We start from the raw sequence: 55192 nt of genomic DNA, 5'->3' as shown, positions 1-55192 counted from the left end.
AAGAAGACCAGCCAGTCGCCCACGCCCGAGCCGACGGTGAGTTCGTCCGCGCCGGACGACAACCCGCGGGGCGGGGAGGGTGAGAAGCCGGTCGTCGCGGGCTGGAAGGTCGTCGTCAACCCGAAGTTCGGGACCGCGTTCGACGTGCCGCCGGAGTGGCAGCTCGAGTCCACGGACACCTCGTACTTCATGGAGGACCACGCGGACGACGACAAGCTGATCACCTCGGTGTCCGCGCCCGCCGTCTACAAGTCCAAGTGGTGCACGGACGACAGCGACAAGGACGGCCGTACGGAGGACACCTCGCTGGCGGTGGCCGGCACGCGCGGCGAGAGCGGCGCGAAGAGCCCGGAACAGGCCGCGGTGATGCGGGTGCCGTGGTACGTCTACGGCGGTTACACCCAGCCGGACAAGAAGAGCCTCACGTACGACAAGAAGACCAAGCCCTTCACCACGTCCTCGGGCGTCAAGGGCGCCTACGCGTGGGCGCGTTCGTCCGGCAGTCCGCAGAAGGGCAAGTGCGCGAGCGACGGCAAGGCGGTCTCCTTCGCCTTCCGCAACTCCGCGCAGGACATCGTGTCGTTCGACCTCTACGGCGCCAAGGGCGTCAAGGAGGAGGTCGACACGGCGACCATCATGAAGATCCTGTCCTCGGTGCGGCTGCACGGGGACCCCACGGAGAGCTGACGGCCGGCGCGTAATCGGGTTGGCAGCACCGGGGTCGCCCGGCCATAGTCGGCCGGTGATCCCGGACTCCTCCTCGCGCCCCCGTGGGCGAGCGGCCATCGCAACGGGGGCGTACGTTCTGCTGGTCGTGGTCGGCAAACAGGACGGGGCGGCCACTGCCGGCTCTCTCGCCGCCCTGCTGACCGGGGTCCTGGCCGCGTTGTCGGCCCTGGGACGCGAGGAGTAGCGCGGCGGTGTCAGCCGATGCCGAAGGCCCCGCCCGGGGGCTCGGGAGACGGGACGGCGTCCGAGTCGGCGACGGGCCGGGACGCGCCTATGAACTTCCCCAGCGGGGCGCCGTGTTCGACCCTCGCCGGGAAGGCGTCCGCGGCTGTGCGGCGGGCCAGGGGGGTCGTGGGCAGGGGGGCGTGGGAGGCGAGGAGGATCGCGTTGCCGAAGCGGCGGCCGCGCAGGACCGCGGGCTCGGCGATCAGGGCCAGGTGCTCGAACAGGGCGGCGAAGTTGGCCAGTTGGGAGCGGAGGAAGGTGAAGGGGGCCGCGTCGGCGAGGTTGGCGAGGTAGAGGCCGTCCGGGCGGAGTACGCGTTCCGCTTGTCGGGCGTAGTCCAGCGAGGTGAGGTGGGCCGGGACTCGGGAGCCGCCGAAGACGTCCGCGACGACGACGTCGGCACTGTCGGCGGGGGCCGCCTCCAGCCAGGCCCGTGCGTCGGCGGCGTGGGTGGTGATGCCCGAGGCGGGCGGCAGCGGGAGGTGTTCGGTGACCAGGCCGAGGAGGCCGCGGTCGGCCTCGATCACGTCCTGCCGGGAGCCGGGCCGGGTCGCGGCGACGTACCGGGGCAGCGTGAGCGCTCCCCCGCCCAGGTGCAGGACGTCCAGCGCACGGCCGGGCCCGGCCGCCACGTCGAGGGCGTGGCCGAGCCGCCGCGCGTACTCGAACTCCAGGTGCTCCGGCTCGTCCAGGTCGACATAGGACTGCGGCGCCCCGTCGACGGTGAGCAGCCAGGCCCGGTCCCGGTCGACGTCCGGCATCAGCTTGGCGGTGCCGTGGTCGACGGCCCTGCTCACGGGTATCGGTTCGCTCACCCGGCCATTGTCGCCGGTCCGCCGGGGTGCGCGGGGACGAGCCCCCGCGCACCCCGTACCGCTCAGCCGACCGAGGTGACCGTCCCCGCTCCCACGGTCCGGCCGCCCTCGCGGACGGCGAACCCGAGCCCTGGCTCCAGCGGCACCTCCCGGTCCAGCTCCACGGTCATCTCCACCGTCTCGCCGGGCCGGGCGATCCCCGCCTCGCCCAGGCCGACCTCCCCGGCCACGTCCGCCGTACGGAGGTAGAACTGCGGCCGGTACCCCGTGGACAGCGGCTTGCTGCGGCCGCCCTCGGCCCCGGCCAGCACGTACACCCGCGCGGTGAACCGCCGGCCCGGCACCACACTGCCCGGCGCCGCGACGACATGCCCGCGCCGGACCGCGTCGCGCGGCACCCCGCGCAGCAGGACCGCCACGTTGTCCCCGGCCTGCGCCTCCGGCATCGGCTTGCCGAAGGTCTCCAGCCCCGTCACCACGCTCTCCACCCCCGCGCCCAGGACCTCCACCCGGTCCCCCACGCGGAGCCGGCCGCGCTCGACCGCGCCGGTGACGACGGTCCCGCGCCCGGTGATGGTGAGCACGTTCTCCACCGGCAGCAGGAACGGCGCGTCCAGGTACCGCTCCGGCATGGGCACGTAGGTGTCGACCGCGTCGAGCAGCGCCTCCACGGACGCCGTCCAGCGCGGGTCCCCCATGAGCGCCTTGAGCCCGGAGACCCGTACGACGGGTACCGACTCGCCCGGATAGCCCTGGGCGGTGAGCAGTTCGCGCACCTCGAGCTCGACCAGGTCGGCCAGCTCCTCGTCCCCCGCGTCGGCCTTGTTGAGCGCGACCACGAGGTGGTCGACGCCCACCTGCCGGGCGAGCAGCACGTGTTCGGCGGTCTGCGGCATGATCCCGTCCAGCGCGGAGACGACCAGGATCGCCCCGTCGAGCTGGGCGGCGCCGGTCACCATGTTCTTCACGTAGTCCGCGTGGCCGGGCATGTCGACGTGGGCGTAGTGCCGGGTGTCCGTCTCGTACTCGACGTGCGCGATGTTGATGGTGATGCCGCGCGCCGCCTCCTCCGGGGCCCGGTCGATGCGCTCGAACGGCACGAACGTGCCGGTGCCTCGCTCGGCGAGCACCTTCGTGATGGCGGCGGTCAGGGTGGTCTTGCCGTGGTCGACGTGGCCCATGGTGCCGATGTTCAGATGCGGCTTGGTGCGCACGTATGCCGTCTTGGGCATGGCTGTCCCTCGTGGTGTTGGTGGTGCGTGGAGAGCGCGGGACCCCTGGAATCCGCCGACCCTCCCCTCGCGGGGTCCGCCGGACTTTCCGGAGAGGGTCAGCTTCGGGCGCCGTCGACGGCTGCCACGAGGACGAGGACGGCAGCCTTCGGCGCGTCCGCGAGGGCGGAGGCTGCGAGGAAGGCGTACCGGAACATGACGCAGATCATGGCGGACGCGTCGTCCCACGTCGAACGGTTTTCCGCGGCCTTCGGGGCGTCAACGGCCGTGGACCATACGCCGATCACACCCCCCGGTCGGTTACTGTCGCCGAATGCCCGATGCCACCACCCGCTCTGGGGGCACCGCCACGGCCGTTCCCCCGGTCGTAGTCCTGAGGCCGACCCCAGCCGTGCCCCTCACACCCGTCACCCCCGCCGCTCCCGCCGTACGCGCGTGGCCGTCCGCGTATCTCCGTCTCGCCCTGCTGCTCACCCTGCTCGCGGCCGCGGCCACCGCCGTCCTGGTCTTCGACCCGCAGCGCCTGCTCACCGACGGCTGGCCGCCACAGCTCGGCGGGTTCGCGGCGGCCGGGGTCTTCGCGCTGGCGTACGGGGTGTGCACCGTCGCCTTCGTCCCGCGCCCCCTGCTCAACCTGGCTGCGGGCGCGCTGTTCGGCTCCGCGCTGGGGCTGACCTCGGCGCTGGCGGGCACGGTGCTGGGCGCCGGGCTGGCGTTCGGGCTCGGCCGGGCGCTGGGGCAGGACGCGCTGCGGCCACTGCTGCGCGGGCGCTGGCTGAAGGCGGCCGACGGGCAGCTCAGCCGGCACGGGTTCCGCTCGATGCTGGCGGCCCGGCTGTTCCCGGGGGTGCCGTTCTGGGCGGCCAACTACTGCGCGGCCGTCTCCCGGATGCGCACGTGGCCGTTCCTGGTCGCCACGGCGCTCGGCTCGATCCCGAACACGGCCGCCTACGCCGTCGCCGGGGCCCGCGCCTCCGCGCCCACCTCCCCCGCCTTCCTGATCGCGCTGGCCGTGATCGGGCTGCCCGCGCTGGCGGGTACGGCGCTGGCCTGGCGCAAGCGCCACCAGCTGCGCGCACGTTGACGCCGGCGCCCGGACCTCCCTGGTACACGCCCCGGCCCACCGGCGTTCATGACCATCGCATGACCAACCCCCTGTGAAGGCTTTGCCTTCGGCGCCCGCTACGCTGCCCTGCGTCGCATGATCACCCCTACGCTCCCCAGCGCTTGGACGCCACACCTCCATGTCTTGGTTTGAATCCCTCGTCCTCGGACTCGTCCAGGGGCTCACCGAGTTCCTGCCCGTCTCCTCCAGTGCGCATCTGCGGCTGACCGCGGCCTTCTCCGGCTGGCACGACCCCGGCGCGGCCTTCACCGCGATCACGCAGATCGGCACGGAGGCGGCGGTCCTCATCTACTTCCGCAAGGACATCGGGCGCATCATCTCGTCCTGGTTCCGCTCACTGTTCGACAAGTCGATGCGGGGCGACCACGACGCGCAGATGGGCTGGCTGGTGATCGTCGGCTCGATCCCGATCGGCGTGCTCGGTGTGACGCTGAAGGACCAGATCGAGGGGCCGTTCCGCGACCTGCGGATCACCGCGACCATGCTGATCGTGGTCGGCGTGGTCATAGGAATCGCGGACCGGCTGGCGGCCCGCGACGAGTCCGGCGGCCGGCACCGCAGCCCCAAGCAGCGCAAGACCCTGAAGGACCTCGGCATCCGCGACGGCCTGATCTTCGGCCTCTGCCAGGCGTGCGCCCTCATCCCCGGCGTCTCCCGGTCCGGCGCCACCATCAGCGGCGGCCTCTTCATGGGCTACAAGCGCGAAGCCGCCGCCCGCTACTCCTTCCTCCTCGCCATCCCGGCCGTCCTCGCCTCCGGCGTCTTCGAGGTGAAGGACTCCCTGGGCGAGAACAGCGAGGTCGCCTGGGGTCCGACCCTCTTCGCCACGGTCATCGCCTTCGCCTCCGGCTACGCGGTGATCGCCTGGTTCATGAAGTGGATCTCCAACAAGAGCTTCATGCCCTTCGTCTACTACCGAGTGGCCCTGGGCATCGTCATCATCGCCCTGGTCAGCGCGGGCGTCCTGAGCCCGCACGCGGCCGAGTCGGCGGGCTGATCCCTCTCACGCCGAGCGGTTGAACTCCCTGATCAGGCCCGACAGTTCCAGCAGGCTCTCGATGCGGAACAGGGGGAGGCGGTGGGCGTCCTTCGTGGGCCAGGTCAGTCTGGCCCAGGGGCCGCGGTGGAGGAGGGCCGTGTGGAGGCCGGCCGCTGCCGCGGGGCGGATGTCGTTGTCGAGGCGGTCGCCCACGTAGAGGATCTCGTCCGGTTCCGCGGGGACCAGGGAGATCAGGCGGGCGAAGAAGGCCGGGTCGGGCTTGGCGGTACCCCAGTCGGCCGTGGTGCCGATCAGGTCGACGTCCGTGGCGAAGAGCTCGCGCAGGATGCGGGCGGCGTGGGCGTCCTGGTTGCCGGCGATGCCGAGCCAGAGGCCGTCCGCGCGGAGCGCGGCCAGGGTGTCGCGGACGTCGTCGTACACGTCGGACTCGCCGAAGGCCTCCGGCATCCCGGCGTCGGCCCGCCGCTCCCGCTCCGCGGCGAGGTCGAAGCCGGGCCGGAACTCCTCGAACACCTCACGGTGATCCCGCCCTTGGGCCACCACCGCGCCGAACACCGCCGAGAAGGTGTGCCGGGGTACGCCCAGCCAGTCGGCCCAGGTCCCGTACTCCGTCGTCTCGTCCACCAGACACTCACCGACATCGAAGACCGCAGCGCGAATCATGGTCGCCAGGGTAGTGCGAGCACCCCGCCCCGGTGATCTACGCGCCCAGGTGAGTCAGCAGCCCCTCCGGCACGGGGTAGGGCGGCTCCTCGGGCAGCAGGGCGGCCGCCTCCTCCGTCCGCCCGGCCCGGACCGCCTCATGGATCTGCCGGGCCAGCGGGGTCACGTCCCGGATGCCCGTGATCCACTCGTCCGCGTACCGCGCGGCCGCCTCTCCGGTGAGCCCGAGCTGGAGGGAGCGGTGGGGCAGGGGGTCGAGGCGCAGATTCCGCTCCGGGTCCCACTGCACCCGCGCCGGCGCCTCGCGGAGGGCGCGCCTGAACTCGGCCGGGGTGCCGTGCAGGCCGGGGACGTGGTGGGAGAGGCAGGCGTTCCGCAGCGCCCACTCGAATCCGGCGCGCGAGACCTCCACGGCGAGGACGCTCTCCTGGCCCTCCTTGGTCCCCCAGCCGCAGCGGTACATCATCCAGAGGAACGACGGCTTGATCCATGTCATCCGGGACCGGCTCCACGCGGCGGGGAAGCGGCCCTCGCGGGCCGCCGGGACCCCGATTTCGGGCCGGTACGCCTGGTACACCGTGATCGTGGTGGGTGTGTGGGCCGCGCGGATGCGGAACTTCGGTTCGGGGGCGGTGGGTTGGTCGATCATGGGACCAGATTCGGCCATCCGGCGCCCGCTCCGCCACCCGATATCCCCTGTCGTAGATCGCGCGAGGCGCGCACACTGGGTTGAGAGCCCTGGGGAGGGAGACTCCGGATGAGGAGCACGAGGTCGTTCGGCCGGCTGCTGGACTCCCCCTGGCCCCGCTCCGGCGCGGCCGTCCTCGCGGGCGCGCTGCCCGTACTCGCGTTCCCGGCGCCCGCCCTGTGGTGGTTCGCCTACGTCGCCCTCGTCCCCTGGATCGCGCTGGCCCGCACCGCGCCGACCGGACGCCGGGCCGCGCTCGACGGGTGGTGCGGCGGGCTCGGGTTCATGGTGGCCGTGCACCACTGGCTGCTGCCGAGCCTGCATGTGTTCATCTTCCTGATAGCCGCCCTGCTGGGCGCGCTGTGGGCACCCTGGGGCCTGCTGGTGCGCCGCTTCCTGGGCGGCGCCCCCTCCCCCGCCCGCGCCTCGGCCGCCCTGCTCGTGCTGCCCTCGGCGTGGCTGGCGGTGGAACTGGTCCGCTCCTGGCAGGGTCTCGGCGGCCCCTGGGGCATGCTCGGCTCCACCCAGTGGCAGGTCGGCCCGGCGCTGCGCCTCGCCTCGGTGGGCGGGGTCTGGCTGCTCAGCTTCCTGGTGGTCGCCGTCAATGTGGCGCTCGCGGTGCTGATCTCGGTCCCCGCCTCCCGCGTCCCCGCCATGGCCTCCCTGATCGCCACCGCCGCCGCGACGAGCGCCGCGTACGCCTGGGCCCCACGCGCCGACGTGGACGGGCGGGCCCGGATCGCCGTGGTACAGCCGGGCGTGTACGACGGCCCGGAGCAGCGGTTCGCGCGGGAGGAGTCGTTGACCCGGCGCTTGGCGGGCCGGGACGTGGATCTGATCGTCTGGGGCGAGAGCAGCGTCGGCCACGACCTCGGCGACCGCCCCGACCTCGCCCGCAGGATCGCCGCGCTCTCCCGGCAGACCGGCGCCGAGATCCTGGTGAACGTGGACGCCCGCCGCTCGGATCGTCCCGGCATCTACAAGAGTTCGGTCCTGATCGGCCCGGACGGCCCCACCGGCGACCGGTACGACAAGATGCGGCTGGTCCCGTTCGGTGAGTACATACCGGCCCGCTCCCTGCTCGGCTGGGCCACCTCGGTCGGCAAGGCCGCGGGCGAGGACCGGCACCGGGGCACGGAGCAGGTCGTGATGGACGCGGGGCGCCTGCGGATAGGCCCGCTGGTCTGCTTCGAGACCGCGTTTCCCGACATGGGCCGCCACCTCACCGAGGACGGCGCCGACGTGCTCCTCGGCCAGTCCGCCACCTCGTCCTTCCAGCACAGCTGGGCCCCCGGACAGCACGCCTCGCTGGCCGCGCTGCGGGCCGCCGAGACCGGCCGCCCGATGGTGCACGCCACCTTGACCGGTGTCTCGGCGGTCTACGGCCCCGACGGCGAACGGGTCGGCCCCCGGCTCGGTACCGGCGCGAGCGCCGCCCGTGTGTACGAGGTACCGCTGGCGCACGGCGTCACCCCGTACGTACGGCACGGCGACTGGCCGGTGGACGGCGCGCTGCTGGTGCTGGCGGTGCTCGGTGTGGCGGAGGGGGTGCGGGCGCTCAGGCCGCGCCGGACGGGTCCTGAGCCGCTCGTACCACGCGCTCGCACAGCTCGTGAGTCGCCAGCGCGTCCCGTGCGCTGAGCGGTTCGCCCGCGCGGACGGCGTCGAGGAAGGTGAGGACGGCGCCCTCGATGCCGCGCTGCCGGGACACCGGAACCCAGTCGCCCCGGCGGCGCACGGTGGGCTGGCCCCTGTGGTCGATCACCTCGGCGAGGTTGATCACCTGGCGCTTGGTGTCCTGCCCGGAGACCTCCAGGATCTCCTCGGCCGAGCCGCTGAGCCGGTTCATCACACCGAGCGCGGTGAAGCCGTCGCCGGAGAGCTGGAGCACGACGTGGTGGAGCAGCCCGTCCTCGGTACGGACCCGCACCGTGACGTCGTCCACCGGGCCGGGGGCCAGGAAGCGCAGGGTGTCGACGACGTGGATGAAGTCGTCCAGGATCATCGAGCGCGGTTCCTCGGGGAGGCCGACCCGGTTCTTCTGGAGCAGGATCAGGTCGCGCGGGTGCTCCAGGACCTGCGCGTAGGCGGGGGCGTAGCGCCGGTTGAAGCCGACGAAGAGCGGCACGTCCTGGCGCTCGGCCAGCTCCACCAGCTTCTGGGAGTCGGTGAGTTCGTAGGCGAGCGGCTTGTCGACGTACGTGGGGACGCCCGCTTCCAGGAGCCGGGTGACGATCTCCGGGTGGACGGCGGTGGGCGCGTGGACGAAGGCCGCGTCGAGCCCGGCGTCCAGCAGCGAGTCCAGCGTCTCGTGCCGCTGCCCGGCGGGCAGGTGCAGCGAGTCGCCCACGGCGGCGAGGGTGGCGGGGGTGCGGGTCTGGAGGTGGAGGTCGATTCCGGGCTGGGTGCCGAGGACCGGCAGATACGCCTTCCGCGCGATGTCGCCGAGTCCGATGCAGCCGACCTTCACTTCTGTACTCCCTACAGCTGTCCCGCGTTCTCGTCCCCGGCAGCATACGGCGGGCGCCGGCCGGCGCTGCCGTCGAGGGACCGCGGCGGCGGCCGCGGAGGCGCGGCGTCACCCTCCGTCCGCGCCACGCCCTCCCCGCGGGGCGAGAGATCACTCGTGCGGGGCATGGCGGGCACGTCGGTGGTGGAAGGCGGGCGGAGGGGTGCGCAGAGTGGGCGGGTGGATCGAACTTCGTCTGCCGCGGCCCTTTTGGTGGCCGTCACGACTCTGACCGGGTGTATGACCGTGCACGGGCCGGCGGTGCCCGCTTCGGGGCCGGGCGGCCCGCCCTCGCGGGCGGCGGCCCGGCCGGACGGAAGCGCGCTGCCCCGCATGGACCAGGAGCCGGGGCAGGAGGCGCTGGCGCGGACCGGCCCCTCCCCCCGTGCCGCGACGCCCCACCGCCCGGCGCCCGCCGCCACGCCCGAGTCCCGGCGCACCCCCGTCGCCCCCGCCCCGCGCCGGGCGTACCCGGACCGTCCGCGCGCCGACACCCCGCGCGCACCCCGTACGGTGCCGCAGATCCCGAACGTGTGCGCGCTGGGCAAGAAGTACGGCGGCTGGCCCAAGAACAGTCCGCAGTCGACGATCTGCGAGCGGGCGTACGGGCGTTAGGGCGTCGGCCGCTGCCTCGGCGGCCCCCAGCCGTCGCCCTCCGCGGGGCCGGTGTCGGGAAGGCGGAGTTCCAGGCGGGTGATCGCGGCCCGGACGGCGGTGCGGTAGCCGTCGTCGGGGAGGGTGCCGGCCGCGCGGCGGGCGCGGCTGAGGTGGGTGCGGGCGGCGTCGGCGCGGTCCAGCTTGAGGTAGTCGGCCGCGAGGCTGAGGTGCAGCGAGGGGTAGAAGCCGCGCACGCTCGCGGGGTCGGCGCCGGGACGGCCGTCGGTCAGCTCGTCGGCCGCCGACAACGCCCTGAGGTCCCAGGCGAGTTCGTCCGCCGGGTCGTCCTGGGTGTCGGCCAGGTAGTGGGCGAGGGTGCAGCGGTGCAGCGGGTCGCCTGACTCGGCCGTCTCGGCCCACAGCTCCAGCAGCCGGCGCCGGGCCTCCTCGCGGTCACCGCCCCGGTGCAGCATGACGATCTGCCCGATCCGGGTGAGCAGGGCATCGGGCGCCGTCTGCTCCTGTCGCTCCGCCACCGCGCCCTCCGGACCCGTCATCCGGCCGCTCGTCGGCCGTCCGCCCATGACGCTAACCGCAGGCGGCGGCGATACCGGGCAGGCGGCCCCGGACGGAAGGGCGAGACCGCCTGGCCGGTCCCCGGTCAGCCCAGGTCGGGGATGCGCCAGTCGATCGGCTCGTGGCCCTGCGCGGCGACGGCCTCGTTGATCTGCGTGAAGGGGCGGGAGCCGAAGAACTTCTTCGCGGACAGCGGCGAGGGGTGCGCGCCCTTGACGACCACGTGCCGCGTCTCGTCGATCAGCGGCAGCTTCTTCTGGGCGTAGTTGCCCCACAGGACGAACACCGCCGGGTCGGGACGGGAGGCCACCGCGCGGATCACCGCGTCCGTGAACTTCTCCCAGCCCTTGCCCTTGTGCGAGTTGGCCTCGCCGGAGCGCACGGTGAGTACCGCGTTCAGCAGCAGGACGCCCTGTTCGGCCCACGGCATCAGATAGCCGTTGTCCGGGACCGGCAGGTCCAGCTCCTCGCGCATCTCCTTGTAGATGTTCCGCAGCGACGGCGGGGTCTTCACACCGGGCCGCACCGAGAAGCACAGCCCGTGCCCCTGGCCCTCTCCGTGGTACGGGTCCTGACCGAGCACGAGCACCTTGACCTTGTCGTACGGTGTCGCGTCCAGCGCCGCGAAGACCTCCTCGCGCGGCGGGTAGACGGGACCCTTCGCCCGCTCCTCCTCGACGAACTCCGTCAGCTCCTTGAAGTAGGGCTGCTGGAGTTCGTCGCCCAGAACGCCCTGCCAGGACGCGGGCAGCATGGCGATGTCGGTCACGTCGGTGTCCCTAACGATCGGCGGTCACTTCCAAGGCTTCAGAACCTACAGGCGACCACTGACAACGCCGACGGCAGGCCGCTCACCAGCTCGTCTTCCGGTTCAGCTCCCACATCATCATGATCGTCGAGGGGTCGAGGGCCCGCTCGCCGCCGGAGATGTCCTCACTCGCGGCGATGTACTGGCGCCCCTGCCACAGCGGGATCAGCCGGGCGTCGTCCACCATGATCCGCTGGGCGGCCGTCAGGTCCTTCACCACCTGGGCCCGGTCTCCCTGCGCCCGCGACCGGGGCAGCAGCTCACCGGTGATCTTCTTGCTCACGTAGGGGGTGCCGAGGGCGTTGTGCTCGCCGACGAAGGGCGCGATGAAGTTGTCCGCGTCGGGGAAGTCCGGGAACCAGCCCCGGCCGAACACCGGGTACTCCCCCTTCTGGTAGCCGGTGACGTAGGTCTTCCAGGGGCGGGCGCGCAGGGTAATGGTGAACAGCCCGGAGCCCTCCAGTTGCCGCTTCAGCTCCCGGAACATCACGCCGGTCTCCGAGCCGTAGCGGTCGGAGGTGTACCAGAAGGTGAGCGGGACGCGCTGCTTGATGCCGGCCTCGGCGAGGATCGCGCGGGCCTTGCCGGCGCTGGGTTCGCCGAAGTGGTCGAAGTAGGAGGTGGCGTGGCCGGTCAGGCCCTTGGGGACCATGGAGTACAGCGGTTCGACGGTGTCCCGGTACACCTTGTGCGCGATGGCACCCCGGTCCACGACCTGGGCTATGGCCTTGCGCACCGCGGCGTTCCCGGCCCAGCGGTCCTTGGGGTTGAACACCAGGTAGCTGATGTCGGTGCCGGTGCCGTCGACGAGCTGCAGCCCGGCCGGGGACTGCTGCTGGAGGGTGAGGATGTCGCCTGCGGCGAGTCCCCGGTAGGTGACGTCGATGCTCTTGTCGCGCAGCGCCTCGACCATCGCGGCGGAGTCCTGGAAGTACCGGATGGTCACCGCCTTGTTCTCCCGCTCGGCGAAGCCCTCGTACCGGTCGTTGCGCACCAGCACGGCCTGCTTGCCCTCGTCGTAGGACTCCAGGCGGTACGGGCCGGAGCCGTGCACGTCGCCGTCCTTGCGCAGCGAGCCCGCGGGGTACTCGCGCGGGTCGACGAGGGACATGGCGGGGGTGGCGAGCACGAAGGGGAAGGTGGCGTCGGGCTTCTTGAGGTGGAAGACGACCTCCCGCGCGCCCGTGGTCTCCACCCGGTCGAGCCCCTCCAGCAGTCCGGCGGGGCCGCTCGGGGCGTTGATGGTGCGGATGCGGTCGATGGAGTGCCGGACGGCCTCGGCGTCGAGCGGGTGGCCGTCGGCGAACTCGAGCCCGGCGCGCAGTATGCAGCGGTAGGTACGGCTGGTGGAGTCGGTGAAGGAGCAGCTCTCCGCGGCGTCCGGCTGGGGGGTGGTCGCACCGTTCGGGTAGGCCAGGAGGGTCTGGTAGACGTTGCGGAACAGTTCCCACGAGCCGTCCCAGGCGCCCGCCGGGTCCAGGGTGCTCGGCGCGCTGGTCGTCCCCACCACGATCGGGCTGCTGTCGTCCGGGCCGCCGTCGGAGAGCAGTCCGCAGCCGGGCAGCAGGGTGATGAGTGAGGTCAGGGACACGGCCGCCGCCACCCTGCGCCGGACTCTGTTCCGCTTGAACACGCGCTCGCTCCTCGATCCGCCGTACCAAGGTCGGCAGACCATACCGCAGCACCGGAGCTCGTGAACCTCCCCTGAAACATGGGTTGTTGATCAATTTCGGATGACTACGTTGTCATGCGGCGGACCCGCGCGGAACGCGTACGGGCGCCGCTCCTCCCGTGGGGGGAACGGCGCCCGTGGCGGCGCGGGCCGGGCGGGGTCAGCCCACCCCGGCGTTCAGGAAGATGCCGCCGTCCACGACGAGCGTCTGACCGGTGACCCAGTCGGACTGCGCGGAGGTGAGGAAGGCCGCGGCCCCGCCGATGTCGGAGGGCACGCCGAGCCGGCCGAGCGGGTAGGCGGCGGCCGCCTCCTCCTCCCGGCCCTCGTACAGGGCCTCGGCGAACTTGGTCTTCACGACCGCCGGGGCGATCGCGTTGACCCGCACCTTGGGCGCGAACTCGTGCGCCAGCTGCTGGGTCAGGTTGATCATCGCGGCCTTGCTCACGCCGTACGCGCCGATGAACGGCGAGGGCGCGAGTCCGGCGACGGAGGCGATGTTGACGATCGCGCCGCCGTTCTCCCGCTGCCAGGCGTGCCAGGTCTTCTGGGCGAAGCCGAGCGCCGAGATCACATTGGTCTCGAAGACCTTGCGGGCCACGTCCAGGTCGACGTCGGCGATGGGGCCGAAGACCGGGTTCGTGCCCGCGTTGTTGACCAGGTAGTCGACGCGGCCGAACGCCTCCATGGCGCGTTCGACGGCCTCGGCCTGGTGGGCGAGGTCGTGGGCCTTGCCGGCGACGCCGATGACGCGGTCGGCGCCGAGCCGCTCGACGGCCTCCTTCAGCGCCTCCTCGTTGCGGCCGGTGATGACCACGCGGTCACCGCGTGCCACCAGGGCCTCCGCGACGCCGTAGCCGATGCCCCGGCTGGCGCCCGTGACGAGCGCGGCCTTGCCGGAGAGTGCGGGAAGTTCAGTCATGTGCGTGTGCTCCAGGGTTCCTCGGTCCGGACCGGCTAGTCGAGCGGTCCGCCCGCGACGTACAGCACCTGGCCGGAGACGAATCCGGCCGCCTCGCCGGTGAAGAAGGCGATGGCGTTGGCGATGTCCTCGGGCTCGCCGACGCGCTGGACCGGGATCTGGGTGGCGGCGGCCTTCTTGAAGTCGTCGAAGCCCATGCCCACGCGGTCGGCGGTGGCCTTGGTCATCTCGGTGGCGATGAAGCCGGGCGCGACGGCGTTGGCGGTGATGCCGAACTTGCCCAGCTCGATGGCGAGGGTCTTGGTGAAGCCCTGGAGCCCCGCCTTGGCGGCCGAGTAGTTGGCCTGGCCGCGGTTGCCGAGCGCGGAGGACGAGGACAGGTTGACGACCCGGCCGAAGCCCGCGTCCACCATGTGCTTCTGCACGGCCTTGGTCATCAGGAACGAGCCGCGCAGGTGCACGCCGAGCACGGTGTCCCAGTCGGACACGCTCATCTTGAACAGCAGGTTGTCGCGGAGCACCCCGGCGTTGTTGACCAGGATGGTGGGCGCGCCCAGCTCCTCCGCGATCCGCGCGACGGCGGCCTCGACCTGCGCCTCGTCGGAGACGTCGGCGCCGACCGCGAGGGCCTTGCCGCCCGCCGAGGTGATCTTCTCGACGGTGTCCTTGCAGGCGGCCTCGTCCAGGTCGACGACGGCGACGGCGTGACCCTCGGCGGCCAGCCGGACGGCGGTGGCGGCGCCGATACCGCGCGCCGCGCCGGTGACTACCGCGACCCGCTGTTCAGTGGTGGACATTGCTGCTTCTCCTCGCCCTTGAGAGAACCCGGCCGGTCCGGACCGGACCCGCCGTGCGGTGAGCGACCGCTTAGTACCTTCAGCACCCGTGACGCTAGAAGCCCTGGCACCCGGTGTCAACGGGACACCGGGCGGTGTGATCCATTACCTCACCAGGCGGTCCAGCAGCCGCTCCGTCTCGGCCACCGGGTCGGCGGTCAGCCCGGTGTGTACCGGTCCGGGCCGCACGACCGTGGAACGGGGCGCGATCAGCCAGCGGAAACGCCGCCCGGCGTCGTCGCCGGCCGCCTGCCCGGCTCCCTCCCCACCCGCGCAGATCCGCTCCACGGCGCCGAGCGCGGCGCGCACCCCCGCCACGTCCGCGTCCGGGTCGAGCGCGAGCAGCCGGCTCTCGTCCAGATGGGTGCGGGCGCCGACGTAACCGCGGGCACGGCAGTAGACGATCACGCCCGCGTTGATCCGCTCGCCGCGTTCGACGCGGGGGACGACCCGCAGCAGGGCGTACTCGTACACCTCGCGGTCGCCCCCCTGGCCGCCCCGGATGATGTGGCGCTCGACCACACTTCCCGCCATGTGAATGTGGTGCTCGCTCACTTGCTCTCCTTGAGGCCCTCGATGCGTTCGTGGACGGTGCCCGCGCGGGCGAGCAGCGGGCGCGCGTAGGCACGGCGCAGGTCGTCAGGGGTGTCGAAGCCGGGTTCCTCGGCCAGCCAGGCGTCGGGGATCTGGGCGGTGACCTCGGCGAGCAGTTCCTCGGTGACCAGGGGGGCCAGGTCGGCAGCGGCGGCGCCGACGTCCGGCGCGAAGCGGGCGAGGGCGTGGTCGGCCGCGTCGTAGGGGCGGGCGGCGGAGGCGTCCACGGAGGGCCAGTTGTGGTGCCAGATCATGGTGGCGCCGTGGTCGATGAGCCACAGCCCGCCCCCCTGTACCAGGAGGTTGGGGTTGCGCCAGGAGCGGTCGACGTTGTTGACCAGCGCGTCGAACCACACGATGCGGCCCGCCTCCCCGGGGTCGACGGGGAAGGCGAGCGGGTCGTAGCCGAGGGCACCGGAGAGGAAGTCCATGCCGAGGTTGGCGCCCCCGCTGGCGCGCAGCAGGTCCTGCACCTGCCGCTCGGGCTCTCCCAGACCGAGCACGGGGTCCAGCCCGACGGTCACCAGGCCGGGCACCCGGAAACCGAGGCGCCGGGCGAGTTCCCCGCAGACGACCTCGGCGACCAGGGTCTTGCGGCCCTGCCCGGCGCCGGTGAACTTCAGGACGTACAGCCGGAGATCGTCGGCCTCGACGAGCCCCGGCAGCGAGCCGCCCTCACGCAGGGGCGTGACGAACCGGGTGGCGGTGACTTCGGTCAGCATCCGCCCAGGCTATCTCGCGTACGACGGCCCACCCCGGCCCCTGGTGCGGCGCCTCCTGGCAGGATCGGCGCATGACGAACACGCCGCTGCGGATCAACGCCCTCATCGTCGACGCCGACGACCCCGAGCGGCTCGCCGCGTTCTGGTCCGAGCTGCTCGGCAGACCGGTCGTGGGCCGCACGGGCCCCTATGTCTGGCTCCGGCGCGAGGACGGCCTGGGCCTCGGGTTCCAGCGGGCCGAGGGCGCCGAATCGGGCAAGAACCGCCTGCACTTCGACGTCACCGCCGCCGACCCGGCCGCCGAGCAGCGACGCGTGGAGGCGCTGGGCGGGCGCCGGCTGACGGAGTACGACGAGGGCGGGTTCCTGGTGATGGCGGACCCGGAGGGCAACGAGTTCTGCGTCATCCCGGACGGTCCCTTCGAGCTGGACGACGACGGCCGCGCCCACTACCTCGGCTGACCCGCCGCCCCTACGATCGGCGACGCACCCCTCCCGGCCGTACGACCGTCAGGAGCACCATGGAGACGTCGCCCTCCGAAGTCCCGCACCGCCTGAATCCCGCCGGGGGCTGCCCGCACGCCGACAACGCCCGGCTGCTGGCCCTCGGCACGGTGGCGCCCGTCGAACTGCCGGGCGGGATCGAGGGGATGGCCGTGCTGGGCCACGACGCGCTGCGCGAGTTCCTCCAGCACCCCGACGTCGCCAAGGACGTAAGGCACTTCAAGGCGCTGCAGGAGGGCCGGATCGCACCGGGCTGGCCGCTCCTGACCTTCGCCACGGTGCGCGGCATGACCACGGCCGACGGGGCGGACCACCGCAGACTGCGGTCCCTGGTCAGCCGGGCCTTCACCCCGCGCCGGGTGGACGAACTCCGGCCGCGTGTCGAGGAGTTGACCGACGCGCTGCTGGACGGCCTCGCGGGCGCGGACGGCGTCGTCGACCTCCGGCAGCGCTTCGCACTCCCGCTGCCGATGGGCGTCATCTGCGAACTCCTCGGGGTGGACGAGCGGTTCCGCGACCGCCTGCACCGGCTCAGCAACCAGGTGGTGGCGACCGACATCGGACCGGAGGCGGCACTGGCCGCCAACCGCGAACTCGTCGCCGTCCTGGGCGAGATAGCCGCGGGCAAGGCCGCGCACCCCGGCGACGACCTGACCAGCGCCCTCATCGCGGCCCGGGACGAGGGCGGCGACCGGCTCGGGCACGAGGAGCTGATCGGCACACTGGTGCTGCTGATCGTGGCCGGGCACGAGACCACCCTGAACCTGATCACCAACGCCGTCCGGGCCCTGTGCGCCGACCGCGACCAGCTCGGCCTGGTCCGTTCCGGGGCCGCGAGCTGGGCCGACGTGGTGGAGGAGACCCTGCGCTGGGACTCCCCGGTCAGCTACTTCCCGTTCCGCTATCCGGTACGGGACCTCGACGTCGACGGTACGACGATCCCGGCGGGCACCCCGGTCCTGGCCGGCTACTCCGCCGCAGGGCGCGACAAGGCGGCGCACGGCCCGGATGCCGACCGCTTCGATGTCACCCGCCAGGCCCGCGCCGGTGCCGTGCGCAGTCTGTCGCTGGGACACGGCGCCCACTACTGCCTGGGGGCTCCGCTGGCCCGGCTGGAGGCGACGGTCGCGCTGGAGCGGCTGTTCGCCCGCTTCCCCGACCTCGAACTCGCCGCGCCGGAGGCGGACTTGCCGCGTCACGCCAGCTTCGTCGGCAACAGCGTGCGGGAGCTACCGGTCCGCCTCAGCGCTCGGGCGCGGCCTGGAGGGACGGCAGGGTGAGGTGCCACCACTCGGCCAGGCGGGCGGTGATGGTGGCGGTGCCCTCCAGCGCCTCGGTCAGCGAGCAGAGGCCGAAGAAGGCGCGCACCAGGGCGCGGGCGGTGGGGGCGGGCCGGATGTGCGGGGCCAGCTGGCCGGTGGCCCGCGCCTGGGCCAGCAGGCGGGTGGTGGCGGCGGTCCAGAGGGCGAAGGGGTCGGGGAGCGTGGCGTTGATGACCTCGCGCTCGGCCCACAGTCTGGCGCCCCCGCGGGTCACGGGGTCCTCGGCGAGGGCCTTGGCGATGTCGTAGCTCAGCGCGACGAGCCGGTCCATCGGCGGGACCGTGTCGTTCGTATACCGTGCGGCGAGTTCGGGCCAGGTGGCGAAACGATCCTGGACGACGGCGAGAGCGATGCCCTCCTTGCTCGCGTAGTGGAAGTACACGGCGCCGCTCGTCCGCCCCGACCTGCTGCTTATGTCGTTGACACTGGTGCCCGCGTACCCGCGTTCGGCGAACAGGGAGGCAGCCGCCTCCAGGAGTGATCGGCGCGTTGCCCTGGCGCGTTCCTGCAACGTCCCGTCCACCCTCGCTCAACGTTCCCGACGCCGAAGAATGTAGTGCGCCCGCGTGCGCCGGGAGCAGCAGGCGACCACACTGCGCGGTAATTGCGCATTTCTTTCGAGGATGAACGCGAGCGAGTGGTAAAGGGTGCGCAACCCCTCCGTTTCGGTGCATCGCCGGTGCGGCCGCGGCCCGCGCGCGTCGGCGTCAGCCCTCCGGTGAATATGCCTCAACTGTGCTTTCGCACAATGCCGTTGGCGACCTCGGCGATCACTCCCACCGCCAGGCACCCAGAGGGCACATACACCCCGAAACCCCTCACCGTCGATAACTCTTTGTAGTCATTTCCTCACTCTGGGCGCGCAAATAACGTAGCCGCCACGATGTTTCCGTTTCCCGAGCTATGCCGGGAATGCCCGTTCCAGGGAGGTCATTGTGTCCACCACGGGCCATCAACTGCTGGGCTGGTCCCCCAAGGCCGTCGTCTTCGACTGCGACGGCACGCTGATGGACAGCGAACGCCACTGGCAGGAGGCCCGCGGCCGGGCCTTCCGGGCCTTCGGCCTCCAGGCCCCGCCGGGCTTCGCCGACCAGGCCAAGGGGGTGCACTACGCCGACTGCGGGCGGCTGATGGCCGAGGCGGTGCACAAGCCCGAGCTGACCACCGACCTGACGGCCGCCCTCCTCCACCACTTCCTCGCCCTCGTCGCGGACGACCCGGTGACGATGCCGGGCGCCGTCGACCTGGTGCGGCTGCTCTCCGGCGAACTCCCTCTCGCCGTGGCGAGCAACTGCCCCGCGGAGGTGGTGGAGGCGAGCCTCGAACGGGCGGGTCTGCGCGCCCACTTCGCGCACATCGTCGTCCCCTCCCCGACCCCGGCGGGCGACACCGGCCCGGTCCGGCCCAAGCCGTGGCCGGACGTGTACGAGACGGCGGCCAGGCTGTGCGGGGTGGACGCGGAGGAGGCACTGGCCGTCGAGGACTCCCTGACCGGTGTGGAGTCGGCCCGCCGTGCCCGGCTGCGTGTCCTGGGCGTCGGTCCCCGGCCGGCCGGGGACGACGCGCACCGGGCCGACCTGTGGGTACCGGCCCTGCACACACCGGAGTTGCTGACCTGGGTCCACAGCTGGGCACCGCTCAGCGGGAGTTGATCGAGGGGCGGCTCTTACGCCGTCCTCATGCCCGGGCGGCGAGGATCGGGGCCGTCGGTGAACGTGCGGTGCCACGGGGACGTACCCCTGGACGGATCAAGAACGCTCACCCCGGCGGAAGGAAACGCCCATGACCAGCGCAACACCCCGACCCACTGCCGGACCTGACCGCCGTACCGTGATCGCGGCGGCGGGAGCGGCCGGCCTGACCGTGGCGCTGGCGGCGTGCGGTTCGGGGGACGGCGGTTCGGACACCGCCGGCTCCGGTTCCGCCGGGGACGCTCTCGCGAGGACGGCCGACATCCCCGAGGGCGGCGGCAAGATCTTCAAGGACCGGGGCGTGGTGGTCACCCAGCCCAGCGCCGGTACGTACAAGGCCTTCTCCGCCAAGTGCACGCACCAGGGGTGCGCGGTGGGCAGCGTCGCGGACGGGGTGATCGTCTGCCCGTGTCACAACAGCCACTTCTCGGTCGCGGACGGCAGCGTGAAACAGGGGCCTGCCACGGCTCCGCTGCCCGAGCAGAAGATCAGCGTGTCCGGCGACGAGATCAAGCTGGCCTGACCGGGAAGGGGGGCCGCATGACCGTCACGCAGCAGCGGCGGGGCCGGAAGATCATGATGACGCCCGGCGAGCTGGACGAGTTCCTGACCAGTCAGCGCACCTGCCGGGTGGCGACCGTCTCGGCGGACGGCACCCCGCACGTGAGCGCGCTGTGGTTCGTCTGGGACGGCACCTCGCTGTGGCTCTACTCCGTGGTGCGCAGCAGACGCTGGACCCAGCTCCGGCACGACGCGCGAGTGGCGGTGGTCGTCGACTCAGGTGAGGAGTACGACCAGTTGCGGGGGGCCGAGCTGTCCGGGCGGGTGGAGTTCGTGGGCGAGGTGCCCCGCACGGGGGAGCTGTGCGCCGAACTCGACACGGCGGAGACGCTGTTCGCCCGGAAGAACTTCGGCATGGACGAGATGCCGCACGACGGCCGGCACGCCTGGGCCCGGCTGACCCCGGACAAGGTCGTGTCCTGGGACTTCCGCAAGCTCAGCGGGCGTTGAGGGGTCAGCCGAGCCGGGCGGCCGCGGTGCGCAGGGCGTCGACGGCGGCCCGGATCGAGGGCCGCCGGTCGGCGTCCGCGCGCCACAGCACGTAGACGTGCCGCCGCACCCGCTGCTTGAGCGGGACCAGGACGACGCCGGGCGGTACGGGGTCGCGGCCCAGCAGGGGCGCGATGCACACCCCGAGTCCGGCGGCGACCAGCGCGAGCTGGGTGTGGGTCTCGCCCGCGCGGTGGCCGACGAGGGGTTCGACGCCCTTGGAGCGCAGGGTGAACAGCAGCCACTCGTGGCAGAACTCGCCCTCGCCCCAGGTGATCCACTCGTCCCCGGCGAACTCCGCGAGGTCGACCTCGTCCCGGCCGGCCAGCGGGTGCCCGGCGGGCAGGGCGACCTCGGCGGGGTCGTCCAGCAGGGGTTCCTTGACCAGGCCGTCGGGCACCGGCATCGGCTTGTTGTACCAGTCGAGGACGACCGCGAGGTCCAGGTCGCCGCGCGCGACCCCGGCGACGCCGAGTTCCGGCTCCAGCTCGCAGGAGCGGAGCCGCAGGGCGGGGTGCCGGGCGCGCAGGGCGGCGAGCGCGGCGGGGAAGAGGCCCCGGGCCGCGGTGGGGAACGCGGACATCCTGAGTTCCCCGGCCACCTGGCCCCGGTGGGCCTCCAGGTCGGACTGGGCCAGCTCCACCTGGGAGAGGATGCGGGCCGCGTGCTCCGACAGCAGGCGTCCGGCGTCGGTGAGGCGCACTCCGCGCCCGTTCTTGGCGAGCAGCCGCTGTCCGGCCTCCCGCTCCAGCTTGCCGAGCTGCTGGGACACCGCGGACGTGGTGACGTGCAGCGCCTCGGCGGCGGCGCTGACCGAACCGTGCCGGGCGAAGGCGTGCAGGGTGCGCAGGCGCTCCAGGTTCAACATGTAAGTGATCCTAAACGGTATAGCGCTCGTATTCTCGATTGTGCTACGAAGTTGCGTCCAGCATCTTTGAGGACATGAGTACGGTCATCCCTTCCCGGACCCAGCCCCCCGCCGCCGCCCAGTCCCCCGCCGCCGCCCGGCCGCCCCGCCTGCTCGACTGGCGGCTGCGCTTCGGCCTGCTGTCGCTGATCTGGGGCTTCAGCTTCCTCCTGATCAAGGTGGGGACGGGCGCCTACGCACCTTTCCAAGTCACCCTGGGCCGCCTGCTGTTCGGCACGCTGGTGCTGGTGGCCGCCATGGCCGTGAAGCGGGAGCGGCTGCCGCGCGGGGGCCGCACCTGGGCGCATCTGACGGTGGCCGCCTTCTTCCTGAACGCCCTCCCCTTCTCCCTCTTCGCGTTCGCCGAGCTGACGATCCCCTCCACGCTGGCCGGCATCTGCAACGCCACCTCCCCGCTGTGGGGCATGGCCTTCTCCCTGGTCGCCCTCTCCGAGGACCGCCCCACCCGCATCCGCGTCGCCGGGCTCGGCCTCGGCTTCCTCGGCGTCCTGACCGTCCTCGGCGCCTGGCAGGGCTTCCACGGCCTGGACGCACGAGGCACCGCCCTGGCCCTCCTGGCCTCCCTGAGCTACCCGGTCGGCTGGATCTACGTCCGCCGTACCCTGGCCGGCACCACCAGCTCCCACCTCTCGATGACCGGCGCGCAACTCCTCCTCGCCACGGTGCAACTCGCCCTTGTCACCCCCCTGTTCACCACCCTCCCGGTGCACTTCCCGGTACTCCCGCTCCTCGCCGTAGCCGCGCTGGGCGCCCTCGGCACCGGCCTCGCCATGCTCGTCCAGTACGGTCTCGTCGCCGAGGTCGGTCCCACCACGGCCCAGATGGTCACCTACTTCGTCCCGGTCATCGCCACGGTCGCCGGGGTGTCGATCCTCGGCGAGTCCCTCCACTGGACGACACCGGTGGGCGCGGCGATCGTGATCGCGGGGGCGGCGCTGACCCAGGTCAGGCGCAAGGGCTGACCGCCCTGCCCGTACGAGCACGCCTACCCGTACGACCGCGCCGGAGACGGCCGCACCGCCGCCGCCACCGCGTCCGCCAGCGGAACGATGTCCGCGTCGGCCAGCGGCGAGACCGTGATGCGGATCGCGGGTGGGGAGTCGAGGCGGAAGCGGGCACCGGGGGCCACCGCCCAGCCGGACTGGAGGAGGCGCGCGACGGCGCCGGTTTCGTCGGGGACCGGGACCCAGACGTTCATGCCGCTGCGGCCGTGGGCCGTGACGCCGCGCTCCGCGAGGGCGTCGAGCAGGCGCCCGCGGCGCGTGCTGTAGGACGCGGCGACCTCCGGCCCCACCGCGCCGTCGGCCCAGAGGCGCACGACGGCGCGTTGCAGGAGCTGGCTCACCCAGCCGGGGCCGAGCCGCTGGCGTCCGCGTACCAGGTCGACGGTGCGGGTGTCCCCGGCGAGGACGGCGAGCCTGAGGTCGGGGCCGTAGGTCTTGGAGACGGAGCGGACGAAGGCCCAGTGCGGCGTGGCGCCCGCCAGGGGATGCGCCGGGAGGTCGACAATGCCGTGCCCGTGGTCGTCCTCGATCAGCACGGCAGCCGGGTGCTCGCCCAGCACCGCACGGAGTTCGCGGGCGCGGGCGGCACTCACCGAAGCGCCGGTGGGGTTCTGGGCGCGGGTGGTGACGAGCAGCGCGCGGGCTCCGGAGCGCAGGGCGGCGTCCAGGTCGGCGGGGAGCGGGCCCTCGTCGTCCACGCCGACGGGTACGGCCCGCAGCCCCAGCGCCGGGATCAGGTCCAGCACGCTCCCCCAGCAGGGGTCCTCCACGGCGACCGCGTCGCCGGGCCGCAGATGCGCGGCGAGCACCCGCTCGACGGCGTCGAGCGAGCCGGAGGTGAGGGTGAGGGGCCCGGCCGGAACCCCGTCCGCGTCCAGCGCCGAGCGGGCGGCGCGCACCAGTTCCGGGACGGCAGGCTCGTCGCCGTACAGCACCGGAGCCTGGTCAGCGTGGGCGGCGGCTCCTGCGAACGCCGGGCCGAGGGCGGGCAGCAGCGCCGGATCGGGGTTGCCGGTGGACAGGTCGCGCGCACCCTCCGGCACGTCCACCCGCAGCTCGTCGCGACCGGTGGTGGCGGGCCTCGGGCGGATCCGGCTGCCCCGGCGGCCGGCGGTCTCGATCACCCCGCGCTCGCGCAGGGTGCGGTAGGCGGCCGCGACCGTATTGGGATTGACGTCGAGCAGAGCCGCCAACTCCCGCATGGGCGGCAGTGATTGACCTGGCAGCAGCCCCCCTGAGGCGACCGCGTGTTCGACGCTGGCCGCGATCTCCGCTGCGCCGCGCCCCTGAATCCGATACTCTCCTAGCACAAATATGATTATGCACTAGTGCAATTCAGCAGTCCAGGGAGGGCCGCCATGCAGGGCACCGGACAGGCAGCACCGCAGGCCGACTACGCACCGACCGACCGCACCGTGCCCACCAGGGCGCCGCAGCGTGCGGCGTACGACAGGGCGGCGGTGCACGCGATCCTCGACGAGGGCTACCTCTGCCACCTCGGCTTCGTCCGTGACGGCGCCCCGGTCGTGCTGCCCACGCTGTACGGCCGGGTCGGCGAGCGGCTGTACGTGCACGGGTCCACCGGTTCGCGACCGCTCCGGATGACCGGCGCCGCCGATCCGGGACTCCCGGTGTGCCTGACGGTCACCCATGTCGACGGCCTGGTGCTGGCCCGCTCCGCCTTCCACCACTCGATCAACTACCGCTCGGTGGTGGTGCACGGCGTGGCACACGAGGTCACGGACCCCGAGGAGCGCCGGATCGCGCTGGATGCCGTGGTGGACCAGGTGGTGCCGGGCCGCTCGGCCGACTCCCGCCCCGCCAACCGCAAGGAACTGGCGGCGACGGCGGTGATCCGGCTGGACCTGCGTGAGGTCTCGGCCAAGGTCCGCACCGGCGGCGTCAGCGACGAGCCGGAGGACCTCACCCTGCCGCACTGGGCCGGAGTCGTCCCCGTACAGCGGACCTACGCGACCCCGCTCGCCGACGCCGACCTGGCACCCGGCACCGAACTGCCGGCCTACCTGACCGAGCTGACGAAGTAGGCCCGGCGGGAGCCTAGGCCGCGGTCCCCCGCGCCGACAGTTCCCGCTCCGCGCCGCCCTCCGCGACCGGCTCCACGACCCCGGGAGCCGGCGCGGAGGACTGGGCGATGAACGCCCCGAGGAGGACGACCGCGCCCCCGGCCACCTGCGGCAGCGACAGATGCTCGCCGAGCAGCACCCAGGCCAGCACGGTGGCGATGACCGCCTCCAGGCATGCGACGACCCCGGCGACCTGCGGTGAGAGCCGCCGTACCGACAGCACGCCGGTGACGTAGGCGGCGACCGTGGCGACGAGCACGATCCAGGCGAGCAGCGCGAGCGCGGGCACCGGGGTGCCGTCGAGGTGCGCCGTGCCGGTGAGCACCGAGCGGTCCATGGTCCAGGGCCGCGCGACGAGGGTGAGTACGGCGGCGCCGACGAGCAGGCCGTAGGCGATCACGCCGAGCGGGTCGGGCGCCCGCTCTCCGGCGTCGCCGCCCTGGTCGGACAGGACGAAGTAGCCGACCTGGCAGCAGGCGGCGCCGAGGGCGAGCAGCAGACCGAGCGCGTCGAAGCGGAGCCCGGACCACACCTCGACCACGCAGGCGAGCCCGCCGGCCGCGAGGACCACGCCGAGCGCGGCCGCCCTGGTCACCGGCCGCCGCTGCACGAACCGCACCCAGCCGAGCACCAGCGCCGGGGCCAGGTATTCGATGAGCAGCGCGACCCCGACCGGGATGCGGGAGAGCGCGGCGAAGTAGCACGCCTGCACTCCGGCGACCGCGAGCAGCCCGAACCCGGCGAGGAGCGCCGGGCGCTGACGGAGCAGCGCGCGGTGCCGCACGGCGAGGGGCAGCATCACCAGGGCGGCACCGGTGACCCGGAGCCAGACGACGTGCAGCGGGTCCAGGCCCGCCTCGATCAACGGCTTGGCCGCCACTCCCGACCCGCCGAAGGCCAGGGCCGAGACGAGCGCGAGGCCCAGCCCGGCGTTTCGGCCGCTGCCACTGCTTCCGGACGTACGCACGCGCACATGATGACAGGCGATGACATGAGCGTCACCCCTGTTGACACCTGTCTCAGCAGATGGACGGGGGGTCAGCCGCCCGTGGCGCGGGGTGCCGGCCTGGCCGTCAGGGCCCCCGCCGGGATTCCGGCGTGCTCCAGCACCTCGACGGCGCGGGAGCGCGGGTCGGCCACCAGGGCGGCGAGCAGATCGAGGCCGGTGGCGTGGGGTTCGCCCCGGCGTACGGCACGGCGCCGGGCGTCCCGCATGGCCTCGGCCGCGAGGGGCGACCAGCGCTCGGGTCCCTCGAAGGCACCGTCGCCCCGCACCGGTCTCGGCACGGCACCCGGCGTGCCGCCGCCCTCCGCCACCCGCTGCCAGCCGAGCCCGTAGCCGATGCTGCGCTGCACCAGGTAGCCGAGCAGCCGGACCAGGTGGGGGCCGATGGCGGCGCGGGTCTCGGGGTCCGCGTCGAGGAGGGAGTGGAGCAGGTGGGCGGTGTCGATCTGCCGGTCGCCGTCCCGCACGGCGCGGCGGCGGGCACCGGCGACGACCGCGGCGAGCGTCGCGTCGAGTCCGGTCTCGTCCGGTGCGCCGGCGCCGCCCTCGTCGGGGACGGTCCGACCCGCTGTACGGGGTTCCACGGTCCCACCCCATCAGCCACGGCGGCCCCTTCACATCCGCGAGGGGAACCATTCGCGCGTCCCACGCAGAGTGGAGACCGGCGTACGCCGTCTCCTCCTCACGGATGAGGACGCGCCTTCTCCCCCGGGGCGCGTCCTGCCGGTCGCGCTCCCGCACGCAACCACACGGCTCCCTCACACGTCTCACACGGAGTGGAGAAAGGATGCCCGTGCTGGCTGGTGGGCCTGCCGGCGGTCGACGGCAAGCAGTACGTCTACCGGGTGTACGCCCCGGGGGACGCGCTGCCCGCCGACCTGTTCTGGGACGCCTGGCACTGCCATGACGAGGGCCCCTTCCCCCGGGCGTGGGACCTGTTCGACGCGGCGGTGATACGCCGGGTGCCGGCGGCCTGAGCACCGGCGCCCGCCGACACGGGCTCAGTCCTCGTCGGCGAGGATGAGGTACAGCTTCTTGCGGGCGTCGTTGAGGACGGCCAGCGCCTTGTCCCGCTGCTCCTTGGTCCCGGTCTTCCAGACCTGGCCGAACGCTTCCATCAGACCGGACCCGGCCTGGCGGATCTCGCTGAGCGCCTCCCAGTCGACGCCCCGCGACGCCTCCTCCCAGGGCGCTTCCGGCCCCTCCTCGGCGGCGGTACGGCCGGCCTCGGTGAGCGCGAACAGCTTCTTCCCGCCCTCGCTCTCGCTGACGATCAGACCCTCGTCCTCCAGCAGTTGCAGCGTGGGGTACACCGAGCCGGGGCTCGGCTTCCACGCGCCGCCGCTGCGCTCGGCGATCTCCTGGATCATCTCGTAGCCGTGCATCGGGCGGTCCTTGAGCAGCGCCAGGATCGAGGCCCGCACATCGCCGCGCCGCGCCCTTCCCCTCGGCCCGCCGCGCCCGCGGCCGCCCCCGAATCCGGGGCCCGCGAACCCGGGGCCGCCGAACATCGGCCCGCCGAATCCGGGGCCCCCCGGCCCGAAGGGCCCGAACGCCCCGCGCTCCCCCTCGAACCCGGGCCGGCCGTGCCGACCCGGACCGGCGGCCCAGGGGCCGCGGTGAAATCCATGACCGTGCATCACGATCACTCCGTTCTGTCGTCGATCCATCACATCCGATCGCGTTCCTTACGCGACACTTCGACGATATATCGGTAACTCGCTCACCGACAAGCCCCCGCGCGAAGAAATCGGCTGGCCGCCCCTCGCGGGGCGGGCATACGATCCCGCGCATGACGACGCGTCTGGTGCAGATCTCGGTGAAGGCCGCGGACAAGTCCGCGCTCGGGCGGTTCTGGGCGGGTGCGCTCGGCTGGAAGGTCACCGGGGACACACCCGACGAGACCAATGTCGAGCCCGAGGGAGTCACGTACCCCTCCCCCGAGGCCGTCTGCATCGACATCCTCGACGTGCCGGTCCCCAAGACGGTGAAGAACCGCGTCCACCTCGACCTCGCCACCACCTCCGAGGCTCACCGCTCGGAACTGCTGGCCCGGCTGGCGGAGTTGGGGGCCACCCCGGTCGACATGGGCCAGGGCGACGTCCCCTGGACCGTCCTGGCCGACCCCGAGGGCAACGAGTTCTGCGTACTGGAGCCCCGGGACCTGTACCGGGACACCGGCCCGGTCGCCGCGGTGGTCGTCGACTGCGCGGACCCGCACGCCATGGCCTGCTTCTGGGGCGAGGCCATGGACTGGAACGTGCACGAGGTCACCGACGACATCGCCCGCCTCCGGTCCGCCAAGTCGGTCGGTCCCTACCTGGAGTTCATCCGCACCCCGGACCCGAAGACCGGCCTGAACCGCGTCCACTTCGACCTCCGCCCCTACCCCGGCGGCGACCAGGCCGCCGAGGCCGACCGTCTCCGCGCCCTGGGGGCCACCGACCTCGACTTCGGCCAGGGCGACGTCTCCTGGACCGTCCTCACCGACCCGGAGAACAACGAGTTCTGCCTCCTGGTCCCGCTCTAGGGGGGCGTCTCCCCGATCTTCGTGGATCGAGGAGACACCCCCTAGGGCGCACCGCGTGACCATCCACCGCCGGGAGACCCCGGCCGACGACCTCCGGGACGAACCCAGCCCATGACCACGCCCGACCCCAAGGCCGACCTTCTCCGCTATCTCAAGGCCGCCCGCGAAGCCCTGCTCTTCAAGCTCGACGGGCTCTCGGAGTACGACGCCCGTCGCCCCCTCACGCCGACCGGGACCAACCTGCTGGGCCTGGTGAAACACGCCGCCGGGGTCGAGCTGGGATATCTGGGGGACACCTTCGGGCGGCCCTCGGGCGAGCCGCTGCCGTGGCTCGGGGCGGACGCCGATGCCAACGCGGACATGTGGGCCACCGCCGAGGAGTCGCGCACGGACATCACGGGCCTGTACCGCCGCGCCTGGGCACACGCGGACGCGACGATCGGGGCGCTCCCGCTGGACACGGTCGGCCGGGTCCCCTGGTGGCCGAGCGGCCGGGACGAGGTGACCCTGCACCACGCCGTCGTACGCGTGCTCGCCGACACCCAGCGGCACGCCGGGCACGCGGACATCGTCCGGGAGCTGGTGGACGGCGCGACCGGGATGGACCGGGGGAACACCAGCATGCCGTCGGCCGACCCCGCCTGGTGGGCGGAGCACCGGGCACGGCTGGAGCGCGCGGCGCGGGACGCCTGACCCGTCGCGCACCGGTCCGCCCGGCGTTTGCCAGAATGGCGGCGGCCCGCAGGTGAGGGCCGCCGCCGAAGTGTGAGGAACGAGCAGCATGACCGACCTGGCCCCCACGCCGCAGCAGAAGGAGATCGCCCGCGATCTCCAGGTCCCCGAGTCCTTCGACGCGGAGCAGGAGATCGAGCGCCGTACGGCCTTCCTCGCCGAGCGCCTGACCTCCACGGGCCTGCGCTCCCTGGTGCTCGGGATCAGCGGCGGGGTGGACTCGACCACGACGGGCCGGCTGTGCCAGCTCGCGGTCGAGCGGGCCCGGGCGGCCGGCCACGAGGCGACCTTCTACGCGATGCGCCTGCCGTACGGCGTCCAGGCCGACGAGGCCGACGCCCAGCGCGCGCTGGAGTTCATCCGCCCCGACCGCACCCTGACCGTCGACATCCGCCCCGCGAGCGACGCCGCGCTGGACGCGGTGGTGGCCGGAGGCGTGGTCTTCCGGGACGCCTACCACCAGGACTTCGTCCAGGGCAACATCAAGGCCCGCCAGCGCATGATCGCCCAGTACGCGGTGGCCGGCGCCCAGGACGGCCTCGTCGTCGGCACCGACCACGCGGCGGAGGCGGTCTCCGGCTTCTTCACCAAGTACGGCGACGGCGCGGCGGACGTCGTCCCCCTCACCGGTCTCACCAAGCGCCGCGTCCGCGCCCTGGCCGATGCCCTCGGCGCGCCCGCCGAGCTGGTCTGGAAGACCCCCACCGCCGACCTCGAGACCCTCGACCCCGGCAAGGCCGACGAGACCGCCCTCGGCGTCACCTACGACGACATCGACGACCTCCTGGAAGGCAAGCCGGTCCCGGACCCCGCCTACACCACGATCGTCGACCGCTACCACCGCACCGAGCACAAGCGCCGGCTCCCGCTGGCTCCCTGAGCCCCGCCCGGCCAAGGCCACCCCTGCTCAACTGGCCTTGGCCGCAAGCTCGTTCAACCCCTTAGGGTCTGCGCATGCGCATCCGAATCGTCGACGCCTTCGCCGACCGCCCCTTCACCGGAAACCCTGCCGGGGTCCTGCTCCTGGACGACGTCTTCCCCGACGACGACTGGCTCCAGCAGGTGGCCGCCGAGGTCAATCTCTCCGAGACGGCCTTCGCCCACCCACTGCCCGAGGGCGGAGAGGCCGACTGGGCGCTGCGGTGGTTCACGCCGGTCACGGAGGTGGCGATGTGCGGGCACGCCACGCTGGCCACCGCGCACGTGCTGTACGCCGCGGGCGCCCACGAGGGCCTCGTGCGGTTCGCCACCCGCAGCGGGGTGGTCGTCGCCACGCCGCACGAGGACGGCGAGATCACCCTGGACTTCCCCACCGCCCCGCTCACCGAGGTGGAGGCCCCCGCGGGGCTCGCCGGCGCGCTGGGCGCGGAGCCGGTGGCCGCGTTCGACACCGGGCCGGACGTCGGGGACCTGCTGGTGGAACTGGCCGACGAGAAGACCGTGCTGGAGCTGACCCCGGACCACCGGGCACTCGGTGGCTGCTCCAGCCGGGGCGTGATCGTGACCGCCCGCGCCGAGGACCCCACGCTGGGCGCCGACTACGTCTCCCGCTGCTTCTTCCCGAACGTCGGCATCGACGAGGACCCGGTGACCGGCAGCGCCCACACCGCACTCGCCCCCTACTGGTCCGCCCGCCTGGACCGCGACGACCTCACCGGCCTCCAGGCGTCCCGCCGCACCGGCCTCATCCGCACCGGCCTGCGCGGCGACCGCACCCTGCTCCGCGGCCGCGCGGTCACCGTCATCGACGGCGAACTCCTGGCCTAGGCATCCCCCTGGCTCAGGGAGTCGGCAGCCACCCCACCTTGCCCGCGAGCAGGGCGTAGCCGACGAAGGCGCCGATGTCGAGCAGGGAGTGGGCGACGACCAGGGGGCCGACCCGGCCCCAGCGGCGGTAGAGCCAGACGAACACCACGCCCATCACCATGTTGCCGATGAAGCCGCCGATGCCCTGGTAGAGGTGGTACGAGCCCCGCAGGACCGCGCTGGCCACCAGCGCGGTCCCCGGGCTCCAGCCCAACTGGCCCAGCCTGCGCAGCAGATAGCCGACGACGATGACCTCTTCGAGCACCGCGTTCTGCAGGGCCGAGAGCACCAGCACCGGGTACTTCCACCACACGTCGGGCAGCGCCTCGGGCACCACCGTGAGGTTGAAGCCGAGCCCGCGCGCGGCCAGGTAGAAGGCGATCCCGGTACTGCCGATCACGGCGGCGACGGCGGCGCCACGCGCCAGGTCGGACCAGGGGCGCCCGCGGTCGAAGCCGATCACGCGCAGGCTCTCGCCCTCCCGGCACAGCAGGTACGCCACCAGTGCCACCGGCACCAGCGCGGACGCGATCCCGAAGAGCTGCCAGGCCAGGTCGAGCCAGGGCCGACCGGGCGCGGCGGAGGCGTTGAGGGTGGCCGCCTGGTCCTTGAGCCCGCCGGGCTTGGTGACCGACCCGATGAAGCTGATGAGCGCGGACACCCCGCTCGCCCCGAGCGAGAGCGCGAGCACGATCAGTGTCTCGTCCCGCAGCATCCGCCGGGAGGGCTGCTGCCATGCCATGGACTCGGCCACCGGTTCCGCCTCCACCCGCGTTCCGGGCGCCGGGCGGCTCGACCTGCCCCCGCGCGCCTGCGTTCGGGCAAAGGATCGCAGAAGGACCCGGCTGGGCCGCGCACCGGGTGGCCCACGGCACGGCCGTACGCGGACGGAGGACCCACGTACGGCCGTGACCGCGGAAGAGCCCGCTCAGCCCAGCGGCACCGGCTCCGGCACCCCCACCGGCCAGCTGTGCACCGGTTCCCCGGCATGCATCAGCTCGGCGTACCGGCGCGTCGTCGCGGCGAGCGCCTCCTGCCGGCCGTACCCCTTCTCCAGCGCGCGGTGGAAGGTGTCCGCCTGCCAGGACGCGCCGTTGACCCGCTTGCGGCACCGCTCCTCGATGACCCCGAGATAGAAGTCCCGGTCGGCCGCCTCGATCCCCCACGCGTCCAGCCCCGCGGCGGCCATCGGGAGCAGCTCGTCGCGGACCAGGGTGACGGCGTCGACCTCGGCCGTACCGCCGAGGCGGCCGCGCCGGGGCCAGGTGAAACGGGCGTCGATGCCGTACCGGCAGGCCGCGTCGAAGTTGGCCTCGGCGGCCTCGAAGGGCAGCCGGGTCCACACCGGCCGGGACTCCTCGGCGAGCGCGCGCACCAGCCCGTAGTAGAAGGCCGCGTTGGCGATCACGTCGGTGATGGTGGGCCCGGCGGGCAGCACCCGGTTCTCCACCCGGAGGTGGGGGACGCCGTCGGCGATGTCGTACACCGGGCGGTTCCAGCGGTACACCGTGCCGTTGTGCAGGACGAGTTCGGCGAGCCTGGGCACGCCGCCGGCGTCGAGGACCTCCAGCGGCTCCTCGTCGTCGCAGATCGGCAGCAGGGGCGGGAAGTAGCGCAGGTTCTCCTCGAACAGGTCGTGGGCGCCAGTGATCCAGCGCTCGCCGAACCAGGTGCGCGGCCGTACGCCCTGGGCCTGGAGTTCGGGCGGGCGGGTGTCGGTGGCCTGGAGGAAGAGCGGCGGCCGGGACTCGCGCCACAGCTCGTGCCCGAACAGGAACGGCGAGTTGGCGCCGACCGCGATCTGCGCGGCCGAGGCCGCCTGCGCCGCGTTCCACACGTCGGCGAACCGGTCGGGCGTCACCTGGAGATGGAGCTGCACGGAGGTGCAGGCCGCCTCGGGGACGATGGAGCGTGAGGTGCAGCGCAGATGCTCCACGCCCTCGATGTCGAGCCGGAAGTCCTCACCGCGCGCGGCGACGATCTGGTCGTTGAGGAGGGCGTACCGGTCCACCTCGGAGAGGTTGGACGAGACCAGGTCGTCCCGGCCGAGCGTGGGCAGGATGCCGGTCATCACGATTCCGGCGTCCACCTCGCCCGCCTTGCGGTCGGCGTAGGCGAGGGAGGTGCGCAGTTCCTCCGCGAGCCGGTCGAATACCCGGTCGCCCAGCCGGTGCGGGGCTATGTTGACCTCCAGATTGAACATGGCGAGTTCGGTCTGGAAATCGCGGCTGGCGATCCGCTCCAGTACCTCGCCGTTCAGCATTTTCGGCATACCGTCGGGGCCGGCGAGATTCAATTCGATCTCCAGCCCCATCAGGTTCTTGGGACGGTCGAACCGTTTCTCCGCCAGCAGTCGCTCCAGTCCCGCCAGGCACTTCTGGAGCTTTTCACGGTAGCGCTGGCGATCGGACAGGTCGAACAGGCCTGCCACGACCTTCTCCCCCATGGAAGTGTCCCTCCTCGGATGGGCGGGCCGAGGGTCCGGCCGCCGGGCTCCCCGATCGGTTGGGATGATGCCCAGCGGAAGCGATCGATAACGCCGCATCCGGCCTCGCCGCCCATTATTCTGACGGAAGTGTCCTGCGGCACATTCACGAGGCATGCCGCATCACGCATCTTCGGGTGCCCTGATCGCCTCGTGAAAAACGCCGATGACAATCGGCCGACCGCGCGGACGGCGTCCGGCGAGGTCAGCAGAGCCCCTCGGCCGGGAAATCGGGATGTTCAGCACGTATCCGCGACCGGATATCGCCTTGCCCGTACCATCGGAATCGGATAGCCGAAACAACGGGTGAACACGTGTCGTATAAACTTCGCGGACAGGGCCGAAGGATGGTGCCTCGGTACCGGTTTCTGACGCGTTTCCGCCGCATTCCGGCCGTCGGTCGACGACCGGCAGATCTCCGTCGCACTCGCGTCCGCTCCGGGCCCCCGCCGCCCCCGGCCCTCCACCTGTGAGCAGACAGTGCCGTCCGCCCCACCTTTCCCGCGCCGCCGCGCCTGTCGAACGAGAGGCGACCCACCATGCCGCTGCACGTGCCCCCCGCGCCCGCGCCCGCACTGCACTCCGTCCTCACGGCCCTCGGTTCCCCCACCGCGGTCCGAGAGGCGCGCACCCCGGCCCTGCGTACCGCGCAGGGTCCGATCACACCCGAACTCCCGCTCGCCCTGCACGTGTTGGACCACATCACCCCAGAGGGCCTCTCCGCCACGCGGCTGACGGGCTGGCGGTTCGTCATCCGGGCCGGCGACCGCCCGGTCGCGGCGGCCGACACCGTGCTCACCCCGGACGGCTGGGCCTTCTCGCACTTCTTCGAGGGCCCCTACATCCCGTCCACCGAGCGCGCGCTCCAGCAGGCCGAGGCACTGCTCCAGCCCTACCAGCCGCGCCTGCTGTCGGTACCGGGCCTGTACATGCTCACCCTGTGGCTGCACGGCGACCCCGGCGCCGACCCGACCGAGGGCCATCCCGCCGCCTCCGATCTCCTGGTCCCGCTCGCCCCGGCACCGCCCGGCATCCGGGCCCACCGGCCGCACCGGGTCTCGGAGTTGCTGCCGGTGCTGACCCATCGCGCGACTCCCGTGCCCCTTCTCGGCTCACCCGCCTGACCGACCACCCGCGTACCCCGCTTCCCGGCGCGGAAGCGGGGTACGGCCTTTTCTCCGGGTACGCCGGATTCCTGCCCGGGGCGCGCGCATAACCGTGAGCCCCACACATTTCGCTCGTGCGAGTAATTGCCCGCTCCTGTGAGCGAATAGCCGCCACCCCCCCAAGTGGACTAGCCCTTTCCGGCCACACCGAACCACCCAAAGGGACAGTGCGGTTGGATTGAACCGTCCGCGAGAGTGACGCGTCATGAACGAGTAAGGAGCGGTGCTGCGAAATCCCTGCGGAACGACGCCCAGCGGGCAACACTGGATTCCGACCGATGTTTCACCACGGGGGACGGACATGACCACGACAAAGCGAGAGATCCCGCCCATGTGCCAGCATCAACCGACCTGCCCGCCAGCCGAGTCCGCCGACCGCGAGTCGGCCCGACTCGTGGCGCACCACCCGGAACAGGGGTGGAGTCTGCTGTGCAACGGCGTTCTGCTCTTCGAGGACACCGGCGAGCTGCTGCCCGACGGCCGGGTCATCGCCCCCCACCGCCCGCTCGGCGCGCTCATGACCGCCGCCTGAGCAGCGCCTGAGGCGGCCCGCCGGGGCCGCCCGACGATCGCAGGGGCCGGACGCACACACGGTGCGCACCGGCCCCGACGCGCGTCCGGACCCGGCGAGCGGGGTGCCGGCTGGTCGAATCGGCCGGACGGGAGTGGGATGGAAGCAGGATGCGCGAGCGGTCCCTCCCCCGAGGAGCGTGAAGTGATGTCCGGCTACAACGCCCCCTGGGCCACGCGGGTGGTCGTCGGTGTGAGCGGTTCCCTCGGCAGCGTCACGGTCCTGCGCCGGGCCACCGCTCTCGCCCACGGGCTCGCCGCCGAGCTGTGGCCGGTGCTGGCCTGGACGCCGCCCGGCGGCGATCCGACCGGCCGGCGCTCCGTCGTGGCCGACCCGTTGACCGAGGAGTGGCAGCGGATGGCGGAGCACCGCCTGACCTCCCTGCTCGACGACCTCTTCGGCGAGCACGGCCCCGGCCTCCCGCTGCACGCGGTGATCGTGCGCGGTACGCCGGGCCGGGCGCTGCTGGCGGTCGCGGACCGCGAGGACGACCTGCTGGTGGTCGGCGCGGGCCGCCGGGGACTGCGCCGGGCCTTCTCCGGCCGGGTCTCCCGGCAGTGCCTCGCCCACGCCCGCTGCCCGGTGCTCGCGGTGCCGCCCTCCCCGCTGGAGTCCGACCTGACGGCCGTCCGTCGCCGCAACGCCTGGCACTGGCGCATGGACATCCGCGGCCTCTGACCGCACTCGCGCTGGGCTGCGGACCGCTCCCGCGCGAGGCAGCATGGACAGGGTGCGGACGACCGCCCGACGATCTTCCCCCAGATGACGCTCGGTGTCCGCTCCCGGAGCCCCGAATCCTCTCCCGGCGCCGCCCGCACACCGTGTCTTTCGTCCGCGCAGGCTCCGGGCCTTCACTTATCGGTGCGTCAGCAGCCCCCGTCGGCCCTTTCTTAACGCAGGATTGACGCCTCCCCACCCCGGAATCCGTGGGGCGAGCGTCACTCTCCGCATACGCTGGTTCGGCTGTCCGCGCGACCGCGGGCAGTGATCGCAGGCAGCCGAGCCGCACCACCTGGAGCACGCCGATGGCCACGACCGAGCACCCGCACAGCCGTCTGCGCGGCTGGATGCTGCAGGGGCTCTCCGACATGGGCAAGCGGGGTGGCCTGACCGGTCCGCACGCCGAGCCGGAACCCCCGCACCGCGGCCAGCGCTGGTGGCGGGTGATGTGCCTGACCGGCGTCGACTACTTCTCCACCCTCGGCTACCAGCCCGGCATCGCCGCCCTCGCGGCCGGCCTGCTCTCCCCGCTGGCGACCATCGTGCTGGTCGTGGTCACCCTGGCGGGCGCCCTCCCGGTGTACCGGCGGGTGGCAGAGGAGAGCCCGCACGGGCAGGGCTCGATCGCCATGCTGGAGCGGCTGCTGTCCTTCTGGAAGGGCAAGCTGTTCGTGCTGACCCTGCTGGGGTTCGCCGCCACCGACTTCCTGATCACCATCACCCTCTCCGCCGCCGACGCCTCCACCCACCTGGTGGAGAACCCGCACCTGACCAGCACGCTGGGCGGTCACCAGATGCTCATCACGCTGGTCCTGGTGGCCCTGCTCGGCGCGGTCTTCCTCAAGGGCTTCCTGGAGGCCATGGGCGTCGCGGTCGCGCTGGTCGGCGTCTACCTCGCGCTCAACCTCGTCGTGGTGATCACCGGCCTGTGGCACGTGCTGACCGCCGAGCACGTGGTCACCGACTGGACCAACGCCCTGACCGTCCAGCACGGCAGCGTCTTCGCGATGATCGGCGTGGCCCTGATCGTGTTCCCCAAGCTCGCCCTCGGCCTGTCCGGCTTCGAGACCGGCGTCGCCGTGATGCCGCACGTCCAGGGTGAGGAGGGCGACACCGAGGAACACCCGGCGGGCCGCATCCGGGACACCAAGAAGCTGCTCACCACCGCAGCCGTGATCATGAGCTGCTTCCTGATCACCACCAGCTTCATCACCACGCTGCTGATCCCGGCCGCCGAGTTCAAGCCGGGCGGCCAGGCCAACGGCCGCGCCCTCGCCTTCCTCGCCCACGAGTACCTGGGCAACGCGTTCGGCACGGTCTACGACGTCTCGACCATCGCCATCCTGTGGTTCGCCGGCGCCTCCGCCATGGCCGGCCTGCTCAACCTGATGCCCCGCTACCTCCCCCGGTACGGCATGGCCCCGCACTGGGCCCGCGCGGTGCGCCCCATGGTCATCGTCTTCATCCTGATCGCCTTCCTGGTCACCTGGCTCTTCGACGCCAACGTGGACAAGCAGGGCGGCGCCTACGCCACCGGCGTGCTGGTGCTGATCAGCTCGGCAGCCATCGCGGTGACCATCGCCGCCCGCAAGGCCGGACAGCGCGGCTGGACCATCGGCTTCGGCGTGATCTCCGCCGTGTTCCTGTACACCACGGTCGCCAACGTCATCGAGCGCCCGGACGGCGTGAAGATCGGCGCCTGCTTCATCGCGGGCATCATGCTGGTCTCGCTGCTGTCCCGGCTGGCCCGCTCCTTCGAGCTGCGGGTGACCAGCGTGGCGATGGACCCCATGGCGGAACGGTTCGTCCGGGACATGGCCAGCCGGAAGATCCGGTTCATCGCCAACGAGCCCGACAACCGCGACCGGGCCGAGTACCGCGACAAGATCGAGCAGATCCGTACCGACAACGACATGCCCGAGCAGGAGGACTTCGTCTTCGTCGAGGTCACGGTGGCCGACCCCTCGGAGTTCGAGACGTGCCTGACCGTGCGCGGCGAGGTCCTGCACAACCGGTACCGGGTGCTGACCGTGGAGTCCTCCTCCATCCCCAACGCCCTCGCCGCCCTGCTGCTGCACGTACGGGACCTGACCGGGCGTACGCCGCACATCTTCTTCGAGTGGACCGAGGGCAGCCCGTTCGCCAACTTCCTGCGCTTCTTCCTCTTCGGCCAGGGCGAGGTCGCCCCGGTCACCCGGGAGGTGCTGCGCGAGGCGGAGCCGGACCGGGACCGCCGCCCCCGCGTGCACACCGGTTGACACCTCCGGGCGGTGCCGCGTACCTCCGGGGGCCCGTCCCGATGCCCGGTCACCGGCCTCTGGATCTATGGTGACCAGCATGCAGTCCTACACGATCGGCCAGGCAGCCCGGCTCCTCGGCGTGAGCCCCGACACCGCCCGCCGATGGGCCGACGCCGGCCGGATGACCACCCACCGCGACGAGTCCGGGCGGCGGCTGATCGCCGGCCGGGACCTCGCCGCGTTCTCCGTCGAGCTGGCCCAGGCGGGCGGGACGGCCGAGGAGGAGACCTCGGCCACCTCGGTGCGCAACGCGTTCCCCGGCATCGTCACCGCCATCAAGCTCGGCGACGTGGCCGCCCAGGTGGAGATCCAGGCCGGCCCGCACCGGCTGGTCTCGCTGCTCACCCGCGAGGCGGTCGACGAACTCGGTCTCGAGGTCGGCATGGAGGCCACCGCGCGCGTGAAGTCGACCAACGTGCACGTCGACCGCTTCTGAGCTGCCCCGGGAGCGAGTCGCGCCCGGCCGCCGGTGATCCACTCAACCGCATATGCCAGCCCTGAGTCACGACTTCACAGCGCTTGCGAGGCGACACCGGACTTACGTATGGCAAATACGGCAGTATCATCGAGCTCGCGGCCGGTCTCCGCCCCCCTCGAAGGGCGCGAGCGTTGTTCCGCCGAGACGAGGAGTGGAAGACCGTGATGACCCGTTCCGTACGCCGGACCCGCCGGATGCTGCCGCTGGCCGGTGCGGGAGTCGCCGCCCTGCTGGCCCTCAGCGCCTGCTCCGGCTCCGGCTCCGGCGGCTCCACGCCCGCCAAGGCCGACAGCTCCGACTCCGCCTCCCCGAAGCTGTCCGGCACGGTCACCGTGTTCGCGGCCGCCTCCCTCAAGGAGAGCTTCACGGCGCTGGGCGAGCAGTTCGAGCGGCAGCACCCCGGCACCAAGGTCGCCTTCAACTTCGGTGGCAGCGACACGCTCGCCGCCAGCATCACCAGCGGCGCCCCGGCGGACGTGTTCGCCGCCGCCAGCCCGAAGACCATGGCGATCGTCACCGACAAGAAGGGCACGACGAGCGCGCCGTCGACCTTCGCCCGCAACCAGCTGGAGATCGCCACCCTGCCGGGCAACCCCGGCAAGGTCGCCTCGCTGAAGGACCTCAACGACCCGAAGCTCAAGGTCGTCCTCTGCGACAAGACCGTGCCGTGCGGCGCGGCCGCGCAGAAGGTGCTCGACGCCGGCGGCGTCAAGGTCACCCCGGTCTCCTACGAGCAGGACGTCAAGGCCGCCCTGAACAAGGTGGAGCTGAAGGAGGCCGACGCGTCCCTGGTCTACAAGACCGACGTGAAGTCCGCCGGCGGCAAGGTCCAGGGCGTGGAGTTCCCCGAGTCCGAGGACGCGATCAACGACTATCCGATCGCCCCGCTGAAGAACGGCCAGAACGCCGGCGCGACCGCCGCCTTCATCGCCCTGGTCAAGTCCCCCGACGGCCAGAAGGCGCTGACCCGGGCGGGCTTCCTCAAGCCGTGACCGCCCTGAAGCAGCCCTCCGCGCGCCCTTCCGGCAGGGGCGGACCGCGACGCCCGCGGGTCGCCCGCCGGGGCGTTCCGCTGCCGCTGCTGGTGCCGGGCCTGCTGGCCATGGCGTTCCTGCTGGTCCCGCTCCTCGCCCTGCTGGTCCGCGCCCCCTGGCGCGGCCTGCCGTCCCAGCTCACCAGCACCGAGGTGTGGCAGGCGCTCCAGCTCTCCCTGATCAGCGCGACCGCGGCCACCGCCGTCGCCCTGGTGCTCGGCGTGCCCCTGGCCTGGCTGCTGGCCCGCACCGAGTTCCCCGGCCGGGGTCTGGTGCGGGCGCTGGTGACCCTGCCGCTGGTGCTGCCCCCGGTCGTCGGCGGTGTGGCGCTGCTCCTGGCGCTGGGCCGCAACGGCATCGTCGGCAAGTCGCTGGACGCCTGGTTCGGCATCACCCTGCCTTTCACCACCGCCGGGGTGGTCATCGCGGAGGCGTTCGTCGCCATGCCGTTCCTCGTCATCAGCGTGGAGGGCACCCTGCGGGCGGCCGACCCGCGCTACGAGGAGGCGGCCACCACGCTCGGCGCGTCCCGGTTCACCGCCTTCCGCCGGGTCACCCTGCCGCTGATCGCGCCCGGCATCGCGGCCGGGGCCGTGCTGGCGTGGGCCCGCGCGCTCGGCGAGTTCGGGGCCACGATCACCTTCGCGGGCAACTTCCCGGGCCGTACCCAGACCATGCCGCTCGCGGTCTACCTCGCCCTCCAGAACGACCCGGAGGCGGCCATCGCGCTCAGCCTGATCCTGCTGGCCGTGTCCGTCGCGGTGCTGGCGGGTCTGCGGGACCGGTGGATGACGGGGGCCTGACGGTGCCGCGAGGATGGAAGACACCGACCACGCCTGCGCCGACGGAGGACGACCGCCCCATGACCGACATCGACGCGCCCCCCGCCCTGCTCACGGAGGCGGACGAACAGGGCCTCGACGCCCGTCTCGTGGTCGACCGGGGCACCTTCCGGCTGGACGTGTCCCTGCGGGCGGCCCCCGGTGACGTGGTCGCGCTGCTCGGCCCGAACGGCGCGGGCAAGACGACCGCGCTGCGCGCCCTGGCGGGCCTCGTCCCGCTCTCCGAGGGCCATCTGCGGCTGGACGGCACCGCGCTGGAGCGCATCGCCCCGGAGAAGCGCCCGGTCGGCGTGGTCTTCCAGGACTACCTCCTCTTCCCGCACCTGACCGCGCTGGACAACGTGGCCTTCGGGCCGCGCTGCCACGGCACCGGCAAGGCCGAGGCCCGCGCGCAGGCCGCCGCCTGGCTGGAGCGGATGGGCCTGGCCGACCACGCGGGCGCCAAGCCCCGCCGTCTCTCCGGCGGCCAGGCCCAGCGGGTGGCGCTGGCCAGGGCGCTGGCCACCCGGCCCCGGCTGCTGCTCCTGGACGAGCCGCTCGCCGCGCTGGACGCCCGCACCCGCCTGGAGGTCCGCTCCCAGCTGCGGCGGCATCTGGCGGAGTTCGAGGCGGTCGCCGTCCTGGTGACGCACGATCCGCTGGACGCCATGGTGCTCGCGGACCGGCTGGTGGTGGTCGAGCACGGCCGGGTGGTGCAGGAGGGCGCGCCCACCGAGATCGCCCGGCACCCCCGCACCGACTACATCGCGCAGCTGGTCGGCCTCAACCTCTACCGGGGCGAAGCCGACGGGCACACGGTACGGCTGGACGGCGGACCGCCGGTCACCACGACCGAGGATCTGACCGGGCCGGTGTTCGTGGCGTTCCCGCCGGTCGCCGTCACCCTGTTCCGGGACCGGCCGACCGGGGCGAGCGCCCGCAATCTGTGGCGCTGCGAGGTGGCCGGTCTGGAGACGCACGGCGATCAGATCCGGGCGGACCTGACCGGGGAGATCCGGCTCGCCGCCGACCTCACCACGGCGGCCGCCGCCGAGCTGGACCTGCACACCGGTGCGCCGGTCTGGGCGACCGTCAAGGCGACGCAGACCCACGCCTACCCGGCGTAGACCGCCCGAGCGCGAGCGTCCGAGACCTCTCGCCCCGGCGTGAGCGGACACGGGGAAGGCCCCCTGCCCAAACCCGGGCAGGGGGCCTTCTCCTGAACGCGCTCAGTCCTCGTACGCGTCCAGCGGCGGGCAGGAGCAGACGAGGTTGCGGTCGCCGAACGCCTGGTCGATCCGGCGCACCGGCGGCCAGTACTTGTCGGCGGCCGAGACGCCGGCCGGGAAGACGGCCTCCTCGCGGCTGTACGCGTGCGTCCAGTCCCCGCCCAGCGCGGCCGCGGTGTGCGGGGCGCCGCGCAGCGGGTTGTCCTCGGCGGGCCAGACACCGGAGGCGACCTTCTCGATCTCCGCGCGGATGGCGATCATCGCGTCGCAGAACCGGTCCAGCTCGCCCAGGTCCTCGGACTCGGTCGGCTCGATCATCAGCGTGCCGGCCACCGGGAAGGACATGGTCGGCGCGTGGAAGCCGTAGTCGATCAGGCGCTTGGCCACGTCGTCCACGCTGACGCCGGTCGCCTTGGTCAGGGGGCGCAGGTCGATGATGCACTCGTGCGCGACCAGGCCGGCGGGGCCGGTGTAGAGCACCGGGAAGTGCGGCTCCAGGCGCTTGGCGATGTAGTTGGCGGAGAGCACGGCCACCTGGGTGGCGCGCTTGAGGCCCTCGCCGCCCATCAGGCGGACGTACGCCCAGGAGATGGGCAGGATGCCCGCGCTGCCCCAGGGCGCCGCCGAGATCGGGCCGACGCCCGTCTCGGGACCGGCCGCGGCCTGCATCGGGTGGTTGGGCAGGTACGGCGCCAGGTGGGCGCGGACCCCGACCGGGCCGACGCCGGGTCCGCCGCCCCCGTGCGGGATGCAGAAGGTCTTGTGCAGGTTGAGGTGGGAGACGTCGCCGCCGAAGTGGCCCGGCTTGGCGAGGCCGACCAGGGCGTTGAGGTTGGCGCCGTCCACGTACACCTGGCCGCCGGCGTCGTGCACCTGGGCGCAGATGTCGGCGACGTGCTCCTCGAAGACGCCGTGCGTCGACGGGTAGGTGATCATCAGCACGGACAGCTCGTCGCGGTGCTGCTCGATCTTGGCGCGCAGGTCCTCGACGTCGATCTCGCCGTCCCCGGCGGTCTTGACGACGACGACCTTCATCCCGGCCATCACGGCGCTCGCCGCGTTGGTGCCGTGCGCGGAGGACGGGATGAGGCAGACGGTGCGCTGCGCGTCGCCGTTGGCCCGGTGGTAGGCGCGTACGGCGAGCAGTCCGGCCAGCTCGCCCTGGGAACCGGCGTTGGGCTGGAGGGAGACCTTGTCGTACCCGGTGACCTCGGCGAGCCGGTCCTCCAGCTCGCGGATGAGGGTGAGGTAGCCCTCGGCCTGCTCGGCGGGGGCGAAGGGGTGCAGCGCGCCGAACTCGGGCCAGGTGACCGGCTCCATCTCGGTGGTCGCGTTCAGCTTCATGGTGCAGGAGCCGAGCGGGATCATGCCCCGGTCGAGCGCGTAGTCGCGGTCGGAGAGCTTGCGCAGGTAACGCAGCATGGCCGTCTCGGAGCGGTGCTCGCGGAAGACCGGGTGGGTGAGGTAGTCGTCGGTGCGCAGCAGCGCCTCGGGCAGCGTGTCCTCGGCCGCCGTGTCGAGCGCCTCGATGTCGCCCTCGACGCCGAAGGCGGCGAAGACGGCCTCGAGCTGAGCCCGGTTGGTGGTCTCGTCGCAGGCGAGGGAGACGAGGTCGGCGTCGACGAGGCGCAGGTTGACCCCGCCCTCGCGGGCCGCGGCGACGATCTCGGCGGCCCGGCCGGGCACGCGCGCGGTGAGGGTGTCGAAGTAGGCGCCGTGCACGATCTCGACACCGCCGGCGCGCAGTCCCTCGGCGAGGATCGTGGCGTAGCGGTGGGTGCGGCGGGCGATGGTCCGCAGTCCGTCGGGGCCGTGGTAGACGGCGTACATGCCGGCCATGACGGCGAGCAGCACCTGGGCGGTGCAGATGTTGCTGGTGGCCTTCTCGCGGCGGATGTGCTGCTCGCGGGTCTGGAGCGCCAGGCGGTACGCGCGGTGCCCGTCGGCGTCGACGGACACGCCGACCAGGCGGCCGGGCAGGCTGCGGGCGAACTTCTCGTGCACGGCCATGTAGCCGGCGTGCGGTCCGCCGAAGCCCATCGGGACGCCGAAGCGCTGGGTGGTGCCGATCGCGATGTCCGCGCCCAGCTCACCGGGCGAGGTGAGCAGGGTGAGCGCGAGCAGGTCGGCGGCGACGGTGACGAGGGCGCCCAGCCCGTGCGCCTGCTCGACGACCGGCTTCAGGTCGCGTACGGCACCGGAGGCGCCCGGGTACTGGAGCAGGACGCCGGTGATGTCGCGGGCGGCGATGTCGGCCGGGATGCCGTCGCTCAGGTCGGCGACGACGACCTCGACACCGGCCGGCTCGGCGCGGGTCTCGATGACGGCGATGGTCTGCGGCAGGGTGTCCGCGTCGACCAGGAAGAGGCCCTTCTTGTTCTTGCCCATGCGCCGGGAGAGCGCCATCGCCTCGGCGGCGGCCGTGCCCTCGTCCAGCAGGGAGGCACCGGAGGTGGGCAGCCCGGTGAGGTCCGCGACCATCGTCTGGAAGTTCAGCAGGGCCTCCAGCCGGCCCTGGGAGATCTCCGGCTGGTAGGGCGTGTAGGCCGTGTACCAGGCGGGGTTCTCCATGACGTTGCGCAGGATGACCGGCGGCGTGAAGGTGCCGTAGTAGCCCAGGCCGATCATGGAGCCGAGGACCTGGTTGTGGTCGGCGAGACCGCGCAGCTCGGCGATGACCTCGGCCTCGGTGCGGGCACCGGGCAGGTCGAGCGCGTCGGCGTTCTTGATCACGTCCGGCACGGCGGCGGCGGTCAGCTCGTCGAGGGAGCCGTAGCCGACCTGCGCGAGCATCTTGGCCCGCGCCTCCTGGTCGGGTCCGATGTGGCGCTGCTCGAAGGGGATGCCCGCTTCGAGCTCGGCGAGCGGAATGCGAGGGGCGGTCATGTGCGGAGGCCTCCTGGTCTGACGCGACCTGCGAGGGGCACCACGGCTCGGGTGCCCACCGGCCTCCCCCTCTGTCATCTCGTACCTGAGAGCTTCACCGGGGCCAGCGGACCCCGGCTTGCACCGTCGGTGAGAGCGGGAGCCGTGACGCCCGCCCTGCTTTCCAGAGTGACCTCGTCCGTGCGGTACGGGAGCCTGAGAGATTCCGGGGAGGAGTTGCTCCTTCGGCGCCTCCGAACGACTCGGAGGACTCTCCCGCACGGGGTCAGCAGCCGACTTCAGACTACCAGCGGGGGTCCGGAGCGCGGTGTTCGAGTGGCCGCCCGGCTGATTCTGCTCTTTTGTAGTGCTTACGGATGAGTTGCGACCATGTGGAGGGAGAGGGATCGTGCAGACCGACATCGATCCGCGCAGCCTGATCGGCCGCAAGGCGTTCGACCGCGCCGGCACCAAGATCGGCACCATAGACGAGGTGTACCTCGACGACGCGACCGGCGTCCCGGAATGGGCGGCGGTGCGCACCGGCCTCTTCTCCCGCGACGCCTTCGTCCCGCTGGAGCCCAGCGAACTGGTCGACGGCGCGCTCCGCGTCCCCTTCGAACGCGCCCTCATCAAGGACGCCCCCGACTTCGGCGTGGGCCGTCATCTCTCCCCCGAGCAGGAACTCCAGCTCTACCACCACTACGGCCTCGACGTGGGCGCCGCCGCCCGGCCCACCCCGGACCGCGACTTCGGCAAGGTCGCGGGCGCCGAGGACGTCTGACCCCCTCCCCTCATCCGCCGTCCGCCTCCCCCTCCGCGGTGGCCGCCTCCACCTGGGCCACGAGCGGCAGGGGGTCGGCCGGTTCCAGACCGGCCTCGTCGGACCGGAACGTCCGTACCCGGCCCGGCGCGGAGAGCGGGGTCTCGAAGCGCACGGTGACCCGCCCGAGGCCGCTGCCCTGCACCCACCCGTGCCCGTACTCCGGGTGCCGTACGTCCTGGCCCGCCCGCCACTCCGGCGCGGCGGGCTCGGGTGTCCCCGGGCCGAAGTCCAGGGCGCTCTCCTCGGGCGTCTCCTCGGCCGGCTCCCCCGCCGCCTGGGCGAAGAGGTCCTCCTGCGTGTAGTCGGCGAGCCCCGACACGCCGACGCCCAGCAGCCGCACCCCGCCGGTGGTGTCGACGGAGTCCAGCAGCCGCGCGGCCGCCTCCCGGATGACCGAGGGGTCGTCCGTGGGCCCCCGCAGCGTCTCGGAACGGGTCAGGGTGGAGAAGTCGTACCGCCGCACCTTGAGCACGATGGTGCGCCCGGAGAGCCCGGCACCGCGCAGCCGCCGTACGCATCGGTCGGCGAGGCGGCGGACCTCCAGGCCGATGCGCAGCCGGTCGTGGATGTCGACGGCGTAGGTGTCCTCCACCGACACCGACTTGGCCTCCCGCTCGGCCACCACCGGCCGGTCGTCGCGGGCCAGCGCCATCGCGTACAGCGCGTGTCCGTGGGCCTTGCCGAGCAGCCGGACCAGTTCGTCCTCGCCCGCCTCGGACAGCTCCAGCACGGTGGTGATCCCGGCGCGCCTGAGATGGTCGCCGGTGGCGGGGCCGACGCCGGGCAGGGTGCGGACCGGCATCGGGGACAGCAGGGCGCGCTCGGTGCCCGGTTCGATGAGGACCAGGCCGTCGGGCTTGGCCCGCTCCGAGGCGATCTTGGCCAGCATCTTGGAGGCGGCGAGCCCCACCGACCCGGTCAGCCCCGTCACCGCCCGGATGTCGGCGCGCAGCCTGGCCCCGGCCTCGCGCGCCGACGCCTCGTCCCAGGCGGCGTCGCCGGCCTCCAGGTCCACGAACGCCTCGTCCAGGCTCAGCGGCTCCACCAGCGGGGACAACTCCCGCAGCAGCGCCATCACCTGGTCGCTGACCGACCGGTACAGCGCGAAGCGCGGCGTGAGGTAAGCGGCGTTCGGCGCGAGTCGGCGGGCCTGCGCGGTGGGCATCGCCGAGTGCACCCCGAACACCCGCGCCTCGTAGGACGCGGTGGCCACCACCCCGCGCGGCCCGATCCCGCCCACCACGACGGCCTTCCCACGCAGGCTCGGCTTGGACGCCTGCTCCACCGAGGCGAAGAAGGCGTCCATGTCGAGATGGAGGATGGTGGGCGCGTTTCTCACAGGTCCGATGCTGCACCACGCCACTGACAACGGCTCCCGCGCGGGGGCGTCCTGTGGAAAACGGTGCCGGCCGGTCTCAGACGGCGCGGTTGCGCCGCCGCGCCAGTTCGTCGGCCGGGTTGTGCCCGATCAGCGTCTCGCCGGTGTCGACGCGCTCGCCGTGGAGCTGCGACAGGGCGCTCTCCACGTCCCGCCAGACCACGCCGACGGCGATCCCGAAGATGCCCTGGCCGCCCTGGAGCAGCGCGTGGACCTCGTCCGGGGAGGTGCACTCGTACACCATGGCGCCGTCGCTCATCAGGGTCATGCGCTCCAGGTCGCGGAACCCGCGCTCCCTGAGGTGCTGCACGGCCGAGCGGATGTTCTGGAGCGAGACACCGGTGTCCAGGAACCGCTTGACGATCTTCAGCACCACCACGTCGCGGAAGCTGTACAGCCGCTGCGTGCCCGAACCGTGCGCGGGGCGCACGCTGGGCTCGACCAGTCCCGTTCGGGCCCAGTAGTCGAGCTGCCGGTAGGTGATCCCGGCGGCCGCACAGGCCGTGGGACCGCGGTATCCGATCTCCTCGGACGTCATGGCCGCCGCCCCTTCAACGTCAGGCACCACCGTCGGCCGCTGCGGAGCGTGATCGGCCACGCCGCCGAGCTGTGGGTGTCCCCCGCCCGGTCGAAACCGTGCGCTCGGGGGAGGGTACGGGCCGCTGTCCCCGAAACCGTGTCCGGGGGCACCCCCAGCCGTACCGTCGCCGCTCATCCTCACGCCGACCTCCGTCCTTGACCTGCCTTGTCGACGGTAGGCAGTCACCAGGGGTGCGTCAACGATCGCCACACTCGGCACGCCGAGTGATAATCACCCTGAGAGTGGTTTCTCGTGTCCCACCGCGGGGAAAGGCTAGCCGAATGCGCTCGCGGAGAGGCGTAGGACGCTCTCACGGGACGTTGGCATGTGCCTCCGCCCGGGCGTCACAGCGTGCCACGAGCCGGCCGTGAGCGGACCCTTCGTCCACCCGGCCGGCCCCAGGCGTCACTGACTGCTGGTACCGAAGTCCTCGGGCGAGATCTGGTCGAGGAACTCGCGGAACTTCTCCACCTCGTCCTCCTGCTCGTCCGGGATGGCGATGCCCGCGTCGTCCAGCACCCCGTCACTGCCGTAGATCGGCGTGCCGGTGCGCAGGGCGAGCGCTATGGCGTCGGACGGCCGCGCGCTCACCTCGACCCCGCTGGCGAACACCAGCTCCGCGTAGAAGACACCCTCTCGCAGATCGGTGATGCGTACTTCGGTCAGCTCCTGGCCGACCGCCTCCAGCACGTCCTTGAACAGGTCGTGCGTCAGCGGACGCGCGGGAGCCATGCCCTGCTGGGCGAAGGCGATCGCGGTCGCCTCCCCCGGCCCGATCCAGATGGGGAGGTAGCGGTCGCCTCCCACTTCGCGCAGGAGCACGATCGGTTGGTTGGAGGGCATTTCGACCCGGACACCTACGACATCGAGCTCGTTCACACAGCAACCCTAGGCCGTGCTCGGGACGTTTGGGTAGTCGGGCCGGGAACAGGTGGGCGATCCGGCGCAAGCCGACCGCGCCGGGGCACACCGCCCCTCAGGGCAGCCGCACCCCGAGCGCGGCCTTCACCAGCGCCGAGTGCAGCTTCATGGTGAGCGCCGCCAGCTCCCTGGTACGGGCCTCGGCGAGCGTCCTGGTCTGCGGGTTGCGGTGCCTCTTCAGGGGGGCGACGACCTGGTCGACCAGCCCCGCCTCGCGCTCGGCGGCCGCCTTCATCACCCGCAGATGGCGGGGCTCGATGCCGAACCGGCCCAGTTCGGCCACCAGCGCGGCCACGGTGACGGCCTCGGCGTCGTACACGCCCTCGGCCAGAGGTGCGAGGAGCCCGTACGACTCCCACTCGCGCAGTTCGGCCTCGTCGATGTCGGCCGCGGCCATCAGTTCGTCCCGGCCGATCCGGGCGACCGTGGACCACTCGGCCTCCCCGGACTCGCCGTCGCCGCTGCGCTGCCGGCCGACCACGGGCAGCGCGGCCGCCTCACCGCGCTCCATGGCGTCCAGATGCTCCCGGATCACCTTCAGCGGCAGATAGTGGTCCCGCTGCATCCGGAGGACATGGCCGAGGCGTTCCACGTCACGGGGGCTGAACTTGCGGTACCCCGAGGGAGTCCGCTGCGGCTCGATGAGCCCCTCCGACTCCAGGAAGCGGATCTTGGAGATGGTGACTTCGGGGAACTCGTCGCGCAGCACGTTCAGCACCGTGCCGATGCTCATCAGCCCACTGTCCCTGGCGGCGGTACCGCTTCCGGCACCGCCGCTCGGTGTTTGAAGCATGGACCTTCCCTGGGGTTCCCCCGGACGGGCGTCCGGGGGTGGGTCAGACTCCTTGCCGGCTCGCGTAGAAGACCAGCCGGTACTTGCCGATCTGCACCTCGTCACCGTTGGCCAGCGCCACCTGGTCGATCCGCTCGCGGTTGACGTAGGTGCCGTTGAGGCTGCCCACGTCGGCCACCGTGAAGGAACCGTCGGGCGAGCGGCGGAACTCCACATGGCTGCGGGAGACCGTCACGTCGTCCAGGAAGATGTCGCTCTGCGGGTGACGCCCGGCCGTGGTCAGGTCGCTGTCCAGGAGGAAGCGGCTGCCGGAGTTCGGACCCCGGCGGACCACCAGCAGCGCCGAGCCGACCGGTAGCGCGTCGACCGCCGCCTGCGCCTCGGGAGACAGCATCGGCATCGCCGTCTGACCGGTGACCTCGGAGTCGTACGCCTCGATACCGGAGATGGAGATCGTGGACGTGGTCTCCGACGGACGCTCCGGCGCCACACCCGGACGCAGGGGCGCGCCGCAGTGGGAGCAGAAACGGGCGTTCTCCGCGTTGCGGTTCCCGCACCTCGTACACACCAGGGCCGACATGGACGGAGCCTCCTGCCGCGACGGTTGCCCGAAACCTATGCCGCCGCCCTGGCCAGGGTCAACGGACGCCGCGCCCTGTCCCCCGGAAGTGCCACCACCCGGACCAGCCACCTGGTCCCGGAACAGCGGACGCTGCCCTTCCTCGTCGGGCTGTGCGCGATGACGGGCCGTCGCGTTCTCGTTGGCCTCTCGCGCGCTCTTGCCGAACAACTTCCCAAACAACTTCACGGGCGATTCCCCTTGACCGAAACAGACCCGCCCGTGGGGCAGGACGAACCCAGAATGCCTACACCGACCGATCCGGACATCTTCACAACGTCCGTATCCACCCGACAGTTTCCACCACGCACCACCCCTTCGGTGCGGCGACCCCCCGCAACCTCATGCCCCCGCCCTACACCGCCCATGCACCGCCGGTTCACCGCGAGGACGACCGAGCGTAGTCAGGCAGCTTCGCTTGCCGCAAGGCATCCACGACGATCTTGTCCGACCGCTCCACACTCACCGTGGCCTGCTCCTTCTCCAAGCTCTGCACCACGCCTCCAGGGATGTTCAACGCCGGTTCGAGGTCCTGCGGCTTGCCGATGACCTTGAAACGATAAGGGGCGTTGATCTTGTTCCCGTCGACCGCGACGCTACCGTCCGTGTCCGAGAAGTAGGTGTTCGCCACCACGCGCACCCCGTTGACCTGTATCGCCTCGGCACCGGCCGCGCGCAGCTCCTGGATCGCGTCGAGCAGCATGTCGGACTCGACTGCTCCCTTCGTGTCCTGGACGGTCATGGTGATGCCGGGACCGGTCGCGCCCACGGTGCCCGCGAGTACGCCGAGTTGGCGCTCCTTCTCGGCGGTCTGCCTGCGCGCCTCCGCGGCCTGGTCCGAGCTGCTCTGCAACTCCTGACGCTGCTTCTCCAGTCCCTGCTTCTCGTCCTCAAGACGCTGAGTACGGTCGTCCAGTTCATCGAGGATGCGGACCAGATCCTCCTGGCGGGCCCCGCGCAGCGCGCTGTCGCCGTCGCTGTTGGAGGCCACCTGCACGGCCAGCCCGAATCCGAGTCCGAACAGCAGCAGCGCCACGATCAGTTGCGCGCGTGTCAGCCGGGGCGGCCAGAGACCGTCGATCAGCCGCTGACGCCCGGTGAGCTGCGGCTGGGGTGCTTGCTCCGGCACCGGCTCGACGGGGGTGGGTCCGGCCGCGGGCGCCGGGGCCGGCCGGGGCGCGGGGGCCTGGGGCGGCAGCTCCGGGGGCAGTTCCTTGCGCAGCCCGTTCTCCGGCCGCTCCTCCTGGTCGCTCATCCCGCTCACGCCCGGAAGACGTGGCGCCGGATCGCCGCCGCGTTGGAGAAGATGCGGATGCCCAGGACCACCACGACGCCGGTGGACAACTGCGCGCCCACGCCCAGCTCGTCGCCCAGGAACACGATCAGCGCGGCCACGACCACGTTGGACAGGAACGACACCACGAAGACCTTGTCGTCGAAGATGCCGTCGAGCATCGCCCGCAGCCCGCCGAACACGGCGTCCAGCGCCGCCACGACCGCGATGGGCAGATACGGCTCGACGACCGCCGGAACCTCGGGCCGGACCAACAGTCCGGCCACCACTCCCACGACGAGGCCCAGTACGGCGATCACGATGTGCCCTTCTCAGTCTTCTCGGCCTGCTCGGCGCTCGGCTGTGCTGTTCGTACGATCACACTAGGTGCGGCGGGCAACCGGACGTCGCCCTGCGCGGAGATCGCGGTGCGGATACCGAAGTTGTCCTGGAGCGCGTGCAGATACAACCCGTCGGCGCTGTTCTGGAACGCGGTACTCAGCTTCTGCCCGTCCCCCACCGCCAGCACCGTGTACGGCGGCACCAGCGGCCTGTTGTCGACCAGTATCGCGTCACCCGCGGCCCTGATCGCGGACAGGGCGGTCAGCCGCTGCCCGTTGATGGACACCGCCTCGGCGCCGGACGCCCACAGCCCGTTGACCACGCGCTGCATGTCCCGGTCACGCACTCGCCCGGTGTCGGAGAACCCGGCGGACTCGCGGGGGTTCGTGCCGTCCCCCCCGCTGCTCGCCTCCTTGGCGTCGTTCACCACGAGCTTCACACCGGGCCCGTGTACGGCGGTTGCGCCCGACAGCAGACTCACGACGTCCGCCTGGCCGCCCCCGGTCTGCCGGAGCGCGGCCCGCTGCCGCGCGCCGACATCCTCACGGAGCCGGTCGACGCCGCTCTCCAGCTTGTCCGCGGCGGCGGTCTCCCGGTCGATGCGGTCGATCAGCTCCTGGCGCTCCTTGGCCACCACGGGAGCCGCGACATGCGCCTGCGACGCCCCGACCGTCACCACCAGGGCCGCGAGCACGAGGCCGCCCGCGAGACCCAGCTTGGCGCGGAGGGTCTTCGGCAGACCGCCCTCGCCCAGGGACTTCCGGCGCGCGGCGGCCTCGGCGTACCCGTCGTCGAGGCTGTGGTCCATCACGTTGGTGATCAACGACATGGAGGCGTCCGGGCGCCTCGGCCGCGCGGGGCTGCTCCGAACGGGGGGTTGCTGCGGCATGCCGCACATCGTCGCATGCCGCGAGCGGTGGCTTCGAACGAGCCCCATACACCTGCCGGACAGCACCCCCGGCGGGGACACTGTCCGGCAGACGCGGAGCGATTCGGGGATCAGCGGCCGGCGCTGTCCACCACGGCCGACCACTCGTCGAGCAGGGCCTGTGCGGAGGCGTCGTCCGGGCCCTCCGCCCACAGGTGCGTGACCGCCTCGGCCGGGTCGGGCAGGACCATCACCCAGCGGCCGTCGCTCTCCACGACCCGCACGCCGTCCGTGGTGTCCACGGACCGGTCGCCGGCCGCCTCGACCACGCTGCGCATGACCAGACCCTTGACCGCCCACGGCGTCGCCAGGTCCCGCTTGAGGACATGGGCCCGCGGGATCCGGGCGTCGATCTGGCTGAGGGTGAGCTGAGTCCGCGCGACCAGACCGATCAGCCGCACGAACGCCGCGGTGCCGTCGTAGACGCTGCTGAACTCGGGGACGATGAAGCCGCCCTTGCCGTCACCGCCGAAGATGGTCTCCTCCTCGCCGCCGACCCGCGTGAGGTCGTCCGGCGAGGTGGTCGTCCACTCCACCTGGGTGCCGTGGTACGCGGCCACCTGCTCCGCGATCCGGGTGGTGGTCACCGGGAGCGCCACCCGGCCGCTGCGCCGCTCGGCGGCGACCAGGTCGAGCATCACCAGCAGGGCCCGGTCGTCCTCGATGATGCTGCCCTTCTCGTCCACGAGCGACAGCCGCTCGCCGACGGGGTCGAACCGCACACCGAACGCCGCCCCGGAGGACGCCACGATCTCGCCGAGCCGCTGCAGACCCTTGCGCCGCATCTCCTCGGTCTCGGTGGGCCGGGACTCGTCCAGCCCCGGGTTGATGGTCAGCGAGTCCACGCCGAGCTTGCCGAGCAGGCTGGGCAGGACCAGGCCGGCGCTGCCGTTGGAGGCGTCGACGACGACCTTCAGCCCGGATTCGGCGATGCCGGTGGTGTCCACGTTCCGCAGCAGCGACCCGGTGTACGAGTCGTAGACGCTGGACGGGAAGTGCAGGTCACCGATCTCGCCGGGGAACGCCCGCCGGTACTCCTGGCGCGCGAACACCCGGTCCAGCTTGCGCTGGCTGCCCTGGGAGAGGTCCGCGCCCTTGGCGTCGAAGAACATGATGTCCACGGAGTCCGGCACGCCCGGCGAGGTCCGGATCATGATGCCGCCGGAGCTGCCCCGCGCGGTCTGCTGCCGGGCCACGGGCAGCGGCACGTTCTCCAGGTCGCGCACGTCGATCGCGCTCGCCTGGAGCGCCGAGATCACCGCACGCTTGAGCGCACGGGCGCCTCGGGAGTGGTCACGTGCCGTGGTGACCGTGGTGCCCTTCTTCAGGGTGGTGGCGTACGCGCCGGCCAGCCGTACGGCCAGCTCCGGCGTGATCTCCACGTTCAGGATGCCGGTGACCCCGCGCGCCCCGAAGAGGTGCGCCTGGCCTCTGGACTCCCAGATGACCGAGGTGTTGACGAAGGCGCCGGCCTCGATGGTCTTGAACGGGTACACCCGGACGTTGCCCTGGATGATCGACTCCTCGCCGATCAGGCATTCGTCACCGATGACCGCGCCGTCCTCGATCCGCGCGGCCCGCATGATGTCGGTGTTCTTGCCGATCACACAGCCGCGGAGATTGCTCTGCTGTCCGACGTACACGTTGTCCGCGATCACGGCCTTGTGCAGGAAGGCCCCGCTCTTGACGACCACGTTGGAGCCGATGACGGAGTGCTCGCGTATCTCCGCGCCCGCCTCGACCTTGGCGTAGTCACCGATGTAGAGCGGCCCGCGCAGGACCGCGTCGGGGTGCACCTCGGCGCCCTCGGCGACCCAGACGCCGGGCGAGATCTCGAAACCGTCGATGTCGACGTCGACCTTGCCCTCGAGAACGTCGGCCTGGGCCTTCACATAGCTCTCGTGGGTGCCGACGTCCTCCCAGTAGCCCTCGGCGATGTAGCCGTAGACGGGCTTGCCTTCCTTCATCAACTGCGGGAAGACATCTCCCGACCAGTCGACGGGGACGTCGGGATCGACATAGTCGAACACCTCGGGCTCCATCACGTAGATGCCCGTGTTCACCGTGTCGGAGAAGACCTGGCCCCAGGTCGGCTTCTCGAGGAAGCGCTCGACCTTGCCCTCCTCGTCCACGATGGTGATGCCGAACTCCAGCGGATTCGGGACCCGGGTCAGGCAGACCGTGACCAGGGCTCCCTTCTCCTTGTGGAAGTTGATCAGCTCGGTGAGGTCGAAGTCGGTCAGCGCATCACCGGAAATCACGAGGAAGGCGTCGTCCTTGAGCGCGTCCTCGGCGTTCTTGACGCTTCCGGCGGTACCGAGTGGCTTCTCCTCATTGGCATACGTGAGCTCCATGCCGAGCTCCTCGCCGTCACCGAAGTAGTTCTTGACGAGCGACGCCAGGAACTGCACGGTGACCACGGTCTCGTTGAGCCCATGCTTTTTGAGCAACCTGAGCACGTGCTCCATGATCGGGCGGTTCGCCACGGGCAGGAGCGGCTTGGGCATGCTTGAGGTCATCGGGCGCAGGCGCGTGCCTTCGCCACCGGCCATCACGACGGCCTTCATGTCGGAAGCGTCCTCCTCGAAGAGACGACGGTCTAGCCGACTTCACCCGTCCAGATTGTCCCGCACTTTTACGTCGCGGGCCATCGAAGCGTCACGTCGTGGACGATCGCGGAGTTCCGTCGGCCAACGAGTCCGCGCGCACCAGACGGCGGACCTGGACCATATAAAGCACTCCTGCCCACCAATACAGGGTTGTACCCCATCCGGCGAACGCCCATCCGAAAACAGCGGCGAGTGACGCGATCCAACCGCTTCCGTCACTGAGCAGCAGCAACGGGAACGCATACATCAGGTTGAAGGTGGCCGCCTTCCCGAGGAAGTTCACCTGGGGCGGCGGATAGCCGTGCCGGCGGAGGATGCCGACCATCACCAGCAGAACGAGTTCCCGGGCCAGCAGCAGCGCGGTCAGCCACAGTGGCAGGATCTCCCGCCAGGTGAGACCGAGGAGCGTGGAAAGGACATAGAGCCGGTCGGCGGCCGGGTCGAGAAGCCGGCCGAGGCTGCTGACCTGGTTCCAGCGCCGGGCGAGCTTGCCGTCCAGATAGTCGCTGACTCCGCTCAGTGCCAGGACCAGGAGAGCCCAACCATCACTCTTGGGTCCCCCGAACTCCGGCCGGAGAATCAGCCACAGGAACAGAGGGACACCGGCGAGCCGAGCCATGCTGAGGATGTTGGGGATGGTGAGGACCCGGTCCGTCTGGACGCGGGTCTCCTGGACCTCCACCCGGAAGCCTCCTGTACGAAAGTGACGACAACGCACCCTGACCCTACCGCAACGCAAAAAAGCTCCGGCTCTCGGGCTGTATGCCCAAGAGCCGGAGCTGTAAAAGGAGTTCGGCGGCGTCCTACTCTCCCACAGGGTCCCCCCTGCAGTACCATCGGCGCTGTGAGGCTTAGCTTCCGGGTTCGGAATGTAACCGGGCGTT

General features: G+C 72.1%; 57 protein-coding genes, 1 rRNA gene, 1 pseudogene and 1 riboswitch (1 of these 60 cut by a window edge). Of the genes and pseudogenes, 27 read left to right on the top strand and 32 right to left on the bottom strand.

The window, feature by feature from the left end:
• Window positions 1-687: the 3' portion of a hypothetical protein gene (locus EV284_RS16715; RefSeq protein ID WP_130334896.1), read on the top strand. The gene continues 306 nt to the left of window position 1, outside the view; only the last 687 of its 993 coding nucleotides appear in the window; the start codon falls outside the window, past its left edge; its stop codon occupies window positions 685-687.
• Window positions 688-742: 55 nt separating this feature from the next.
• On the top strand, window positions 743-913 hold the full coding sequence (locus tag EV284_RS32705) for a hypothetical protein (RefSeq protein WP_165425553.1): 171 nt from the start codon (window positions 743-745) through the stop codon (window positions 911-913).
• A 10-nt stretch (window positions 914-923) separates the two neighbouring features.
• On the opposite strand, the gene EV284_RS16710 is transcribed toward EV284_RS32705, so the two are convergent.
• Window positions 924-1769 carry a fused MFS/spermidine synthase gene (locus EV284_RS16710; protein ID WP_130334894.1) on the bottom strand — a complete coding sequence of 282 codons (846 nt, stop codon included), beginning with the start codon at window positions 1767-1769 and terminating at the stop codon, window positions 924-926.
• A gap of 62 nt (window positions 1770-1831) precedes the next feature.
• Window positions 1832-3001, bottom strand: a complete 1170-nt coding sequence (tuf, locus tag EV284_RS16705; protein ID WP_130334892.1) for an elongation factor Tu — start codon at window positions 2999-3001, stop codon at window positions 1832-1834.
• Window positions 3002-3314: 313 nt separating this feature from the next.
• On the opposite strand from tuf, the gene EV284_RS16700 reads away from it, so the two are divergent.
• Both EV284_RS16700 and EV284_RS16695 read left to right on the top strand, forming a co-directional pair.
• On the top strand, window positions 3315-4085 hold the full coding sequence (locus tag EV284_RS16700) for a TVP38/TMEM64 family protein (protein ID WP_130334890.1): 771 nt from the start codon (window positions 3315-3317) through the stop codon (window positions 4083-4085).
• Window positions 4086-4245: 160 nt separating this feature from the next.
• On the top strand, window positions 4246-5124 hold the full coding sequence (locus EV284_RS16695) for an undecaprenyl-diphosphate phosphatase (RefSeq protein ID WP_130334888.1): 879 nt from the start codon (window positions 4246-4248) through the stop codon (window positions 5122-5124).
• 6 nt (window positions 5125-5130) lie between these two features.
• On the opposite strand, the gene EV284_RS16690 is transcribed toward EV284_RS16695, so the two are convergent.
• Window positions 5131-5790, bottom strand: coding sequence for an HAD family hydrolase (locus tag EV284_RS16690; RefSeq protein WP_130334886.1), 660 nt, complete (start codon window positions 5788-5790; stop codon window positions 5131-5133).
• A gap of 37 nt (window positions 5791-5827) precedes the next feature.
• Complete coding sequence (locus tag EV284_RS16685) at window positions 5828-6439, bottom strand: DUF4291 domain-containing protein (RefSeq protein WP_242625709.1); 612 nt, start codon at window positions 6437-6439, stop codon at window positions 5828-5830.
• A gap of 108 nt (window positions 6440-6547) precedes the next feature.
• Between EV284_RS16685 and lnt the strand changes: the two genes are divergently transcribed.
• Window positions 6548-8119 (top strand): apolipoprotein N-acyltransferase, encoded by a 1572-nt coding sequence (lnt, locus tag EV284_RS16680; protein WP_130334882.1) that lies wholly within the window; start codon window positions 6548-6550, stop codon window positions 8117-8119.
• Here lnt and EV284_RS16675 read toward each other — a convergent pair.
• Window positions 8037-8948, bottom strand: a complete 912-nt coding sequence (locus EV284_RS16675; RefSeq protein WP_130334880.1) for a Gfo/Idh/MocA family oxidoreductase — start codon at window positions 8946-8948, stop codon at window positions 8037-8039. The genes lnt and EV284_RS16675 overlap by 83 nt on opposite strands.
• A 279-nt stretch (window positions 8949-9227) precedes the next feature.
• On the opposite strand from EV284_RS16675, the gene EV284_RS16670 reads away from it, so the two are divergent.
• Window positions 9228-9602 carry a hypothetical protein gene (locus EV284_RS16670; protein WP_242625708.1) on the top strand — a complete coding sequence of 125 codons (375 nt, stop codon included), beginning with the start codon at window positions 9228-9230 and terminating at the stop codon, window positions 9600-9602.
• Here the strand turns inward: EV284_RS16670 and EV284_RS16665 are convergent.
• The 7 genes from EV284_RS16665 to EV284_RS16635 form a co-directional block, all read right to left on the bottom strand.
• Window positions 9599-10120 (bottom strand): hypothetical protein, encoded by a 522-nt coding sequence (locus tag EV284_RS16665; protein ID WP_130334875.1) that lies wholly within the window; start codon window positions 10118-10120, stop codon window positions 9599-9601. The two genes, EV284_RS16670 and EV284_RS16665, sit on opposite strands and share 4 nt — an antisense overlap.
• Before the next feature lie 125 nt (window positions 10121-10245).
• A complete protein-coding gene (gene ung / locus EV284_RS16660; protein ID WP_130334873.1) occupies window positions 10246-10929 on the bottom strand; it encodes a uracil-DNA glycosylase in 684 nt (227 codons plus the stop codon).
• Window positions 10930-11011: 82 nt separating this feature from the next.
• The gene (locus tag EV284_RS16655; RefSeq protein ID WP_130334870.1) at window positions 11012-12601 is read right to left on the bottom strand and encodes an ABC transporter substrate-binding protein; all 1590 of its coding nucleotides are present in this window, start codon (window positions 12599-12601) and stop codon (window positions 11012-11014) included.
• A gap of 199 nt (window positions 12602-12800) precedes the next feature.
• The gene (locus EV284_RS16650; protein ID WP_130334868.1) at window positions 12801-13562 is read right to left on the bottom strand and encodes an SDR family oxidoreductase; all 762 of its coding nucleotides are present in this window, start codon (window positions 13560-13562) and stop codon (window positions 12801-12803) included.
• Window positions 13563-13597: 35 nt separating this feature from the next.
• Window positions 13598-14359, bottom strand: a complete 762-nt coding sequence (gene fabG / locus EV284_RS16645) for a 3-oxoacyl-ACP reductase FabG (RefSeq protein WP_030808836.1) — start codon at window positions 14357-14359, stop codon at window positions 13598-13600.
• Between the two features lie 144 nt (window positions 14360-14503).
• Window positions 14504-14953, bottom strand: a complete 450-nt coding sequence (locus EV284_RS16640) for a DUF3037 domain-containing protein (RefSeq protein ID WP_130334866.1) — start codon at window positions 14951-14953, stop codon at window positions 14504-14506.
• Entirely contained in the window at window positions 14950-15714 is a 765-nt protein-coding gene (locus EV284_RS16635; RefSeq protein ID WP_130334864.1) for a HipA family kinase, read from the bottom strand. Before EV284_RS16635 ends, EV284_RS16640 begins: the two co-directional genes overlap by 4 nt.
• 71 nt (window positions 15715-15785) lie before the next feature.
• Here EV284_RS16635 and EV284_RS16630 point away from each other — a divergent pair, with 71 nt between their 5' ends.
• Window positions 15786-16175 carry a VOC family protein gene (locus tag EV284_RS16630; protein WP_130334862.1) on the top strand — a complete coding sequence of 130 codons (390 nt, stop codon included), beginning with the start codon at window positions 15786-15788 and terminating at the stop codon, window positions 16173-16175.
• A 59-nt stretch (window positions 16176-16234) separates the two neighbouring features.
• Complete coding sequence (locus EV284_RS16625; RefSeq protein ID WP_130334860.1) at window positions 16235-17497, top strand: cytochrome P450; 1263 nt, start codon at window positions 16235-16237, stop codon at window positions 17495-17497.
• Here EV284_RS16625 and EV284_RS16620 read toward each other — a convergent pair.
• A complete protein-coding gene (locus EV284_RS16620; protein ID WP_207229057.1) occupies window positions 17460-18062 on the bottom strand; it encodes a ScbR family autoregulator-binding transcription factor in 603 nt (200 codons plus the stop codon). The genes EV284_RS16625 and EV284_RS16620 overlap by 38 nt on opposite strands.
• 412 nt (window positions 18063-18474) lie before the next feature.
• Here EV284_RS16620 and EV284_RS16615 point away from each other — a divergent pair, with 412 nt between their 5' ends.
• From EV284_RS16615 to EV284_RS16605, 3 genes are all read left to right on the top strand, one after another.
• Window positions 18475-19191: an HAD family phosphatase gene (locus tag EV284_RS16615; RefSeq protein ID WP_130334858.1), complete on the top strand. Its 717-nt coding sequence runs from the start codon at window positions 18475-18477 to the stop codon at window positions 19189-19191.
• A 130-nt stretch (window positions 19192-19321) separates the two neighbouring features.
• Window positions 19322-19753 carry a Rieske (2Fe-2S) protein gene (locus tag EV284_RS16610; RefSeq protein ID WP_130334856.1) on the top strand — a complete coding sequence of 144 codons (432 nt, stop codon included), beginning with the start codon at window positions 19322-19324 and terminating at the stop codon, window positions 19751-19753.
• Between the two features lie 17 nt (window positions 19754-19770).
• Window positions 19771-20241, top strand: a complete 471-nt coding sequence (locus EV284_RS16605) for a pyridoxamine 5'-phosphate oxidase family protein (protein WP_130334854.1) — start codon at window positions 19771-19773, stop codon at window positions 20239-20241.
• Window positions 20242-20245: 4 nt separating this feature from the next.
• Here EV284_RS16605 and EV284_RS16600 read toward each other — a convergent pair whose 3' ends face one another.
• Complete coding sequence (locus EV284_RS16600; RefSeq protein WP_130334852.1) at window positions 20246-21148, bottom strand: LysR family transcriptional regulator; 903 nt, start codon at window positions 21146-21148, stop codon at window positions 20246-20248.
• Window positions 21149-21222: 74 nt separating this feature from the next.
• On the opposite strand from EV284_RS16600, the gene EV284_RS16595 reads away from it, so the two are divergent.
• The gene (locus EV284_RS16595; RefSeq protein ID WP_207229056.1) at window positions 21223-22170 is read left to right on the top strand and encodes a DMT family transporter; all 948 of its coding nucleotides are present in this window, start codon (window positions 21223-21225) and stop codon (window positions 22168-22170) included.
• Between the two features lie 23 nt (window positions 22171-22193).
• Here the strand turns inward: EV284_RS16595 and EV284_RS16590 are convergent, their stop codons facing one another.
• Window positions 22194-23522, bottom strand: a complete 1329-nt coding sequence (locus tag EV284_RS16590) for an aminotransferase class I/II-fold pyridoxal phosphate-dependent enzyme (RefSeq protein WP_130334848.1) — start codon at window positions 23520-23522, stop codon at window positions 22194-22196.
• A 48-nt stretch (window positions 23523-23570) separates the two neighbouring features.
• Between EV284_RS16590 and EV284_RS16585 the strand changes: the two genes are divergently transcribed.
• Window positions 23571-24257, top strand: a complete 687-nt coding sequence (locus tag EV284_RS16585) for a pyridoxamine 5'-phosphate oxidase family protein (RefSeq protein WP_130334846.1) — start codon at window positions 23571-23573, stop codon at window positions 24255-24257.
• Window positions 24258-24270: 13 nt separating this feature from the next.
• Here EV284_RS16585 and EV284_RS16580 read toward each other — a convergent pair whose 3' ends face one another.
• Both EV284_RS16580 and EV284_RS16575 read right to left on the bottom strand, forming a co-directional pair.
• Window positions 24271-25269, bottom strand: coding sequence for an EamA family transporter (locus tag EV284_RS16580; protein WP_130334844.1), 999 nt, complete (start codon window positions 25267-25269; stop codon window positions 24271-24273).
• A 65-nt stretch (window positions 25270-25334) separates the two neighbouring features.
• The gene (locus tag EV284_RS16575; RefSeq protein ID WP_130334842.1) at window positions 25335-25886 is read right to left on the bottom strand and encodes a Clp protease N-terminal domain-containing protein; all 552 of its coding nucleotides are present in this window, start codon (window positions 25884-25886) and stop codon (window positions 25335-25337) included.
• Between the two features lie 219 nt (window positions 25887-26105).
• Between EV284_RS16575 and EV284_RS16570 the strand changes: the two genes are divergently transcribed.
• Window positions 26106-26279: a hypothetical protein gene (locus EV284_RS16570; RefSeq protein WP_107030798.1), complete on the top strand. Its 174-nt coding sequence runs from the start codon at window positions 26106-26108 to the stop codon at window positions 26277-26279.
• A 24-nt stretch (window positions 26280-26303) separates the two neighbouring features.
• Here the strand turns inward: EV284_RS16570 and EV284_RS16565 are convergent, their stop codons facing one another.
• Window positions 26304-26942 (bottom strand): PadR family transcriptional regulator, encoded by a 639-nt coding sequence (locus tag EV284_RS16565; RefSeq protein ID WP_130336364.1) that lies wholly within the window; start codon window positions 26940-26942, stop codon window positions 26304-26306.
• 152 nt (window positions 26943-27094) lie between these two features.
• Between EV284_RS16565 and EV284_RS16560 the strand changes: the two genes are divergently transcribed.
• The 4 genes from EV284_RS16560 (at window position 27095) to EV284_RS16545 (ending at window position 30331) form a co-directional block, all read left to right on the top strand.
• Window positions 27095-27832 carry a VOC family protein gene (locus tag EV284_RS16560; RefSeq protein ID WP_130334840.1) on the top strand — a complete coding sequence of 246 codons (738 nt, stop codon included), beginning with the start codon at window positions 27095-27097 and terminating at the stop codon, window positions 27830-27832.
• Window positions 27833-27943: 111 nt separating this feature from the next.
• A complete protein-coding gene (locus EV284_RS16555) occupies window positions 27944-28525 on the top strand; it encodes a DinB family protein (protein WP_130334838.1) in 582 nt (193 codons plus the stop codon).
• Window positions 28526-28613: 88 nt separating this feature from the next.
• The gene (gene nadE / locus EV284_RS16550; RefSeq protein WP_130334836.1) at window positions 28614-29444 is read left to right on the top strand and encodes an ammonia-dependent NAD(+) synthetase; all 831 of its coding nucleotides are present in this window, start codon (window positions 28614-28616) and stop codon (window positions 29442-29444) included.
• Between the two features lie 74 nt (window positions 29445-29518).
• Entirely contained in the window at window positions 29519-30331 is an 813-nt protein-coding gene (locus tag EV284_RS16545) for a PhzF family phenazine biosynthesis protein (protein WP_130334834.1), read from the top strand.
• Window positions 30332-30344: 13 nt separating this feature from the next.
• Here the strand turns inward: EV284_RS16545 and EV284_RS16540 are convergent, their stop codons facing one another.
• Both EV284_RS16540 and EV284_RS16535 read right to left on the bottom strand, forming a co-directional pair.
• Window positions 30345-31112 carry a type II CAAX endopeptidase family protein gene (locus tag EV284_RS16540; RefSeq protein ID WP_130336362.1) on the bottom strand — a complete coding sequence of 256 codons (768 nt, stop codon included), beginning with the start codon at window positions 31110-31112 and terminating at the stop codon, window positions 30345-30347.
• Between the two features lie 186 nt (window positions 31113-31298).
• A complete protein-coding gene (locus EV284_RS16535; RefSeq protein WP_130334832.1) occupies window positions 31299-32816 on the bottom strand; it encodes a glutamate--cysteine ligase in 1518 nt (505 codons plus the stop codon).
• A 578-nt stretch (window positions 32817-33394) separates the two neighbouring features.
• On the opposite strand from EV284_RS16535, the gene EV284_RS16530 reads away from it, so the two are divergent.
• From EV284_RS16530 to EV284_RS16495, 8 genes are all read left to right on the top strand, one after another.
• A complete protein-coding gene (locus tag EV284_RS16530; RefSeq protein WP_130334830.1) occupies window positions 33395-33979 on the top strand; it encodes a hypothetical protein in 585 nt (194 codons plus the stop codon).
• A 373-nt stretch (window positions 33980-34352) separates the two neighbouring features.
• Entirely contained in the window at window positions 34353-34553 is a 201-nt protein-coding gene (locus EV284_RS16525; protein WP_030808771.1) for a DUF5999 family protein, read from the top strand.
• 186 nt (window positions 34554-34739) lie between these two features.
• On the top strand, window positions 34740-35270 hold the full coding sequence (locus EV284_RS16520) for a universal stress protein (RefSeq protein WP_130334828.1): 531 nt from the start codon (window positions 34740-34742) through the stop codon (window positions 35268-35270).
• A 347-nt stretch (window positions 35271-35617) separates the two neighbouring features.
• Window positions 35618-37570 (top strand): APC family permease, encoded by a 1953-nt coding sequence (locus EV284_RS16515; RefSeq protein ID WP_130334826.1) that lies wholly within the window; start codon window positions 35618-35620, stop codon window positions 37568-37570.
• Window positions 37571-37649: 79 nt separating this feature from the next.
• Window positions 37650-38048, top strand: coding sequence for a helix-turn-helix transcriptional regulator (locus EV284_RS16510; protein WP_130334824.1), 399 nt, complete (start codon window positions 37650-37652; stop codon window positions 38046-38048).
• A 206-nt stretch (window positions 38049-38254) separates the two neighbouring features.
• A complete protein-coding gene (gene modA / locus EV284_RS16505) occupies window positions 38255-39082 on the top strand; it encodes a molybdate ABC transporter substrate-binding protein (RefSeq protein ID WP_130334822.1) in 828 nt (275 codons plus the stop codon).
• Window positions 39079-39927: a molybdate ABC transporter permease subunit gene (modB, locus tag EV284_RS16500; RefSeq protein WP_130334820.1), complete on the top strand. Its 849-nt coding sequence runs from the start codon at window positions 39079-39081 to the stop codon at window positions 39925-39927. Before modA ends, modB begins: the two co-directional genes overlap by 4 nt.
• Before the next feature lie 59 nt (window positions 39928-39986).
• Window positions 39987-41072 carry an ABC transporter ATP-binding protein gene (locus tag EV284_RS16495; protein WP_130334818.1) on the top strand — a complete coding sequence of 362 codons (1086 nt, stop codon included), beginning with the start codon at window positions 39987-39989 and terminating at the stop codon, window positions 41070-41072.
• Between the two features lie 102 nt (window positions 41073-41174).
• Here the strand turns inward: EV284_RS16495 and gcvP are convergent, their stop codons facing one another.
• The gene (gcvP, locus tag EV284_RS16490) at window positions 41175-44060 is read right to left on the bottom strand and encodes an aminomethyl-transferring glycine dehydrogenase (protein WP_130334816.1); all 2886 of its coding nucleotides are present in this window, start codon (window positions 44058-44060) and stop codon (window positions 41175-41177) included.
• Between the two features lie 173 nt (window positions 44061-44233).
• Window positions 44234-44328, bottom strand: a riboswitch (glycine riboswitch).
• A gap of 120 nt (window positions 44329-44448) precedes the next feature.
• On the opposite strand from gcvP, the gene EV284_RS16485 reads away from it, so the two are divergent.
• Window positions 44449-44823, top strand: a complete 375-nt coding sequence (locus EV284_RS16485; RefSeq protein ID WP_130334814.1) for a PRC-barrel domain-containing protein — start codon at window positions 44449-44451, stop codon at window positions 44821-44823.
• Here the strand turns inward: EV284_RS16485 and EV284_RS16480 are convergent.
• The 11 genes and pseudogenes from EV284_RS16480 to rrf all read right to left on the bottom strand — a co-directional run.
• Window positions 44742-46204 (bottom strand): annotated as a pseudogene (locus EV284_RS16480) (DNA polymerase IV). The gene EV284_RS16485 and the pseudogene EV284_RS16480 sit on opposite strands and share 82 nt — an antisense overlap.
• Before the next feature lie 76 nt (window positions 46205-46280).
• Window positions 46281-46964 (bottom strand): MerR family transcriptional regulator, encoded by a 684-nt coding sequence (locus EV284_RS16475; RefSeq protein ID WP_130334810.1) that lies wholly within the window; start codon window positions 46962-46964, stop codon window positions 46281-46283.
• 264 nt (window positions 46965-47228) lie between these two features.
• The gene (locus EV284_RS16470; protein ID WP_004002801.1) at window positions 47229-47702 is read right to left on the bottom strand and encodes a bifunctional nuclease family protein; all 474 of its coding nucleotides are present in this window, start codon (window positions 47700-47702) and stop codon (window positions 47229-47231) included.
• A gap of 97 nt (window positions 47703-47799) precedes the next feature.
• Window positions 47800-48537 carry a MerR family transcriptional regulator gene (locus EV284_RS16465; RefSeq protein ID WP_130334808.1) on the bottom strand — a complete coding sequence of 246 codons (738 nt, stop codon included), beginning with the start codon at window positions 48535-48537 and terminating at the stop codon, window positions 47800-47802.
• Between the two features lie 43 nt (window positions 48538-48580).
• Entirely contained in the window at window positions 48581-49453 is an 873-nt protein-coding gene (locus EV284_RS16460) for an FHA domain-containing protein (protein ID WP_130334806.1), read from the bottom strand.
• 82 nt (window positions 49454-49535) lie between these two features.
• On the bottom strand, window positions 49536-50411 hold the full coding sequence (locus tag EV284_RS16455) for a DUF881 domain-containing protein (RefSeq protein ID WP_130334804.1): 876 nt from the start codon (window positions 50409-50411) through the stop codon (window positions 49536-49538).
• 5 nt (window positions 50412-50416) lie between these two features.
• Window positions 50417-50749: a small basic family protein gene (locus EV284_RS16450; protein WP_030808725.1), complete on the bottom strand. Its 333-nt coding sequence runs from the start codon at window positions 50747-50749 to the stop codon at window positions 50417-50419.
• Window positions 50746-51669 carry a DUF881 domain-containing protein gene (locus EV284_RS16445; RefSeq protein WP_130336360.1) on the bottom strand — a complete coding sequence of 308 codons (924 nt, stop codon included), beginning with the start codon at window positions 51667-51669 and terminating at the stop codon, window positions 50746-50748. The genes EV284_RS16450 and EV284_RS16445 overlap by 4 nt, the downstream gene beginning before the upstream one ends.
• Before the next feature lie 101 nt (window positions 51670-51770).
• Complete coding sequence (locus tag EV284_RS16440) at window positions 51771-54266, bottom strand: mannose-1-phosphate guanyltransferase (protein ID WP_130334802.1); 2496 nt, start codon at window positions 54264-54266, stop codon at window positions 51771-51773.
• Between the two features lie 91 nt (window positions 54267-54357).
• Window positions 54358-54990 (bottom strand): CDP-alcohol phosphatidyltransferase family protein, encoded by a 633-nt coding sequence (locus tag EV284_RS16435; RefSeq protein WP_031181999.1) that lies wholly within the window; start codon window positions 54988-54990, stop codon window positions 54358-54360.
• Window positions 54991-55098: 108 nt separating this feature from the next.
• Window positions 55099-55192, bottom strand: a 5S ribosomal RNA gene (rrf, locus tag EV284_RS16430); the annotation flags it as partial.

Origin of the sequence: Streptomyces sp. BK022 (assembly GCF_004217355.1) — a bacterium.
Classification (GTDB): Bacteria; Actinomycetota; Actinomycetes; order Streptomycetales; family Streptomycetaceae; genus Streptomyces; species Streptomyces griseoluteus.
This window is presented reverse-complemented; position numbering and strand designations above follow the sequence as displayed.

Bases quoted from the DNA above. Each gene is read 5' to 3' on its own strand.
- EV284_RS16520 (WP_130334828.1), top strand. From the start codon at position 34,740: ATGTCCGGCTACAACGCCCCCTGGGCCACGCGGGTGGTCGTCGGTGTG.
- EV284_RS16525 (WP_030808771.1), top strand. From the start codon at position 34,353: ATGTGCCAGCATCAACCGACCTGCCCGCCAGCCGAGTCCGCCGACCGC.
- EV284_RS16595 (WP_207229056.1), top strand. From the start codon at position 21,223: ATGAGTACGGTCATCCCTTCCCGGACCCAGCCCCCCGCCGCCGCCCAG.
- EV284_RS16510 (WP_130334824.1), top strand. From the start codon at position 37,650: ATGCAGTCCTACACGATCGGCCAGGCAGCCCGGCTCCTCGGCGTGAGC.
- modA (WP_130334822.1), top strand. From the start codon at position 38,255: ATGACCCGTTCCGTACGCCGGACCCGCCGGATGCTGCCGCTGGCCGGT.
- EV284_RS16605 (WP_130334854.1), top strand. From the start codon at position 19,771: ATGACCGTCACGCAGCAGCGGCGGGGCCGGAAGATCATGATGACGCCC.
- EV284_RS16600 (WP_130334852.1), bottom strand. From the start codon at position 21,148: ATGTTGAACCTGGAGCGCCTGCGCACCCTGCACGCCTTCGCCCGGCAC.
- EV284_RS16635 (WP_130334864.1), bottom strand. From the start codon at position 15,714: ATGCTGACCGAAGTCACCGCCACCCGGTTCGTCACGCCCCTGCGTGAG.
- EV284_RS16455 (WP_130334804.1), bottom strand. From the start codon at position 50,411: ATGAGCGACCAGGAGGAGCGGCCGGAGAACGGGCTGCGCAAGGAACTG.
- EV284_RS16445 (WP_130336360.1), bottom strand. From the start codon at position 51,669: ATGTGCGGCATGCCGCAGCAACCCCCCGTTCGGAGCAGCCCCGCGCGG.
- fabG (WP_030808836.1), bottom strand. From the start codon at position 14,359: ATGTCCACCACTGAACAGCGGGTCGCGGTAGTCACCGGCGCGGCGCGC.
- EV284_RS16465 (WP_130334808.1), bottom strand. From the start codon at position 48,537: ATGCTTCAAACACCGAGCGGCGGTGCCGGAAGCGGTACCGCCGCCAGG.
- EV284_RS16495 (WP_130334818.1), top strand. From the start codon at position 39,987: ATGACCGACATCGACGCGCCCCCCGCCCTGCTCACGGAGGCGGACGAA.
- EV284_RS16515 (WP_130334826.1), top strand. From the start codon at position 35,618: ATGGCCACGACCGAGCACCCGCACAGCCGTCTGCGCGGCTGGATGCTG.
- EV284_RS16625 (WP_130334860.1), top strand. From the start codon at position 16,235: ATGGAGACGTCGCCCTCCGAAGTCCCGCACCGCCTGAATCCCGCCGGG.
- EV284_RS16440 (WP_130334802.1), bottom strand. From the start codon at position 54,266: ATGAAGGCCGTCGTGATGGCCGGTGGCGAAGGCACGCGCCTGCGCCCG.
- EV284_RS16630 (WP_130334862.1), top strand. From the start codon at position 15,786: ATGACGAACACGCCGCTGCGGATCAACGCCCTCATCGTCGACGCCGAC.
- EV284_RS16695 (WP_130334888.1), top strand. From the start codon at position 4,246: ATGTCTTGGTTTGAATCCCTCGTCCTCGGACTCGTCCAGGGGCTCACC.
- EV284_RS16560 (WP_130334840.1), top strand. From the start codon at position 27,095: ATGACGACGCGTCTGGTGCAGATCTCGGTGAAGGCCGCGGACAAGTCC.
- EV284_RS16585 (WP_130334846.1), top strand. From the start codon at position 23,571: ATGCAGGGCACCGGACAGGCAGCACCGCAGGCCGACTACGCACCGACC.
- EV284_RS16530 (WP_130334830.1), top strand. From the start codon at position 33,395: ATGCCGCTGCACGTGCCCCCCGCGCCCGCGCCCGCACTGCACTCCGTC.
- tuf (WP_130334892.1), bottom strand. From the start codon at position 3,001: ATGCCCAAGACGGCATACGTGCGCACCAAGCCGCATCTGAACATCGGC.
- EV284_RS16690 (WP_130334886.1), bottom strand. From the start codon at position 5,790: ATGATTCGCGCTGCGGTCTTCGATGTCGGTGAGTGTCTGGTGGACGAG.
- EV284_RS16700 (WP_130334890.1), top strand. From the start codon at position 3,315: ATGCCCGATGCCACCACCCGCTCTGGGGGCACCGCCACGGCCGTTCCC.
- EV284_RS16545 (WP_130334834.1), top strand. From the start codon at position 29,519: ATGCGCATCCGAATCGTCGACGCCTTCGCCGACCGCCCCTTCACCGGA.
- EV284_RS16555 (WP_130334838.1), top strand. From the start codon at position 27,944: ATGACCACGCCCGACCCCAAGGCCGACCTTCTCCGCTATCTCAAGGCC.
- EV284_RS16540 (WP_130336362.1), bottom strand. From the start codon at position 31,112: ATGGCATGGCAGCAGCCCTCCCGGCGGATGCTGCGGGACGAGACACTG.
- EV284_RS16685 (WP_242625709.1), bottom strand. From the start codon at position 6,439: ATGATCGACCAACCCACCGCCCCCGAACCGAAGTTCCGCATCCGCGCG.
- nadE (WP_130334836.1), top strand. From the start codon at position 28,614: ATGACCGACCTGGCCCCCACGCCGCAGCAGAAGGAGATCGCCCGCGAT.
- gcvP (WP_130334816.1), bottom strand. From the start codon at position 44,060: ATGACCGCCCCTCGCATTCCGCTCGCCGAGCTCGAAGCGGGCATCCCC.
- EV284_RS16670 (WP_242625708.1), top strand. From the start codon at position 9,228: ATGACCGTGCACGGGCCGGCGGTGCCCGCTTCGGGGCCGGGCGGCCCG.
- EV284_RS16565 (WP_130336364.1), bottom strand. From the start codon at position 26,942: ATGCACGGTCATGGATTTCACCGCGGCCCCTGGGCCGCCGGTCCGGGT.
- EV284_RS16535 (WP_130334832.1), bottom strand. From the start codon at position 32,816: ATGGGGGAGAAGGTCGTGGCAGGCCTGTTCGACCTGTCCGATCGCCAG.
- lnt (WP_130334882.1), top strand. From the start codon at position 6,548: ATGAGGAGCACGAGGTCGTTCGGCCGGCTGCTGGACTCCCCCTGGCCC.
- EV284_RS16610 (WP_130334856.1), top strand. From the start codon at position 19,322: ATGACCAGCGCAACACCCCGACCCACTGCCGGACCTGACCGCCGTACC.
- EV284_RS16650 (WP_130334868.1), bottom strand. From the start codon at position 13,562: ATGACTGAACTTCCCGCACTCTCCGGCAAGGCCGCGCTCGTCACGGGC.